The 57,671-nt window shown below is 29.5% G+C and carries 53 protein-coding genes and 1 tRNA gene (1 of these 54 running past the window's edge); 7 read left to right on the top strand and 47 right to left on the bottom strand.

The features are described from left to right. The 18 genes from atpD to ACJDTP_RS07615 form a co-directional block, all read right to left on the bottom strand. On the bottom strand, window positions 1-736 hold the 5' portion of the coding sequence (atpD, locus tag ACJDTP_RS07700; RefSeq protein WP_077837986.1) for a F0F1 ATP synthase subunit beta. Its footprint begins 656 nt before the window's first position; the window shows 736 of its 1,392 coding nt (coding positions 1-736); it begins with the start codon at window positions 734-736; its stop codon lies beyond the left edge, outside the window. Window positions 737-750: 14 nt separating this feature from the next. After that, entirely contained in the window at window positions 751-1,602 is an 852-nt protein-coding gene (atpG, locus tag ACJDTP_RS07695) for an ATP synthase F1 subunit gamma (RefSeq protein ID WP_017209883.1), read from the bottom strand. Between the two features lie 41 nt (window positions 1,603-1,643). After that, the gene (gene atpA, locus ACJDTP_RS07690; RefSeq protein ID WP_017209884.1) at window positions 1,644-3,158 is read right to left on the bottom strand and encodes a F0F1 ATP synthase subunit alpha; all 1,515 of its coding nucleotides are present in this window, start codon (window positions 3,156-3,158) and stop codon (window positions 1,644-1,646) included. 10 nt (window positions 3,159-3,168) lie between these two features. Beyond that, entirely contained in the window at window positions 3,169-3,708 is a 540-nt protein-coding gene (locus ACJDTP_RS07685) for a F0F1 ATP synthase subunit delta (RefSeq protein ID WP_078115795.1), read from the bottom strand. A 2-nt stretch (window positions 3,709-3,710) separates the two neighbouring features. After that, window positions 3,711-4,190, bottom strand: a complete 480-nt coding sequence (locus ACJDTP_RS07680; RefSeq protein WP_017209886.1) for a F0F1 ATP synthase subunit B — start codon at window positions 4,188-4,190, stop codon at window positions 3,711-3,713. A 52-nt stretch (window positions 4,191-4,242) separates the two neighbouring features. Next, window positions 4,243-4,458, bottom strand: a complete 216-nt coding sequence (atpE, locus tag ACJDTP_RS07675; RefSeq protein WP_017209887.1) for an ATP synthase F0 subunit C — start codon at window positions 4,456-4,458, stop codon at window positions 4,243-4,245. A 54-nt stretch (window positions 4,459-4,512) separates the two neighbouring features. Next, window positions 4,513-5,193: a F0F1 ATP synthase subunit A gene (locus ACJDTP_RS07670; protein ID WP_173715078.1), complete on the bottom strand. Its 681-nt coding sequence runs from the start codon at window positions 5,191-5,193 to the stop codon at window positions 4,513-4,515. Window position 5,194: 1 nt separating this feature from the next. After that, window positions 5,195-5,560 carry a hypothetical protein gene (locus tag ACJDTP_RS07665; protein ID WP_406760870.1) on the bottom strand — a complete coding sequence of 122 codons (366 nt, stop codon included), beginning with the start codon at window positions 5,558-5,560 and terminating at the stop codon, window positions 5,195-5,197. A gap of 718 nt (window positions 5,561-6,278) precedes the next feature. Further along, on the bottom strand, window positions 6,279-7,460 hold the full coding sequence (locus ACJDTP_RS07660) for an acetyl-CoA C-acetyltransferase (RefSeq protein ID WP_406760869.1): 1,182 nt from the start codon (window positions 7,458-7,460) through the stop codon (window positions 6,279-6,281). 121 nt (window positions 7,461-7,581) lie between these two features. Then, window positions 7,582-8,772, bottom strand: coding sequence for a non-hydrolyzing UDP-N-acetylglucosamine 2-epimerase (gene wecB, locus ACJDTP_RS07655; RefSeq protein ID WP_406760868.1), 1,191 nt, complete (start codon window positions 8,770-8,772; stop codon window positions 7,582-7,584). Between the two features lie 237 nt (window positions 8,773-9,009). Further along, complete coding sequence (locus ACJDTP_RS07650) at window positions 9,010-9,504, bottom strand: deaminase (protein ID WP_011967758.1); 495 nt, start codon at window positions 9,502-9,504, stop codon at window positions 9,010-9,012. A gap of 81 nt (window positions 9,505-9,585) precedes the next feature. Beyond that, window positions 9,586-10,215, bottom strand: a complete 630-nt coding sequence (gene upp, locus ACJDTP_RS07645; protein ID WP_011967757.1) for a uracil phosphoribosyltransferase — start codon at window positions 10,213-10,215, stop codon at window positions 9,586-9,588. Window positions 10,216-10,364: 149 nt separating this feature from the next. Continuing rightward, window positions 10,365-10,814, bottom strand: a complete 450-nt coding sequence (gene rpiB / locus ACJDTP_RS07640; protein ID WP_023974847.1) for a ribose 5-phosphate isomerase B — start codon at window positions 10,812-10,814, stop codon at window positions 10,365-10,367. 50 nt (window positions 10,815-10,864) lie between these two features. Continuing rightward, window positions 10,865-11,914 carry an L-threonylcarbamoyladenylate synthase gene (locus ACJDTP_RS07635; protein WP_077304038.1) on the bottom strand — a complete coding sequence of 350 codons (1,050 nt, stop codon included), beginning with the start codon at window positions 11,912-11,914 and terminating at the stop codon, window positions 10,865-10,867. Window positions 11,915-11,969: 55 nt separating this feature from the next. Further along, window positions 11,970-12,557: a hypothetical protein gene (locus ACJDTP_RS07630; RefSeq protein ID WP_011967754.1), complete on the bottom strand. Its 588-nt coding sequence runs from the start codon at window positions 12,555-12,557 to the stop codon at window positions 11,970-11,972. 65 nt (window positions 12,558-12,622) lie between these two features. Continuing rightward, window positions 12,623-13,705, bottom strand: a complete 1,083-nt coding sequence (prfA, locus tag ACJDTP_RS07625) for a peptide chain release factor 1 (protein ID WP_011967753.1) — start codon at window positions 13,703-13,705, stop codon at window positions 12,623-12,625. Between the two features lie 135 nt (window positions 13,706-13,840). After that, a complete protein-coding gene (prmC, locus tag ACJDTP_RS07620) occupies window positions 13,841-15,601 on the bottom strand; it encodes a peptide chain release factor N(5)-glutamine methyltransferase (RefSeq protein ID WP_406760867.1) in 1,761 nt (586 codons plus the stop codon). Window positions 15,602-15,626: 25 nt separating this feature from the next. Further along, the gene (locus ACJDTP_RS07615; RefSeq protein ID WP_017209894.1) at window positions 15,627-16,211 is read right to left on the bottom strand and encodes a thymidine kinase; all 585 of its coding nucleotides are present in this window, start codon (window positions 16,209-16,211) and stop codon (window positions 15,627-15,629) included. Between the two features lie 189 nt (window positions 16,212-16,400). Between ACJDTP_RS07615 and rpmE the strand changes: the two genes are divergently transcribed. After that, window positions 16,401-16,610, top strand: a complete 210-nt coding sequence (gene rpmE, locus ACJDTP_RS07610) for a 50S ribosomal protein L31 (protein WP_017209895.1) — start codon at window positions 16,401-16,403, stop codon at window positions 16,608-16,610. Between the two features lie 213 nt (window positions 16,611-16,823). Beyond that, entirely contained in the window at window positions 16,824-17,930 is a 1,107-nt protein-coding gene (locus ACJDTP_RS07605) for an MGDG synthase family glycosyltransferase (protein WP_065415927.1), read from the top strand. A 41-nt stretch (window positions 17,931-17,971) separates the two neighbouring features. On the opposite strand, the gene rho is transcribed toward ACJDTP_RS07605, so the two are convergent. The 14 genes from rho to ACJDTP_RS07535 all read right to left on the bottom strand — a co-directional run bounded on the left by rho (window position 17,972) and on the right by ACJDTP_RS07535 (window position 35,571). Beyond that, window positions 17,972-19,414, bottom strand: a complete 1,443-nt coding sequence (gene rho / locus ACJDTP_RS07600) for a transcription termination factor Rho (protein WP_406760866.1) — start codon at window positions 19,412-19,414, stop codon at window positions 17,972-17,974. A gap of 310 nt (window positions 19,415-19,724) precedes the next feature. Then, window positions 19,725-21,335: a CTP synthase gene (locus tag ACJDTP_RS07595; RefSeq protein ID WP_406760865.1), complete on the bottom strand. Its 1,611-nt coding sequence runs from the start codon at window positions 21,333-21,335 to the stop codon at window positions 19,725-19,727. A 165-nt stretch (window positions 21,336-21,500) separates the two neighbouring features. Continuing rightward, window positions 21,501-21,809 carry a hypothetical protein gene (locus ACJDTP_RS07590; RefSeq protein WP_023974841.1) on the bottom strand — a complete coding sequence of 103 codons (309 nt, stop codon included), beginning with the start codon at window positions 21,807-21,809 and terminating at the stop codon, window positions 21,501-21,503. 105 nt (window positions 21,810-21,914) lie between these two features. Then, a complete protein-coding gene (locus ACJDTP_RS07585) occupies window positions 21,915-22,331 on the bottom strand; it encodes a YwiB family protein (RefSeq protein ID WP_011967745.1) in 417 nt (138 codons plus the stop codon). A 131-nt stretch (window positions 22,332-22,462) separates the two neighbouring features. After that, complete coding sequence (gene spoIIR / locus ACJDTP_RS07580) at window positions 22,463-23,200, bottom strand: stage II sporulation protein R (protein WP_065415923.1); 738 nt, start codon at window positions 23,198-23,200, stop codon at window positions 22,463-22,465. A gap of 63 nt (window positions 23,201-23,263) precedes the next feature. After that, window positions 23,264-24,106: a 4-(cytidine 5'-diphospho)-2-C-methyl-D-erythritol kinase gene (ispE, locus tag ACJDTP_RS07575; protein WP_406760864.1), complete on the bottom strand. Its 843-nt coding sequence runs from the start codon at window positions 24,104-24,106 to the stop codon at window positions 23,264-23,266. Between the two features lie 148 nt (window positions 24,107-24,254). Beyond that, window positions 24,255-26,897 (bottom strand): cyanophycin synthetase, encoded by a 2,643-nt coding sequence (gene cphA / locus ACJDTP_RS07570; RefSeq protein WP_406760863.1) that lies wholly within the window; start codon window positions 26,895-26,897, stop codon window positions 24,255-24,257. After that, the gene (locus tag ACJDTP_RS07565) at window positions 26,869-27,714 is read right to left on the bottom strand and encodes a cyanophycinase (protein WP_077304020.1); all 846 of its coding nucleotides are present in this window, start codon (window positions 27,712-27,714) and stop codon (window positions 26,869-26,871) included. Before ACJDTP_RS07565 ends, cphA begins: the two co-directional genes overlap by 29 nt. Before the next feature lie 338 nt (window positions 27,715-28,052). Then, window positions 28,053-29,615 (bottom strand): DUF3794 and LysM peptidoglycan-binding domain-containing protein, encoded by a 1,563-nt coding sequence (locus ACJDTP_RS07560; RefSeq protein WP_406760862.1) that lies wholly within the window; start codon window positions 29,613-29,615, stop codon window positions 28,053-28,055. A gap of 463 nt (window positions 29,616-30,078) precedes the next feature. Next, window positions 30,079-30,321, bottom strand: coding sequence for a Veg family protein (locus ACJDTP_RS07555; RefSeq protein ID WP_011967739.1), 243 nt, complete (start codon window positions 30,319-30,321; stop codon window positions 30,079-30,081). A 620-nt stretch (window positions 30,322-30,941) separates the two neighbouring features. Continuing rightward, a complete protein-coding gene (locus tag ACJDTP_RS07550) occupies window positions 30,942-31,481 on the bottom strand; it encodes a glutathione peroxidase (protein ID WP_011967738.1) in 540 nt (179 codons plus the stop codon). A gap of 238 nt (window positions 31,482-31,719) precedes the next feature. Then, window positions 31,720-32,580, bottom strand: a complete 861-nt coding sequence (gene yabG, locus ACJDTP_RS07545) for a sporulation peptidase YabG (protein WP_168983388.1) — start codon at window positions 32,578-32,580, stop codon at window positions 31,720-31,722. Window positions 32,581-32,842: 262 nt separating this feature from the next. Next, window positions 32,843-34,453, bottom strand: a complete 1,611-nt coding sequence (locus tag ACJDTP_RS07540) for an IS1182 family transposase (RefSeq protein ID WP_406760861.1) — start codon at window positions 34,451-34,453, stop codon at window positions 32,843-32,845. Window positions 34,454-34,572: 119 nt separating this feature from the next. Continuing rightward, on the bottom strand, window positions 34,573-35,571 hold the full coding sequence (locus ACJDTP_RS07535; RefSeq protein ID WP_011967736.1) for a CotS family spore coat protein: 999 nt from the start codon (window positions 35,569-35,571) through the stop codon (window positions 34,573-34,575). A gap of 108 nt (window positions 35,572-35,679) precedes the next feature. On the opposite strand from ACJDTP_RS07535, the gene ACJDTP_RS07530 reads away from it, so the two are divergent. Beyond that, entirely contained in the window at window positions 35,680-36,801 is a 1,122-nt protein-coding gene (locus tag ACJDTP_RS07530; RefSeq protein WP_406760860.1) for a glycosyltransferase family 4 protein, read from the top strand. Window positions 36,802-37,120: 319 nt separating this feature from the next. Here ACJDTP_RS07530 and ACJDTP_RS07525 read toward each other — a convergent pair whose 3' ends face one another. The 3 genes from ACJDTP_RS07525 to ACJDTP_RS07515 are packed head-to-tail and all read right to left on the bottom strand — an operon-like array spanning window position 37,121 to window position 40,056. Further along, window positions 37,121-38,176, bottom strand: coding sequence for a CotS family spore coat protein (locus tag ACJDTP_RS07525; protein WP_406760859.1), 1,056 nt, complete (start codon window positions 38,174-38,176; stop codon window positions 37,121-37,123). Between the two features lie 55 nt (window positions 38,177-38,231). Continuing rightward, the gene (locus ACJDTP_RS07520; RefSeq protein WP_406760858.1) at window positions 38,232-39,038 is read right to left on the bottom strand and encodes a spore coat protein; all 807 of its coding nucleotides are present in this window, start codon (window positions 39,036-39,038) and stop codon (window positions 38,232-38,234) included. 1 nt (window position 39,039) lies between these two features. After that, window positions 39,040-40,056 carry a CotS family spore coat protein gene (locus tag ACJDTP_RS07515; protein WP_065415916.1) on the bottom strand — a complete coding sequence of 339 codons (1,017 nt, stop codon included), beginning with the start codon at window positions 40,054-40,056 and terminating at the stop codon, window positions 39,040-39,042. A 128-nt stretch (window positions 40,057-40,184) separates the two neighbouring features. Here ACJDTP_RS07515 and ACJDTP_RS07510 point away from each other — a divergent pair, with 128 nt between their 5' ends. After that, a complete protein-coding gene (locus tag ACJDTP_RS07510; protein WP_406760857.1) occupies window positions 40,185-41,303 on the top strand; it encodes a glycosyltransferase family 4 protein in 1,119 nt (372 codons plus the stop codon). A 157-nt stretch (window positions 41,304-41,460) separates the two neighbouring features. Here the strand turns inward: ACJDTP_RS07510 and ACJDTP_RS07505 are convergent, their stop codons facing one another. The 5 genes from ACJDTP_RS07505 to tsaD form a co-directional block, all read right to left on the bottom strand. After that, complete coding sequence (locus ACJDTP_RS07505) at window positions 41,461-42,615, bottom strand: ABC transporter substrate-binding protein (RefSeq protein WP_173709569.1); 1,155 nt, start codon at window positions 42,613-42,615, stop codon at window positions 41,461-41,463. Between the two features lie 12 nt (window positions 42,616-42,627). Beyond that, window positions 42,628-42,936, bottom strand: a complete 309-nt coding sequence (locus ACJDTP_RS07500) for a PTS sugar transporter subunit IIA (RefSeq protein ID WP_011967729.1) — start codon at window positions 42,934-42,936, stop codon at window positions 42,628-42,630. Window positions 42,937-43,136: 200 nt separating this feature from the next. Next, complete coding sequence (locus ACJDTP_RS07495; RefSeq protein ID WP_077842731.1) at window positions 43,137-44,366, bottom strand: S1C family serine protease; 1,230 nt, start codon at window positions 44,364-44,366, stop codon at window positions 43,137-43,139. A 265-nt stretch (window positions 44,367-44,631) separates the two neighbouring features. Further along, on the bottom strand, window positions 44,632-45,633 hold the full coding sequence (locus ACJDTP_RS07490; protein WP_406760856.1) for an alpha/beta fold hydrolase: 1,002 nt from the start codon (window positions 45,631-45,633) through the stop codon (window positions 44,632-44,634). Between the two features lie 9 nt (window positions 45,634-45,642). Continuing rightward, entirely contained in the window at window positions 45,643-46,662 is a 1,020-nt protein-coding gene (gene tsaD, locus ACJDTP_RS07485; protein WP_017210066.1) for a tRNA (adenosine(37)-N6)-threonylcarbamoyltransferase complex transferase subunit TsaD, read from the bottom strand. A gap of 476 nt (window positions 46,663-47,138) precedes the next feature. Between tsaD and ACJDTP_RS07480 the strand changes: the two genes are divergently transcribed. Together ACJDTP_RS07480 and ACJDTP_RS07475 are read left to right on the top strand one after the other, a co-directional pair. Next, on the top strand, window positions 47,139-47,837 hold the full coding sequence (locus ACJDTP_RS07480; protein WP_077842733.1) for a RusA family crossover junction endodeoxyribonuclease: 699 nt from the start codon (window positions 47,139-47,141) through the stop codon (window positions 47,835-47,837). Between the two features lie 21 nt (window positions 47,838-47,858). After that, window positions 47,859-48,422 (top strand): GDSL-type esterase/lipase family protein, encoded by a 564-nt coding sequence (locus tag ACJDTP_RS07475; RefSeq protein ID WP_406760855.1) that lies wholly within the window; start codon window positions 47,859-47,861, stop codon window positions 48,420-48,422. 77 nt (window positions 48,423-48,499) lie between these two features. Here the strand turns inward: ACJDTP_RS07475 and ACJDTP_RS07470 are convergent, their stop codons facing one another. Both ACJDTP_RS07470 and yedF read right to left on the bottom strand, forming a co-directional pair. Next, window positions 48,500-49,456, bottom strand: a complete 957-nt coding sequence (locus ACJDTP_RS07470) for an NAD(P)/FAD-dependent oxidoreductase (protein WP_406760854.1) — start codon at window positions 49,454-49,456, stop codon at window positions 48,500-48,502. A 24-nt stretch (window positions 49,457-49,480) separates the two neighbouring features. Continuing rightward, window positions 49,481-50,053: a sulfurtransferase-like selenium metabolism protein YedF gene (gene yedF / locus ACJDTP_RS07465; protein ID WP_077838022.1), complete on the bottom strand. Its 573-nt coding sequence runs from the start codon at window positions 50,051-50,053 to the stop codon at window positions 49,481-49,483. A gap of 289 nt (window positions 50,054-50,342) precedes the next feature. Here yedF and ACJDTP_RS07460 point away from each other — a divergent pair, with 289 nt between their 5' ends. After that, window positions 50,343-52,226 (top strand): LTA synthase family protein, encoded by a 1,884-nt coding sequence (locus ACJDTP_RS07460; RefSeq protein WP_173709567.1) that lies wholly within the window; start codon window positions 50,343-50,345, stop codon window positions 52,224-52,226. A gap of 56 nt (window positions 52,227-52,282) precedes the next feature. On the opposite strand, the gene ACJDTP_RS07455 is transcribed toward ACJDTP_RS07460, so the two are convergent. From ACJDTP_RS07455 to ACJDTP_RS07435, 5 genes are all read right to left on the bottom strand, one after another. Then, the gene (locus ACJDTP_RS07455) at window positions 52,283-53,092 is read right to left on the bottom strand and encodes a putative ABC transporter permease (RefSeq protein ID WP_406760853.1); all 810 of its coding nucleotides are present in this window, start codon (window positions 53,090-53,092) and stop codon (window positions 52,283-52,285) included. A gap of 45 nt (window positions 53,093-53,137) precedes the next feature. Then, a complete protein-coding gene (locus ACJDTP_RS07450) occupies window positions 53,138-54,481 on the bottom strand; it encodes a TldD/PmbA family protein (RefSeq protein ID WP_406760852.1) in 1,344 nt (447 codons plus the stop codon). A gap of 2 nt (window positions 54,482-54,483) precedes the next feature. Then, window positions 54,484-55,869, bottom strand: coding sequence for a TldD/PmbA family protein (locus tag ACJDTP_RS07445; protein WP_077838026.1), 1,386 nt, complete (start codon window positions 55,867-55,869; stop codon window positions 54,484-54,486). A 292-nt stretch (window positions 55,870-56,161) separates the two neighbouring features. Further along, entirely contained in the window at window positions 56,162-57,286 is a 1,125-nt protein-coding gene (locus ACJDTP_RS07440; RefSeq protein WP_406760851.1) for a polysaccharide deacetylase family protein, read from the bottom strand. A 165-nt stretch (window positions 57,287-57,451) separates the two neighbouring features. Then, a tRNA-Asn gene (locus tag ACJDTP_RS07435) sits at window positions 57,452-57,526 on the bottom strand. Between the last annotated feature and the right edge of the window lie 145 nt (window positions 57,527-57,671).

Genomic DNA, 57,671 nt, shown 5'->3' with positions numbered 1-57,671 from the left:
TATCTATGAATAATAACACATCTTGACCTTTATCTCTAAAGTACTCTGCCATAGTAAGACCTGTTAATGCAACTCTCATTCTGGCACCTGGTGGCTCATTCATTTGTCCAAATACTAATGCTGTCTTATCAATAACTCCTGACTCTCTCATTTCATGATATAAGTCATTACCTTCTCTTGATCTTTCACCAACTCCAGTAAATACTGATAAACCACCATGTTGTTTAGCTATATTGTTTATTAATTCTTGGATTAAAACTGTTTTACCAACTCCAGCTCCTCCAAATAGACCTATCTTACCACCTCTTTGATATGGTGCAAGTAAGTCTACTACCTTGATTCCTGTTTCAAACATTTCAGGCTCAACTGATTGATCTTTAAAGCTTGGTGCTGGTCTATGAATTGGATATTCTTGTTTTACTTCAATATCTCCACACTTATCAATAGGCTTTCCTAAAACATTAAATAATCTTCCTAATACTTCTTCTCCTACTGGAACAGAAATAGGTGCTCCTGTATCAACAGCATCCATTCCCCTCTTTAATCCTTCTGTAGCTGACATAGCTATTGTTCTAACTATATCGTCTCCAACGTGTTGTTCAACTTCTGCTACTAATTCATAATCTCCCGCCTTAATAACAATGGCATTATATAAATCTGGGAGAGAATCTGAATCAAACTTTATATCTATTACCGGTCCAATTACTTGAACTACTTTTCCCATCTTTCCAGGCATAAGATACCTCCTTACTAATTTTGAGCTGCTGCTCCTCCAACAATTTCAGATATTTCTTGCGTAATCGCACCTTGCCTAATTCTATTAAATTTAAGCTTTAATTTGTCTAATAGATCATCTGCATTCTTTGTTGCTCCGTCCATAGCTGTCATTCTTGTACTTTGTTCACTACATTTTGAACTTAATAAAATGCTTCTGATTTTTCCTTTTAGATAAATATTAAGAGCATCTTCTAATACTATATCTAAATCCGGCTCAATAAGAAATGATCCTGTTGTGCCTTCAGATTTACTTATAGGCAAAATCTTAACTGACTTTGTTTCTTGTTTAACTGATGATATAAAGTCAGAGTATACAATATTCACCTCTGATACATCACCATTTAAATACATTTCAAGAGCTTTATCAAATATTTCTTTTGCTTCGCTTACTGTTGGCACATCTTCGATTCCAACATATTCTCCTACTGGTTCTATCTTAATTCTCTTTAAATAACCAAGACCTTTGCTTCCAACTAAAACAATCTTTGCAGTATCCTTTTTATCTTTAATTTCACTTACTAATTGAGATACTACACTACTGTTAAACCCACCGCATAATCCTGAATCTGATGTTATTACTACATATAGCTTATTTTGACTATCATTTCCTTCAAAATAAACATTGCTTCCTTCTTCACCAGCTGTAGTTGCAAGATTTCTTACGACAGGTTCAGTTATATCAATAAACTTATTGTTTACTGCTAACTCATTTTTAGTTTTTCTTAACTTAGAAGTGGCAACAAGTCCCATTGCATTAGTGATTTTTCTTGTATTTTCAACTGATTTAATTCTCTTTTTAATTTCAAGAAGTCCAGCTGCGCCCATTATCTCCACCTCCTAAGAAGGGCATAGCTTAAGAATTTAAGCTATGCTTCTTGTAAAAATATCTTTTTAAACTCAACTATTGCTTCCTCTAACATAGATTTTATTTCATCAGTTAAAGTTTTTCCTGTAATAATTGATTTTTCAATTTCTCTATGATGAGTATCAACATACTCTAAGAATTCTTTTTCGAATCTCTTTATATCGCTAACTTTAATGTCTGATAAGAAATCATTAACAGCTGCATATAATATTATGATTTGCTTTCCAACTTCAAGTGGACTATATTGATCTTGTTTTAATACTTCAACTAATCTCTTACCTTTTTCAAGTCTTCTACTAGAATCGGCATCTAAGTCAGATCCAAATTGTGAAAAGGCTTCTAGCTCTCTATATTGTGCTAGTTCCAATCTTAAAGTACCACTTACCTGTTTCATAGCTTTAATTTGTGCACTACCACCAACTCTCGATACTGATATACCTGCATTTACTGCTGGTCTTTGTCCTGCATTAAATAAATCAGATTCTAAGAATATTTGACCATCAGTGATTGATATAACATTAGTTGGTATGTACGCAGTAACATCTCCAGCTTGAGTTTCTATAATTGGAAGTGCTGTAATTGATCCACCACCTAATTCTTTAGATAGCTTCGCAGCTCTTTCAAGTAATCTTGAATGTATATAGAAAACATCTCCTGGGTAAGCTTCTCTTCCTGGTGGTCTCTTAAGTAATAATGACATTGCTCTATATGCAGTTGCATGTTTTGAAAGATCATCATATATTATTAATACATCTTTACCTTGATGCATAAAATATTCTCCTATAGTACATCCAGAATATGGAGCCATGTATTGAAGTGGAGCTGATTCTGAAGCTGTAGCACTTACAACTATACTATAATCCATAGCACCCATTTCAGTTAATGTATTAAATATATGAGCAACTGTAGATTGCTTTTGACCGATAGCAACATATATACATATAACATCTTTACCCTTTTGGTTTAATATTGTATCTATAGCTATAGCTGTTTTACCTGTTTGTCTGTCTCCAATGATAAGTTCTCTTTGTCCTCTACCTATTGGAATCATTGAATCTATAGCTTTAATTCCAGTTTGTAATGGCTCATTAACAGAACTTCTATCAATTATACCTGCTGCTGGAATTTCGATTGGTCTAGTTTGGCTTGTGCTTATAGGACCCTTACCATCGATTGGTTCTCCTAATGCATTAACAACTCTTCCAACCATTGCTTCGCCTACAGGAACTTCAACAACTCTTCCTGTTCCTTTAACTGTATCGCCTTCTTTTATTCCTTTTTCTTCTCCTAAAAGAACACAACCAACATTATCCTGTTCAAGATTTAAAACCATCCCATATACATTGTTAGGAAATTCTAATAATTCCCCTTGCATACAATTATCTAATCCATAAACTCTTGAAACACCATCTCCAATTTGGATTATAGTACCAGAATCTACTGTTTTAATATCTTTTTCGTATTTCTCTATTTCCTTCTTTATAATAGAAGTTATTTCTTCTGGTTTAATATTCATGGATTCACCTCTATTCTTTCTTAAGCATTAATTCTTTCATTTCTTCTACCTTTGATTTTATAGTTCCATCAATAATATCATTTCCAACTTTAACATAAACTCCGCCTAGAAGACTTTTGTCTATTTTAGTATTAAATATAATATTTTTTTCGTACTTTTTTTCAAAGATAGCTTTTAATTGTTCTAATTCTTCATCTAAAAGTGGTACAACTGTTTTAACTATACCTCTTATAGTATTTCTTCTTTCTAGATCAATATTTTCCATTTGACCTAGTATCTCTCTTAACTGAAGAATTCTATCCTTTTCAATCAATATCATCATGAAAGAAAGTAATTCTCCATCAATTTTTCCTTTAAACAAATCAGTAAATAACTGTTTCTTTTTTGCTGTGTTTATTTTAGGATGATTAATTACTTCATAAAACTCTTTATTTTCATCAAATATATCACATATATCTGTTAAGTCTCGTAAATATTCATCCACTTTATTATTCTTTTCAGCAATTTCATACAGAGCTAGCGCATATCTTTTCTCTAAATACTCCTGCATACTTACATACCTACCTTAGCAATAAAATCGCCAATAAGTTTTCTATGTGTTGCTTCATCTACTTGCTGCTCTAATGCTTTAACTGAAAGTTCTACCGCTAAATCTACTGCTTGTTTTTTAATTTCATATTCTGCTTTTTCTTTTTCTCTTTCAATTTCTAAGTTAGCTCTTTCTTTTATTGAATTTGCTTCAACTTTTGCATTTTGAACAATTTCCTCATAAAGTTTATCACCTTTTGCTCTTTGAGCTTCAGTGATTTTCTTACCTTCTTCTTTAGCTGATTGTAAAATTTGTTCATTTTTTACTAAATACATTCTAGCTTTTTCAGCATCTTCATCTGCTTTACTTATCGTTTGATTAACGAGATTTTGTCTTTCTTCAATTATTCCTTTGATTTTATCCCAAAAGAAATGTTTTAAAATCAAGATTATCAGACCAAAATTAATCCAATTGAATATAACTGTTGATACATTTACTTCCATTTTTACTTATATCCTCCCTTCGGAGTCAATGTAATTAACTCATACAAATTTATTATCTGTTCATTAACATAAATGCCATTACTAATCCATATATTGCTGTAGTTTCGCAAAGTGCTGCACCTAATATGAAAAATGTCATTACTCTTCCTGATGCTTCTGGTTGTCTTCCTACTGCTTCAACTGCCTTACCAGCTGCAATTCCAATACCTACTCCTGCTCCAATACCTGATAATACAGCTATACCAGCTGCTAGAACTCCTAAACTCATTATGATTCCTCCTAAGATATTAATTAATTTTAATTTTTTAAATAATTTTTAAACTTATTCTTCTGCTATTTGTTTGATATTAATCATAGTTAGCATTGTAAATACTATCATTTGAATTAATCCATCAAATAAATCGAAATATGCGTGTAATATTACTGGTATACCAAACTGTGCAAAAATTGATATTGAACTCAATCCACGATACACCAATTCTAATAATATTACTGCTGCAACCATGTTACCAAAAAGTCTTAGTGCCAAAGACATTGGCAAAATAATTCTTTCTATTATGTTTAATGGCAGCATAGGGATAAATGGATGTAATAATCCCTTTCCAAACCCAAGTATTCCATTCTTTCTAATAGCATTTAAATTCACTACTAAAAATGTGGTTATTGCGAAGGATGCTGTTATACTCAAATCACTTGTAGGTGGCTTAAATCCTAATAATCCAAATAGATTTAGTATTAGCAAATAGATCATTAATGTTCCTATATAAGGCAGAAATGATTCATATTCTTCACCCATAGTACCAACCATAAAGTCCCTTATTGTTTGATATACTTTTTCCAAAGCCGCTTGGGTCTTGCCAGGTTTTAACTTCAAGTTTTTTGTTAATAGAAAAGAACCTATCCCTAAAATTGCGATAACAATCCATTCAATTATTATCCCTGCAGTAATATCTACTGTAACGCCAAAAATTTCAGGTGAAAATATAGGTATCACGGGCTCCACTCTAAACACTTCCTTTCCTATTTTCTTTAATACGAAAAACTATAAGCAGTACATAATGTGAAACAAAGCCTATCATATAATATATTACGTATTTCATATTTCCTAGAAGCGGAAATACTGTAGCAATTATGAATGCCATCCTAATAAAATACGTAGGAATTATAATCCACGCTCTATTTTTATCCAAAAACTTTCCAACAATATAACCACTAGCTAGAAAATTTATTAAAGAAACACATATGCCTATCATATAGATTCCTGCATTTATAAAGGTGGAAATTAAGACTATTACTAAAGATATCAATAATCCGCTCCCCAAATCATATTTTACCGTTTGTAGAAGCAGTTTATTCACTTCTTTATTCATACATAACCCCCTTAACCTCAATATCAGTAATTATATCTTTATATTTATCTTTAATAAAACACTATTTGAAAGTAAAATCAGCTTATTTTTACTTTATAATGAATTTATACTGCATATACTCTTAAATGCTCAGCTAATATTGGTTATTTCTTCATTTTTCTCATTTAATGATTTTTTAAAACTTGTTCAATTCACTTTTCTGAATATTCTGTAACATTTATCTACAAAATATTATTTTTGTTAACATTTTCATTACAAATTTTGTCATCAATTTTCAAAAATTTGGTGAAATTCATACTATTTTTAAGTTTTATAAAGCTATACTTACTATTATGCATTTCATATTATTGAATATAGAAATTAATCCTTATTCAATATTTATTTTTTTTCAATCTACAATTACCAAATTTATATGTATTATTTTTTAGCAAATCCTCGCATTAACTATGTTATGAAGTATATAAAACACCTTAATGAAATATATGATTAAAAATTCTTTCATTTTTTCCACTGATTTATATATAGTAATTATTTTGATAATATTTTCACCCTTGTATCAGATAATGAATATACATAATAATTTTATTTTCCACTGGCTTTATCTAATTTAATACATGCATTTCTATTTTCTTCTTTTCATTTTATTTTATACTCTTATTTAATAAAAAAAGGTTACTATGAGAATTATCATAGTAACCTTTTTAAATCTTAATTTATATTAAAATCTTTCAACGATAAGAGCTGTTCCCATTCCGCCACCTATACAAAGTGTAGCTAATCCTTTTTTAGCATCTCTCTTTTCCATTTCATGAAGAAGAGTTACTAATATTCTTGCACCTGATGCTCCAACTGGATGACCTAAAGCAATTGCTCCACCATTTACATTGACTTTTGACATATCGAATTTTAAATCTTTAGCAACTGCTAAGCTTTGAGCAGCAAAAGCTTCATTAGCTTCGATTAAATCTAAGTCTTCTACTGTTAAGTTAGCTTTTTCTAAAGCTTTCTTAGTTGCATGGAATGGTCCATATCCCATGATAGCTGGATCTAATCCTTTTGAACCGTAAGAAAGTATTTTAGCCATTGGTTTAAGTCCTAATTCTTCTGCCTTTTCTGCACTCATAACAACAAAAGCTGCTGCTCCATCATTAATACCTGATGCATTACCTGCTGTAACAGTACCATCTTTAATAAATGCTGGCTTTAATTTAGCTAAAGTTTCTGCTGTTGTTCCGAATCTTGGGAATTCATCTGTATCAAATACTTTTGGTTCTCCCTTTCTTTGAGGAATAACAACTGGAACTATTTCATCTTTAAATCTTCCTGACTTGATTGCTGCTTCAGCTTTTTGTTGAGATGAAGCTGAGAAAGCATCTTGTTCTTCTCTAGTTAATCCCCATTGTTTAGCAATATTTTCAGCTGTAACTCCCATATGATAGTTGTTAAAAGCATCCCATAATGCGTCTTTTATCATTGTATCAACTAATTTACCATCGCCCATTCTTTGTCCCCATCTTGCTTTGTCCAATGCATATGGAGCAGCTGACATATTTTCCATACCTCCAGCAACAACAACATCAGCATCTCCTGCTTTAATCATTTGAGCTGCTAAACTAACTGCTCTAAGACCTGATCCACAAACCTTATTAATAGTCATAGCTGAAACTTCTTGTGGTAATCCAGCTTTTATTGTTGACTGTCTTGCAGTATTTTGACCAAGACCAGCTTGAATTACATTACCCATAATAACTTCTTCAATTAATTCAGGTTTTACTCCAGCTCTATTTACGGCTTCTTTAATTACTAAAGCTCCTAAATCTACTGCTGAGACATCCTTTAATGCTCCACCAAAACTACCTAACGCTGTTCTTACTGCACTTACAATAACTACATCTCTCATGTTTGACCTCCTAAAATTTTATAGATTATTTTATTAACTTTCGTTAAATTATTAACATAACTAAATTATACCTTTTATTATTTCTTTTATCAAGCATAAATTGTTAAAATTTAAACAAACTTTATCTTTTAAATTCTTCTACTTCTCTTGTTGTCAAACCAAAATATTTTAATATAGCATCTGCTATTCTTCTTGATGCAATTCCATCTCCATAAGGATTTATAGATTTACTCATTTTACAATAAGCATCAGGGTTTCTAAGTAATTCGTTTGCCTCTGATACTATTTGATCTATATTAGTTCCAACCAACTTAACGGTGCCTGCCTCTACAGCTTCTGGTCTTTCAGTAACGTCTCTCAACACAAGTACAGGCTTTGCTAAATGTGGTGCTTCCTCTTGCAATCCCCCTGAATCTGTCATAACCATAAACGATTTATTCATCAAATTATGAGTTTCCTTAGTATCTAATGGTGACAGCAAGTGAATTCTTTCTTTTCCTCCAAGTCTCTCATAAACTACATCTTTAACTACAGGATTCAAATGAACTAAGTACACTAATTCTACGTCTTCATTCTGTTCAACTATTTTGTTTAGTGCTATACATATATTTTGGATTCCTTCTCCCCAGTTTTCTCTTCTATGAGCAGTGATCATTATTACTTTCTTACTAAAATCAATATTATTTAGCTCTTCGTTTTCAAAGACGTAATCATCTTCAACTGTATGTTTCATAGCATCGATTACAGTATTTCCTGTAACATATATATCACTCGCATTTATTCCTTCCCTTAGTAAGTTTTCCTTCGAACCTTTAGTTGGTGCAAAATGTAGATCAGCTAGACTTCCTGTAAGCTTTCTATTCATTTCCTCTGGAAAAGGAAAATACTTATTAAAAGTCCTTAGACCAGCTTCAACATGCCCAACTTTAATTTGCTGATAGAATGCAGCTAAAGAACCTGCAAATGTAGTTGTAGTATCTCCATGAACTAATATCATATCTGGCTTTTCTTCTTTAAAAACTTCCTCTAACCCCTCTAAAACTCTACTCGTAATTCCTGTTAAAGTCTGTTTTGTCTTCATTATATTTAAATCAAAATCAGGTTTTATGTCAAATAACTCTAAAACTTGATCTAACATTTCTCTGTGCTGAGCTGTCACGCAAACTTTCGATTCAATCTCTTCTCTTCTTTCTAATTCCTTTACTAAAGGTGCCATTTTTATAGCCTCAGGTCTAGTTCCAAAAATCGTAATAATTTTCTTTGTACTCAAATTATTTCCTCCTATATTTAAGCAATTATAGATTTTTCTCATTCTATTTCTAAGTACTGTCTTTATGTATATTTAAAATCAAGTTAAGCTTAATTCAGGCGTAGTTCAGCCTCCATCTGAATATTAATTGAAACTTATCCAGCGCAGTGCAGCCGTTATCTCCTCATTAAAGGAAAAAGCGTATTACGCATACTAGCTATCTGGTAAAGTTTATACTTTAAAAATAAATCCAACTCGCAATGCTTGTTGGATTTATTCAAATATGCAAATTCTAAAAAATTAATATCCTGCGTCTTTTACTATTCTTAGAGAGTCATCGTCTTCTATCCATGAATCTACACTTATTTCTCTATACTCCTGCTTTGAATCCCTTATAATAACATTAGAAATTCCAGCATTAATTATCAATCTCTTACACATGGAGCAAGAGTTTGCATCCCTTACATATTCTCTTGTTTTTGCATCTCGTCCTACCAAATATAATGTAGCTCCAATCATATCTCTTCTAGAAGCGCTTATTATTGCATTAGCTTCACTATGTACACTCCTGCACAACTCATAATGAGTACCTCTTGGAACTTTCAACTTTTCTCTTATGCAACTATTCAAGTCCATGCAATTTTTTCTACCTCTAGGTGCTCCTGTGTATCCAGTAGAAATTATTTCATCATTTTTAACAATTATAGAACCATAGTTTCTCCTTAGACAAGTTCCTCTCTCTAAAACTGTTTCAGCAATATCCAAGTAATAATTTTTCTTATCTCGTCTCTCCATTTTCTATATTCCCCCCAGTAAAATTATCTTGGGTCATTCAGAAACTTATGTAGATAGCTTTTAATTCTAATAAATTACTAATTACTTAGTACCAAATAATCTATCTCCAGCATCACCAAGACCTGGAACAATATATCCATGTTCATTTAATTTTTCATCAATTGATGCTAAGTATATATCAACATCATCATGTGCTTTTTTAATAGCTTCTATACCTTCTGGTGCTCCAACCAAGCACATTAATTTTAAATTTTTTGCCCCTCTATTTTTTAACATAGTTAAAGCATCTATTGCAGATCCACCTGTAGCAAGCATTGGATCAACTACTATAATATCTCTTTCTGCAATATCCTGTGGCATTTTACAAAAATATTCAACTGGTTGAAGTGTTTTCTCATCTCTATATAATCCAATATGTCCAACCTTAGCTGCCGGTATTAAATTAAGTACTCCATCAACCATTCCAAGACCAGCTCTTAAAATAGGAACTACAGCCATTTTCTTTCCTGAAAGCATTTTACATTTAGTAACTGCTACTGGTGTTTTCACTTCTACTTCTTCCGTATTTAAATCTCGTGTGACTTCATACGCCATTAACATTGAGATTTCTTCTACTAATTTTCTAAAATCCTTTGAACCTGTTTTTTCATCTCTTAAGATTGCCAACTTATGTAATATTAGTGGATGATTTATTTCTATAACTTTGCTCATTATTATTCCTCCAAGTTTGCTTTTAGTATTTATAGCCCTTTATATTTATATACCCCATTTAGCTTTCTAATAATATAAATTAATATTGTTGTAGCATAGCTGCTTTTTTCTAATCTAAATGATCTTGGTTGCAACATAGCTGCTTTTTTCTAATGTGTATACTTTTTTTCAATATCTGAAATCTTATCTATTCTTTTTTGGTGCCTATCTCCTTCAAATTTAGCTGATATAAATGTTTTTACTATATCTAAAGCAAGACCTGCTCCAACAACTCTTTGGCCCATAGTTAATATATTAGCATTATTGTGTTCTCTTGTTGCATGGGCACTAAATGTATCTGAACATAGTGCTGCTCTAATTCCTGGTACCTTATTGGCCGCAATACCAATTCCTATTCCTGTACCACATATTAATATACCAAACTCATATTCCTTTGCAGCAACCGCTTCTGCTACTGGTAATGCAATATCCGGATAATCGCAAGAACCTGTTGAATATGTACCAAAATCCTTAATCTCATGCTTTTCACTTTCTAAAAACTTTATGATTTCATTTTTAAGTTCAAATCCACCATGATCGCATCCAATTGCAATTTTCATAATTAAATCATCTCCTAATTTATTTTGTGATTTTTCAACATGCATAATTATTATACATTTATGATATCAAATCCAGCAGCTTTATTTAATCTATTCATAATAGCTACCCCTACACCTTTTTCTTCATATCCTTCTGCAAAAACTAAATCCGCTCCTAGGTCATCACACTTTCTCAATGCTTCAAATAAACTTCTAGCAACTGTTGATAAATCACTTAGACTACCCAATACTATACTAGTTCCTTCTGTATATTCATCAACATTTTCTTCAACAGTGAGGATACATACTTTTTTACCTTTTTCTATATTATAGTGTACCATTTCACGGATTTTTTCAATAGTTTTTTTTCTTTCCCCAGAAATTATTGTAACTTTAGCATTTGGTGCATAATGCTTATACTTCATTCCAGGAGCCTTTGGCTTTAAGTTTTCGCTTGGTTTTTCCATTATAGCTTTATCTATTTCAATTCTTGGGTCAACTTCTCTAAGCATCTCTAATGTAATACCACCTGGTCGTAAAACTATAGGTGGTACTACTGTGCAATCCACTATAGTAGATTCAACACCTATGTCACTCTGTTCTCCTCCAAGAATATGATCAACCTTCCCATCAAGATCCTCTATGCATCTCTGAAAATCTGTTGGACTCGGTCTCCCACTTATATTAGCAGAAGGTGCTGCTATAGTTGTCTGAGATAATTCAATTAGTTTTCTAGCTACTTCATTATCAGGCATTCTTATTCCGATAGAGTTTAAATTAGCACTTGTTACATTAGGTATTATATCTTTCTTACTCAAAATTATTGTGAGTGGTCCTGGCCAAAATCTATTTATAAGTTCATCAGCTACTTTTGGTATTTCTTTTGCATATAGATCAAGTTTCTTCGACGAAACATGAATTATGAGTGGATTATCTTGCGGTCTTCCTTTGGCCTTAAATATTTTTTCTACCGCTTCTTCATTAAGTGCATCTGCACCCAATCCATAAACTGTCTCCGTAGGAAAAACTACAGTACCGCCATTTTTTATACATTCAGCAGCTTCTCTTATTTTCTCTTCATCCTCACTAACATTTTTGATCATACTAATTTTAGTTTTCAAACATATTACCTTCTTCCCCTAATTCTAAACTTATTGTTTATAAAAAAATTCCTGATTAAACTATAAGCTGGCCTCTTGATATTTTTATATTTTGTATACTTTCATCAGTGTAAATAGCTTTAACGCAATTCCTATATATTGAATCTAATAATAAATACTTCTTTAGTCCACCTCTTTTTATTACTTGAAAATAATACTCTTTCTGAGAATTTAATTGTTTTATAGAATTATAATCTTCAATAATTTGTGGATATCTTCTTAAAAACCCATCATCAACAGGTCTCAATCCCTTATTTTTAAAAACAACATTTGTTATTAAAACTATTTCTAAATCATAGTCAGATTTATTTGTATGTACCAGTACAACTTTATCACATATAATTAAATATTCTTTAATGGAAATACCGACCTTGAAAATCAACCTATTATTTAAGCACCTATATTCAACAATATAGGCATTCATCTTAATTATAATAGCTATAACTATTAAAAATTCTATAAAAATCACATAACTAATATAAAAAATAGTAGTTAATCCGGTTATTATTAGAACTGTTGGAAGAAAAAACGCAATAATAACCATGGTAATTAAGAAAATTTTTAAATGTAATCGCTCTTTTTTTACAGCCTTATATATATCCATAATCAATCTCCAATGTACTTTTAAAGCCCTACATATATAAAATGCAAGGCTTTGCTTTATAGTTATTACATTTGTGTGTTTCCCATTAATTTCATCTTTTCAGCTTGGTCAGCTGTAATAAGTGCATTTATCATTTCATCAATATCTCCACCCAAAAATGTATCTAACTTATATAAAGTTAGTCCTATTCTGTGGTCTGTAATTCTTCCTTGAGGATAATTATATGTTCTAATTCTTTCACTTCTATCCCCAGTTCCAACTTGACTCTTTCTGTCTTCTGCTATTCCTTGTGCTCTTTCTCTTTCTGCCTGTTCATATAATCTTGATTTTAAAACTTTCATAGCTTTTTCTTTATTTTTTAATTGTGACTTTTCATCTTGACATGAAACTACAAGCCCTGTAGGCAAGTGAGTAATTCTTACAGCCGAGTCTGTAGTATTAACGCACTGTCCTCCATTTCCTGAAGCTCTAAATACGTCTATTCTAACATCTTTATCTGCAACTTCTATTTCAACATCATCAACTTCTGGTAGCACTGCTACTGTAGCTGTTGACGTATGAATCCTTCCACTTGATTCAGTATCTGGTACTCTTTGAACTCTATGAACTCCACTTTCATATTTTAATTTAGAATAAGCTCCATTACCTTTTATCATAAAAACAACTTCTTTAAAACCACCAAGATCTGTTTCATTCAAACTCATGATTTCTACGCCCCATCGTTGAGTTTCAGCATATCTTGTATACATTCTAAATAAATTGTATGCAAATAGTGCAGCTTCTTCGCCACCTGCACCCCCTCTGATTTCAACAAATACGTTCTTATCATCATTAGGATCTTTTGGTAATAATAAAATTTGTATTTCTGTTTCTAGTTGTTCTTCTCTATTTGTGAGATCAGTTATTTCTTCATTTAACATTTCTCTCATCTCTTTATCGCTTTCACCGCTTAACATTTCTTTGTTAGCTTTTAAATCTTCAACTACTTTCTTATATTCCCTATAGCTATTAACTATAACTTCTAAGTCAGCATGTTCCTTACATAGTTTTCTCCATTCATTCTGATTCTGCATAATTGATGGATCACTAATTTTCACTGATAATTCATCATATTTGTTTTCTATAAATTCTAATTTATCTAATAACATTTGATCACTCCGTACTTCTTTTTTCACATTTCTACATTATATCATATTTTAATCACTTAACCAACTAACCTCATTTATAAATTGTGCATCTTATATTTTGTTAACTCGTTCTTATATCTCAAAGATATGTTTCAATTAAATTTTAATTCCAACTACCACCCTATCAAGGCTAGCAAAATCTTTAACAATTTTCACATTAGTAAAACCGTTATTTTCCATTAATAGTTTTACCGCTTCTCCTTGATTATATCCTATTTCAAATGCTAATATCCCATTTCCTCTCAATGCATATTGGCTTTGGTCAATTATTTTTCTATAAAAATCTAATCCGTCATTTCCACCACTTAATGCAGTGTGCGGTTCATAATTTTTTACATCCTCCATTAATTTCTCAATTTCACATTCCTCAATATACGGAGGATTTGATACTATAATATCATACATTTTATTATTTTTTATCGACTCTTCTAACAAATCACTTTTTATAAAGAAAACTCTATCTTCTAACTTATTTTTCTCTATATTAATTAGTGATACTTTTTCGGGAATAGGATAATAGTCTATTAAATCAACTTTTATATTTTGCCTAAAATGTGCTAATGATATACCAATCGCACCAGATCCAGAACACAAGTCGCATATTTGCATTTCTTGATTTTCTTCTATAATTTTAAGAACTTCATCTACAAGTATCTCTGTATCCCCTCTTGGTATTAAAACACCTTCTTCAACATAAAATTCGATACCCATAAATTCACATTTATTTAGAATATATTTTACTGGCATTTTATTTCTACGTTTTTCAATTAAATCAAAATACTTTTCAGCATCTTCCTTACTCACTTCATCTTCTTTATGTGTAATTAAATAAACCCTATCTTTCTCAATAATATTTCCTAACAATAGCTCCGCATCTAACCTAGCAGTATCTATGCCATTTTCTTTTAATGTCGATGTACCAGTTTTTATCAACTCTTCAATATTTTTATTTGGATCTTTTATTCCTTCTGCTGCTTTCAACGATGCGATAGCCACTTCAATTTGGGAATCATCTGGTTCTTTAGTTGTTAACAGTTGCAATTTAAGACCAGGATACGCTATTATTTGAGCTAATATGCTGTCATTTTTACCAAGCCATTTTATTATCTCATAGCTAATCCCTGTAACTACTGGTATAAGAATAATTCTAAGAGCTAATCTTTCAATAATTCCACCCCACCCAGTAAAAGAAAATACTATAATACTAACAAACATTACCAAAAACAAAAAGTTAGTACCGCATCTTGGATGTAATCTTGATTGTTTTCTAACATTCTCTACAGTTAATTCTTCCATAGCTTCATAACAGAATATAGTCTTATGTTCAGCTCCGTGGTATTGAAATACTCTATATATATCGTTAAGTTTGCTTATAAAAAACATATAAAGCAAGAGAATCACTATTCTTATAAGAGCTTCGATCAGGTTCAGCATTACATTCGAAATACCTGCACCTTTGAAAACTGATGCTATGCCTGTTGGCAATGCAACGAAAAGTCCTATAGCGAAAAGAAAAGAAATAAACATAGTTATTGCCATTAATACACTATTAGCTTTTTCTCCCAGTTTGTCATCTAACCATTTTTCAAATTTAGAAGGTTCTTCATTATCTTCTTCTAAAAATGATGCCGAGTAGTTTAATGATTCCATTCCGACCTTCATTGATTCTACTAGTACAAAAAAACCTCTAAGAAAAGGTATATTTAAAATCGGATATTTTTTTGTTACTGGTCTATTATCTTTAAAATCTATTTCTATATTCCCTTTAGGAGTTCTAACAGCCGTCGCAAGATTTTTGCTTCCTCTCATCATAACACCTTCTATGACAGCTTGCCCTCCAACATCACGTCTTTCCATTTATCAAAATCACTTACTCTCCTAATTAATTTTCTTTGTATTTGTAGTAGCACTCTCCACACAATGATTCATATTCAACATTATCTTCATCATCAATTGCGATTTGTTCTCCTTCAAATACAAATTTATTATTTATTTTTCTTCCATTAAATATAGCTTTCCTACCGCATGCACAGATTGTTTTCATTTCTTCAATGCTATGAGCCAATAATAACAATCTTGTACTACCTTCAAATCCATTTCTTTTAAAATCAGTTCTTAGACCATAACATATTATAGGTATATTAATTTTTACTGCAATTTCAAACAACTGATCTATTTGTGATTCTCTTAAAAATTGAACTTCGTCTACTAGTATACAGTCTATCTTATTATTTTCTTTTATATAATTACTGATTATTTGAAAGATATCATCCTGATCTGAAACTAATAAATCTACCCGCCTATTTACTCCTAACCTAGATACAAGTGTGTCTCCACCTTTGTTATCAATTCTAGGTTTAATAATTACCACCTTCATACCACGTTCTTCATAATTATAAGCAACTTGCATTAAATGAGTTGATTTTCCAGAATTCATGGCCCCATATCTAAAATATAATTTACTCATCTGTAAAATACTCTCCTTATTTAAGGTATCATAATCGATTATATCATTTAATAGTGATCATAAAAAGACATTTTTATATTATTTACATACACGGATTTATTATTGACGCTAAAATTCTACTATGATATAATATGGTGGTTGTTATTGAATAATTAACATAGTTTATATAATTGAAAGAGGTGAAAAATAATGAGAGAAGGCATACATCCAGAATACCACCACAATACAGTGGTTAAGTGTGCATGTGGAAACACTTTCACTACTGGTTCTGTTAAAGAAGAACTAAAAGTTGAAATATGCTCTAAATGCCACCCATTCTTCACTGGTAAACAAAAAATTGTTGACGTTGGTGGAAGAGTTGATAAATTCAACAAGAGATTCAACCTTGGCAGCAAGTAATAACTTTATGAGGAAAGACGATGTCTTTCCTTTTTTATTCAATTTTCTAATATATTAGAAATATATATTTTACTGCAATTGTTTGCAAACTTATACATACTTAAAATTTAAATAACTAAATTTTAATATATTAGCATATATAATTTAATATTTAAATTATATACTATACATGGTAAACTATGTAATATAATAATGTTGAAATGAGTGACTTTCATGAAAAAAGTTTTAATCTTAACAACATCTACAGGACAGGGACACAATCAAGCTGCTGCTTCGGTAGAGGAATCATTTAATAATTCTGGTTATGAGATTACAAAGCTTGATTTTTTAGCCAAGAATAGCAAGCTTCTTAACGATATAATTGTAATTGGATATGAGTTTTCGGCATCGAAGTTTCCAAAAACTTATGGTTTCTTTTACAAGCTAACTGATACCAATTTAACTAATAAACTATTAAAACTCATCTTCTTTATGGCAAGAAAGAAGGTTTCGAAACTTATAAACAAAATACAACCCGATGTTATCATAGCTACCCATTCAATTAATATTAGCGTAATTTCAGATCTAAAAAAGAATGGATTAGATATACCTTTTATTTTAGTAGTTACAGATTTTAAAGCTCATTATCTATATGTGGATTCTTACGTTGATGCTTATATAACCGGAAGTAACTATACAAAAAAATCTCTAGTAGATAGAGGTATTAATCCTAATAAAATTTATCCAATAGGCATACCTATAAGTAGTAAATTTTATACTGAAGTTACATCAGCAAACGATTTAAAAGATGATGAATATTTTAATTTATTGCTTATGGGAGGAAGTCTTGGGTTAACTACTATTTTTACAGTTCTTAAAGAATTGTTAAAAAATCCGCACAAGTTAAGAATCACAGTAGTTTGTGGCAAAAATGATAACTTAAAAAATAGATTAATTAGTTATTGTAAGGAAAATAAATTTGAAAATAAAAAGCTTCATATATTAGGCTTCACAAAAGATATCTCTTATTTAATGGATTATTGTGATATCCTAATATCAAAACCTGGTGGATTAACTGTTACAGAATCTATAGTAAAGAACATTCCATTAATAATTCCATTTGCCATCCCAGGTCAAGAAAACGAAAATATAGATTTTCTGACTAGCGAAGGTTATTCAATATATGTAAAAGACTTAAGCAAGCTAAATGATAAAATAAATTATTTAATAAATAACCCTAATGAGCTATCCAAAATTAAACTAAAGCTCAAAGAGTTATCATCAACTTATTCTTTAACTAAAATAGTCGATATAGCAGATGATTTAATTTCCAAAAAATAAAAGATGGCCACTAGAATAAAATGGTCATCTTTTTTTGTTATCTATTGAACCTTTTTCTGGAATACATCTATAAATTCTTTATTGTTGCCAGTTTTAGATAACATATTAATTAAATTTTCTGTAATATCATCTGAATTTCCATCTCTATACATCTTTTTCCTTATGGAGAATGCTACTTCTAATTCTTCTTTAGATAAAATTAAATCTTCTTTTCTTGTTCCAGACTTATATATATCTATAGCTGGGAAAATTCTTCTCTCTTGTAGACGTCTATCTAAATGAACCTCCATATTACCTGTTCCTTTAAATTCTTCAAATATCATATCATCCATTCTCGACCCTGTTTCAATTAGTGCAGTAGCTAGTATTGTTAAACTTCCGCCCTCTTCAATTTTTCTTGCTGCTCCAAAAAACTTTTTAGGCATTATAAGCGCACCTGGATCAAGACCACCTGATAATGTTCTACCTGTAGGAGTTATTGTCAAATTGTATGCTCTTGATAGTCTAGTTATACTATCCATAAGAATAACAACATCTTTTCCTTGCTCAACCATTCTCTTAGCCCTTTCTAATACCATTTGGGCTACCTTTGCATGGTTTTGAGGTTCCTCATCAAAAGTTGAATAAACTACATCTCCATTAATAGATCTCTTCATATCTGTAACTTCTTCTGGTCTTTCATCTATAAGTAAAACAATAAGCTTTACATCAGGATAATTTTTAGATATATTTTGAGCAATCTTTTTTAATAGCGTAGTTTTCCCTGCCTTTGGTGGAGCGACTATAATTCCTCTTTGTCCTTTTCCTATTGGGCATATTATATCCATCAGTCTCGATGATAAATCATTACTATCAGAGGTTTCTAATTTTAATCTTTCTTTTGGATATATTGGTGTTAATGTTTCAAAGGATTTTCTTCCTATAGCTTTTTCCGGATGCTCTCCATTAACTTTTTGAACAAATAATAAAGCTTTAAACTTCTCAGTTTCCTTTGCTTCTCTTACCTTACCTTCAACTTCATCTCCTGTTCTTAAATTGAATCTTCTAATCTGAGATGGAGACACATAAACATCTTCGCTACTAGTTAAATAGTTTTTACATCTTAGGAAACCAAAACTATTATTTTCAAGTATTTCTAAAATTCCATTTGCAACGTTGGATTCATTTATCATTTCTTTTAAATTTTCTTTCTTTTCTACATTCCCAATTTCATTTGTTTTAGATTTTACTTCTGAATCATTACTTTCTTTATTCGACTCAGTATTATTACTTCTAGGCATAACACTTTTAGTCTCTTCTACATTCTTAGGTGCTATATTTTCTCTTAATATAACACCATTCTTTTCTATAAAGTTACTAGGAACTTTCAATATTTCTTCTATTAACTCATTCTTTTTATATTTAGATATATTTTTCACACCTAAATCTTTAGCAATATCTTTTAACTTTGTTAAAGTCATGCTTTCATATTCTTTTTTTGTCAAGTTCGCACCTCCAATTTATAGATATGAATCTATAAAATCAATTCTTTTATAATTTTAGTTATATTTTATATCGGAAATTTTAACAGTAAGATAGTTAGAAATGATATATATTTGAGAATATTTTAGAATAATACTTGTAAAAACACATTTTCTATTAGTTTGGATATTTATTTCAAATTTAATGCAATATATTAAATTTTATTTTATATATTTCACGATCAATAATTTAAACTACTAAAGTTATTAAAATAAGTTTAATATATAATAAATTATAATACTTATTATATATTAAACTCAATAATAAAACAAATTACTTTGATTTATTTTCTTCTAATGCTGCTTTAATAAATCCTACAAACAACTTATGTGGCTTATTAGGTCTTGATTTTAACTCTGGGTGGAATTGTACTGCAACATACCATGGATGATCTTCAACTTCAACAATCTCAACTAATCTTTCATCAGGACTTGTTCCTGCAATTTTCATTCCAGCTTCAGTTATTTGTTTTCTGAATTCATTATTAAATTCATATCTATGTCTATGTCTTTCATTGATAATTTCATTTTTATATACATCATAAGAGTTAGTATTTTCAGCTAATTTACAAGGATATAATCCTAATCTCATTGTGCCACCAAGATTTTCTATATCCTTTTGATCTGGCATAAGATCTATTACTGGATAATTTGTACCTGGGTTTATTTCCGAACTATTTGCATCTTCATACCCTAATACACTTCTTGCATATTCAATTACGGCACATTGCATTCCCAAGCAAATTCCTAGGAAAGGTTTCTTATTTTCTCTCGCCCATTTTATAGCTGCTATTTTACCTTCTATTCCTCTATCGCCAAATCCACCTGGCACTAATATTCCATCAACATCTTTAAGTAATTCTTGAGCATTACTGTTTTCAATATTTTCAGCATTAATCCACTTAATTTCAACATTAGTATTATTAGCATATCCACCATGACTTAATGCTTCAACTACTGATATGTATGCATCGTGTAACTCAACGTATTTACCAACTAATGCTATCTTCACGTTGTTTTTAAGGTTCTTAATCTTTTTCACCATTTGAATCCATTCGGAATTATCAATATCTTTACATCCTAAATGTAATTTTTCACATACAAGATTATCTAAGCCTTCTGAATGTAGCATTAATGGAACTTCATATAAGTTTTCCGCATCAAGATTTTGAATTACTGATCTTCCGTCTATATTACAGAACAATCCAATTTTAGCCTTAATATCATCTGATAATTCTTTCTCAGTTCTGCATACTATTATATCTGGTTGAATACCTATCATTCTTAATTCTTTTACTGAATGTTGAGTAGGCTTTGTCTTTAATTCTCCTGCTTTTCCTAAGTATGGCACTAAAGTAACATGTATGTAACAAACATTTTCAGCTCCAACTTCACTTTTTATTTGTCTGATAGATTCTAAAAATGGTTGTGATTCTATATCTCCAACAGTCCCACCAATTTCAGTTATTACCACATCAACATCTCTATCTTTTGCTACTTGGTATACTTTATCTTTTATAGCATTAGTTATATGGGGAATTACCTGAACTGTACCTCCAAGGTATTCTCCTCTTCTTTCTTTTTCTATAACTGAACTATATATCTTACCAGTTGTAACATTTGAATTTTGAGTTAAACTTTCATCTATAAATCTTTCATAATGGCCTAAATCTAAATCTGTCTCAGCTCCATCATCTGTAACAAAAACCTCTCCATGCTGATAAGGGCTCATTGTTCCTGGATCCACATTAAGATATGGATCAAATTTTTGAATAGAAATTTTTACCCCTCTATTCTTCAATAATCTCCCAAGAGACGCTGCTGTTATTCCTTTTCCTAGTGCTGATACAACTCCGCCTGTAACAAAAACGTATTTAGTACTCATTTTTATCCTCCCTATGTTAAAATGTTCTTCTAAATTAATATTGACTTTTTCAAAAAGTCATGCTATAATGAAAATCACCCCATAAAATATAATATGGGGTATTTGTGTTGCTTAATAACATAGGTATTATAATATCACATATCCGCTCCAATATCTAGTCTTTTTTTATAATAAATTGGTCATGCTATTCTTTCCTATATTATCTTCTAATTCAAAGTACTTCTCTCTAAAAAGTCTATTTATTAATAACTTTTCTTCTGCTAGTTTCAAATTATTACTTATACTCTTAGAAGTTTTTAGATTAAAAACTTCCTTAACTCTCTCAGTATCTAAACAGTGATTATATTTTAATAATAATAATAATATATATTTATTATCTCTATTTTTTAGCAATTCTATAAAATTTTCTTCATCAATTCCATAATATTTGCATATGTTATTCAATATCTCTATATATTTCAATCCATTTTGCATATATATTCCTCCCTTTGAAATTATATCCCATTTTTTTCTAATTTAATCAACTTATTCCTAAATCTCTTTATACAAAGGGAGTATTTTAATAAATATAGAACCTACTTAATTTAATTTCACACCGATAGTTAAGTTTGTCTTCAATGCAGGCTGTCCACCTATTTCTAGTATGTACATTGCGGTTATTGTTCCGCCCTCTTTGCTAATATCAATATTAAGTTTTTTAGTATCTATTTGAAGATCCATAACACCGTACGGCGTTTTATATAAAGATATTGTTCTATGATTATTTCTAAATTCCATTTTAGTTTCTGTAGTGCCTTCTCTTATTAAATCAAAAGAATCATTTCTTATTATTATAGTAGTCTTTGTCCCTTCCATCCCTGAAAGCTTTGTTTCCTCATACTCTACCTTAAATCCATCTTCTATTTCATGGAAATCTCCTGGAGTTACTACACCTACAAGATCCTCTTCATTATCCAATACATAACTATCTACCGTTATAATAGCTTTTTTCTTCATATTCTCCTCCACTTATAATATATTATATTTGAAAATTATTTTTAACTTTCAGAAATAAGCTTTAGCTTTATTAAATTCATTTGACAACTATATAAATTTCGTGAATAAAACTTCCAAATATCCCATCAATATTATTTAAATATATCTCGAAATATCTCCACTATTTTAAACTTTATCTTTATATTATTTCCATCTGCCTGCTTATCCCCTACATTTTCAGTTGAATCGTCTTTAGATTCTAATTCAAAACTTTTTCCATTTGACTTTATTTTATTCTCTGTTTTATCATATTCCACTTGTGCCTTTGATTCGTCTACAAAACATAGTGGAGGAAACATTACACACCACCAGTTTCTGCCTTGTCCACTTCCTATAATTATTCTAAAGGCCTCATAATTTCCTTGAGGTAAAGTGATATTACCATAAGACTTATCCGGAAAATTTTCCCTAGACAATTCAACTTTTACATCATAATCATAATTATTATCCTTAATTACTTGTTGTGCAAGTGTTTTAACATCTTCCATCTTATCTTTTATAATTTTTCTTGATTCATCTAATGACTGTGAAGAATTTAAATAAGGATATAGATAATCTATAACTCTATTCTTAACTTTTAACTTCAATTGTTGATCATCATCATTATCACTATTAGCAATTACATGAAATCTTATTAATGAATCTTTAACCTCGTCGTAATTGAGAACCCTCATATTATTCTCATTTTTATTACTTTCTGTTGCAATTAAACTATTTACCAAACTTGTACTATTACCTCTAACAATGCTTGTACATCCAGAAAATATATTTATACTTAATGTTATTAAAACTACCAATACTATTTTTTTTAATTTCAAATATTTTATCATAAACAAACCCCCTTGTAGCTAAAATTATTACCACTTGGAGGTTTTTTATACATTCAATTTGAATTAAATTGTTCTTGTTATGAATACGTCTTTATATTTTTTTTTCATTTCATCATAACATAACTGCGCTTTTAGCATATCATCAAAAAAAGCAAAAACAGTTGGTCCACTACCACTCATCATTGTACCTATAGAGCCAATAGATTTCATTTCTTCCTTAATGTTAGTAATAACTCTATGCTTCCTTAAAGTAACATTCTCTAATAAATTTTTCATATTATTTGCTACAAAATAAACATCATCATTATTCATATTTTCTATTAAGCTCTCTATTTTAGGATGAAATACAACTTTTGATAAATCAAAACATTTATAAACTTCTTTTGTTGATACACCAAAAGGTGGCTTTACTAAAACTATTATTTTATCTTTAAATGATTTCAATTGGGTAATTTTTTCTCCTATACCTTCGCACAGTGCTGTTCCACCTTTTATGCAATATGGTACATCAGCTCCTAGTTTTAGCCCTATAGATTTCAATTCTTCATCACTTGCATTTACATTAAACATCTTATTCATAAGTTTTAAAACTCCTGCTGCATCGGTACTTCCGCCTGCCAATCCAGCTGAAACAGGTATATTCTTAGTTAACTTTATATCTACTCCCTGACTAATAGAATAAGTTTCCTTAAATATTTTCGCTGCTTTATAAGCTAAATTTCTTTCATCTGTAGGAACATAGTGCTTATTACAATTTAACCTTATCTCAGATTCAGTTTTCTCTATTTCTATTATGTCATATAAATCTATAGTTTGCATTATCATTTTTAATATATGATATCCGTCTTCTCTTTTCCCAACAATATCTAAGGCAATATTTATTTTGGCATAAGCCTTAATCTTCATTATCTTATTCCTTTCTTAACATTTTGACAATATTTTATCATAGGTAAAAAATCTTGTCTAATTAATAAATTAAAAAAGGATTAATAATGTCTATTAAACATTCTACTATGCAATCAATTTTAGATAACCTTAAATCTTTTATTAAGAGTTATAATGTATTACTGTACTGTTTATATTCTTCATCGAACGTATCTAGTTGTTTGTTTGGTTCCTCATTTATAAACTCTAAAAGAGAATCTAATTTTTCATAGAATACTACAATTATATCGCCCTTATTACTTATATCTATTGCATATTTTAACGCTTGAACTTCATCTAGACAAATCTTTAAATTTGCATTTTTATTAGTTTTCAATATTGACTTTTCTAATATATCTGCAATCTCTCCAGATTTTCTACCCCTTTTATCCTTATCTTCTTTTATTACTATTTTATCAAAATTATTAGCACATATTTCTCCTATTGCGTATCCTATATCGTCTTTTCTATCTCCTGGTATTCCAATTACCCCAATTAAATCATTATCTCCCTTAATCTTTCTCAATGAAGATATAATCGCTCTATAACCTTCAATATTATGAGCATAATCTAATATAACTCTTCTGTTAAGGTAATTGTACATATTAAATCTTCCGCTATTATCTTCGTTCTTTAACCCAAAATCCATAAAACCTTTTGAAATCATACAATAATCAACTTCTAAGCCTACAAGCCCTGCACAAGCTGCCATTGCATTTTCTATATTATATTCCAATGTTCCATTATATGATATCGGTAACTCTTTAGTAGATACAATTTCATACTTCTTCTTATTATTAATTACACAAATTTTATCATCTTCAACAAATACAGCTATTTTTCCATTAGCTATATTTTCTTGTATCAACGGATTTTCTTTATCTTTTGAAAAATAAATTTTTTCTGCTGAAAATCTATTTATTACAGTTTTGCTATATTTATCATCAGCATTCACAACAACAAAACCATCATCTTTTACTGCTTCTCCTACTAAAGCTTTTGTAAAACTCAACTCTTCAATAGAATTAATTCCATCCAAGCCCAGATGATCATTTGTTATATTTGTGATTATTGCTACATCTGCCAACTCATATGCTAGCCCGCTTTTAACCAATCCTCCTCTAGCAGTTTCTAAAACAGCTACATCTACATCTTTATTCATCAGTATTGATCTTGCGCTATTAAATCCAGAATCGTCCCCCTTATGTATACACTTTTCATTCAAATATACACCATCAGTCGATGTCATGCCTACATTGCTTCCCATCTTTCTTAGTACATGACTTATTAACCTTGTAGTAGTTGTCTTTCCATTAGTGCCTGTAATAGATACTACAGGTATATTTTTAGGCTCTTCATCATAAAGCGTTTCAAGTATTGCTTTTCCCACATTACGCCTTTTACCTTTTGAAGGGAAATGGTGCATTCTTATACCTGGTGCAGCATTTATCTCTAAAACAACTCCATTATTATCCTTAAGCGGAACACTAATATCTTTTGCACAAATATCAACTCCGCAAATATCTAAACCTAAAGTTTTAGCTGCATTTATACAGCTTTCTATATTTTCTTCACAGATTTCATCAGTGCAATCTATTGCTATTCCACCAGTAGAAAGATTTGCATTCTCTCTTAATAATATTTTTTCACCCTCTTCAGGGATATAGTTCAGCTCCAATCCTCTTTTAGAAAGGCATGCTATTAACTCAGCATCAATTTTTATTTTGGTTAATGCTTTTTCATGATCCTCTCCTCTTAATGGATCCTTATTAAGAACCTCTATTAACATCCTTAAACTATCTTTTCCATTTCCAATAACATATGGAGCAATTCTCAATGATGCAGCTACCACCTTGTAATTTACAACACAAACTCTGTAGTCGCTTCCTTCAAAGTATTTTTCTAAAATTATATCCTTTTGATTTTTTCTTAAGTTAATATATGCATCAACCAACTGTTTTTGATCTTTTATATTCAGTATTACTCCTTGACCCTTGTTTCCGCATTGTGGCTTCAAAACCACTGGATATCCAATTCGTTCTGCTTCTTGTAATAATCCAATTAAATTAAGCACTTTACTTCCATCTGCTACAGGAATATTTTGAGTTTGAAGCAACTGTTTTGTTAAGAGTTTATCACAAGATATATCAACTCCTACACAACTAGTCTTGTTTCCTATAGAAGCTTCTATAATTCTACCCGCTTTTCCATATCCTATTTGATATATGGTGCTATCCCCTAGTTGCATAACAGGAAGTTTATATTCCCTTGCCGCATCACATATTGCTTTTGTAGTCGCACCCATTTGCTCATTTTGCAATATATTTTGTATAATTTTCATTCTTCCATCAAAATTTATTGGATTTTGCGCTATCAAAGAATTCATTAAATCTATGGCTAAATTAGCCACCTCAAGTATAGTATTTTTATATTCATATTGTACGATAATATAATACATATCGCCTTTAATTTCTCTTGCCTTTCCATAAGCAACATCTATTCCTAAATTATTTTGTATCGCTATCATAGTGTGTTCACAAATATGCGCTAGGTAAGTTCCTTCTTTTAGTCTTTTAACAAAACCACCTTCTTCATCAATTCCGCATCTATGATTTTTTAATTCAGGTATTATATTTACAAGATTAAAATTAAAATTCGGTATGTCCTTACTCGGTATTTCAGAATATCCTTCCAAATCCATATCTATTCTTATACACTTTTTATGAGAATAAATATTTTGGCCTTCATATATTCTCTTTTGTATTATCTTCATGATTAAACTTTTCCTCCTCAAAAGGTGACTTTTTTATAAGATCAAATTTATTTCCATCAGTTAATACATGCAACTTAACATTATGCATACTCAAAATATCATCAGCATATAATTCTGAAACATTAGTATATGTAATTGCACTACCATCAATGAAGTAAACTGCTCCTTCACCTATTACCTCTATCATTCCAGATTGGTTTACTACTATTCCTGTATTCTCATCTATTCCTATTCCTAAAACCTCAGGGTTTTGTGCAATTCCTGTTAATAATCTTCCTATTCTTCCTCTTTGAGCAAAATGTTGGTCAATTATAACATCCTTAATCAACCCCAGACCTGGAGACATTTTTAATGTGCATTTTCTAGGGTCATCATCATCTTCCCCTTGAACTATCATTGTGTCACTCATTACGGATGCTCCTGCTGAAGTACCTACTATAAATGCACCATTCTTCCAAGCTTCTTCTAATGCATCATAAACCGGAGTTCCGCCAATTAAACTTGTTATTTTTAATTGATCTCCACCGGTAAAAAATATTAATGAGGACTCTCTAATTAGATCTACATTCATATCATCAGATGCTTCTGTTCTCTCACTTATATCTAATACCTTTATATTTTTTACTTCAAGCTCTCCAAATACCTCTTTATATTTATTTGCGGCCTCTTTAGGATAATCAGTTGCAATAGTTGCAATTAATAAAGTATCTTTACTTTTATCAATTGAATCACATACTCTTTTTAAAATTTCCTTTTTGCCTTCTTTATCTTCGGCTCCTCCAATGATTATTAAATTACCACTTAAAACTTTTTTCAAATTTTCTCACCTCATATCATGCATTACATATTCTATCCACCAGATTAAATAATTATTCAAGAAATTTGGCTGCTGCAAATGCCAAACCCGTTTCCTATAAGAATAATTTCTCTAGTTTTTACTTCCTTAGTTCAAATTAATTAGCAACTATAAAACAAAACTTAGTTTGTGTATTTTTTATTTTATTATGTAACTATTTTCTCTTCATATCCAAAAACTTTTTCTAATCTCTTGCTATTTTTAAAGCTTAATAATATTTCTTCATAAAAAAAGAGATACTCCAGAATTCATCTAATGAAATTCTTAAAGTATCTCTAATATTATGAATTTAATTAATTTTAGAATATTGCCCTTCCTGGTATTATCAATTTTTGTCCTTCTTCAATATGTTCTGGATCCTCAATCTTATTTATCTTAATTAAATCATCAACTGTTGTATTATATTTTTTTGCTAAGTTCCAGAAAGTATCCCCTTTACCAATTACATATATAGTAATACTAGCTTTCTTTTCTGGAATATCCCCCTCTTCTTCAACCACATCTGAAACAAATTCTTTATTCATTTCATACAATACTCTGCCAGATAGTATCACAGTAGCTTTAATCGCTATATTATTTCCTTCTATAGCTGCTTCAATATTTTCTAAATTACTTTTAATTATGGATTTCATATTTTCATCTGCGCCCGCTATATCAATTGCAGCTGAGAATGGTATCTCTGCTTTAACACTTGATAGGTATTTCTCCTCATCAGTTGTCTTATACAATATACTTGCTTTTATAATTCCCTCTACAATAACTCTGTCTTTTGCAACTTGTTTATCTGTTAATATTATAGCCCCATTAGCAGATATTATATGTTCAGGTCTCAAATCATTGTCTTTCAATTGAATATTATACTTAACAATTGCTTCAGAATTATTCATTCCATGAAGAATTCCAACTTCATGTTCATCTTTTTTGAGACTAAGCAAACAATTGGTAGAATATGCATCTTTAATAGTATCTATGTTTTCTTTTGAAAATATCTTAACATTTGCTCTAACTACAAGCTCATCATTTATAATTCTTATTTCGCCTAAATCATCTTCTTCCAACATTAAATCATTATTTGATATTTCATAGGAAACTGTTGGAATCATATCTGATGTTATACCATTAATTTCCTCCTCTTTTGATAAATAAATATCATCTTCTAATGGAATTATTTCCTTAGAATCTTCCCCTTTATATAGTATATTTAATTTGCAGTAACAGCCAAGATAAACTTTATCTTCTGTTATTTTTATTTCCTTTTTATGAAGTAGTAAGGAACACTTTAATATTTTGCTGATTTGTGGTTTATCCATACCAACTCTAATCATAGATTTACCTACTAATTCAACATCCTCTGTTGCATTGATTTTATTAATTGTCTCTGTTTTTTTCAATACTTCTACTTGATCATTGCCCTCAATATCTTTTACAAATTCAAATTCATTGCTCTTGTAAAGTTCCCAATCTACAGTAACTATACCCTGAATAGATATTTTCCTCTCATTCATTATGTTTGCTTCAATATGTTCAATATTACACTCTGCCTCGCAAATTACTCTATTTTCCCCTTGATTTAAGTCAATATTATTTGTAAAGTTCTGATTATAATTCACTGAATTTACTGCGAGTCCCTCTTCTTTAGCTAAATATATTACTGTGTACTCAACCTTTCCTTCTATAACTACTTTATCTCCAATTATTTCTTTATTAGTTACCATTGGTCTAGCTTCAACAGTTAATATCTCTTGTACATCAGGATGGGTATCAGGGATTAAGTATTCATCTTTTAATACCGAATTCGTATTATTTTCCCTAAGCAATTGTTCAAACTGTACATTTTCTTTTACAATATCTATATCTGCCATATTTTATACCTCCATAAAATTCCTACTATTCATTTATATACATATGAGTAGAAATTTATGATAAATATATTTTTATTTTATTCCAACAAATTAAGTAAACCTTTTACCTAATTTACTTAACAATATTTTTTTAAATTTTTTTGCGTTTTTTATTGACATATACTATTTTTTGTCGTAATATAGTAATTGGTTATTGACCATATAACCTCTCATAAATTCTCAATACCCTTTTATACCATAGTTGAAAGATGGAAACCCACCATCTTTCTTTTTTTATAAAATTATTTAGCTAATCTAAATCCTATTATCATTCTAATCATAAAATTATATTCTATTTATGGCTTTCTACGTATAAAAGCACTTCTTACAATTTCTAATTCATTAATTATTTTAAATAAATATGAATAGTAGAAACTCACTTTTAAAATAAGACAAAAAGAAAAAACTCCGAATTAATCGAAGCTTATATTCTAGTTGGAAATACCAATTGTACAGTCTTTGTTAATACATCTGAATAACTATAAGTCACGGTCCTTTGGGTGTCATTTTTTAATCTTATAACAAAAATACTTGGGTATACACTTTCAATTATACCATCATTAACTAAAATCTTTTTCCTTCCACCATTAGCTTTTAGAGTCACTTTCTGACCGACGTGTCTCTCTATATCGTTTTTAATGGAAGCAATAGTTTTAACTTTTTCCATGTAAACACCCTCTTTCATACTAATTATATAACAAAATCATAAATTAGTCAAGTAAAATAAATATTTTATCATTTATAGCACCATATTGTCAATGTAAACATTTTTCCAATTATATATGTTTTCAAGCTATTTTATTATATTATCTGCTTTTTCTTAATTATTATTCCCCTTATCATTAAATTTAATTCTATAACATTTCACAATCTATAAATAACCTTAATTTTATTTTTAAGTTGATTCTATGTTCATACTTAGATAATTATATAATTTAAAATCAGATATCATAATAAAAATCTTTCTTAGCTCAATGTTATATCTATAAACTATTCCCCCTTCAATTATTCTATACTCTTATTCTATTAACATAATTTGGAGCATTTCCAATGTTATATATTGACCAATACTACTTACAGCAATATTGGTCAATATTTTATTCCTTACTATATCTTTCAAGGAAATCTTAGTAGACATTTTATATAAAGCTGGAACTCACTCCCCGTTCAGAATTTATTCTCAACCATACCAGATGACATTTTTTAATCATATAAAAATATTTTTTACTATAAAACAAAACACTCCTTTAATCACACATATATTAAAGGAGTATTTATATTTATTCTCTATTTTTCATTAATTAATTTTTCAATTTGATCAGCAATTTTCTCTGGTTCATATGTTGGTGCAAATCTAGCTATTACTTTTCCTTCTTTTGATACAAGAAATTTTGTAAAATTCCACTTAATATCATCTCCACTTGTATTAAAGCCTTTTTCCGATAAAAGATTATACAATCCCTTTGATGCATCGTCTTCGCTTGCAATAGGAGCCTCTTTCTTTAAGAAAACATATAATGGATCACTATTCTCTCCATTTACATCAATCTTTGCAAATGTTTTAAAAGTTGTTCCGTATGTTAATTTACAAAAATTTGATATCTCTTCATTAGTCCCCGGCGCTTGCTCAAAGAATTGATTTGATGGAAAATCTAATATTTCAAATCCACTGTCTTTATATTTATCATAAAGCTTTTGAAGCCCTTCGTATTGTGGAGTAAACCCACATCCTGTAGCTGTATTAACAATTAGTAATACCTTTCCCTTGTATGTCTCCATAGAAACCGAATTTCCATTTATATCTTTTACTAAATAATCATATATCATTTTGCTTCTCTCCTTATCATCTTTAATATGAAATTAAGTGAATAAACTTATATCTTTATAAATTATATTTTATAAAATTAAATTTGTTAAAACCATTATATATTCTATTATTATTTTTGTCAAATAGAAATACTATATTTATTAATTATAGTTAAAAACTTCAATACTCTTACTAATTACTTTGATGCATTGAAGTTTTTAATAATTTATTTTATGCAATTCCTATCTAAATTATTTATTAAATATAAGGAGATTTAGGATATCCTTCTCTATACTTTCCCCTTGTCTGCAATCCTCCAACTCCCTTTATTCCTGTTATCGTATTTTCAATAACATCAGTTATTGATACTACCTTATCAATTCTTGTATAAGCAATCTTCTCACATACAAAAACAGGGTCCAGGCAGTGTATTAATACTCGATTTGGACTCGAGGCAAAATTTGCACCTACGTCTAATATTCTTTCATAGCAACTTTGACAAGCCCCTGCAAATATTACTAATTCATCATAACTTGAATTATAATTTCTTAAGTTTTTGACTGATTCTAAATAATATCTTGAATTTCTATAATTATCTAAATTTAAATAATCCCTTGGTTCTCGTAAAACACTATCGTGTCCAGTTAAAACTACTATGTCTGGTTTTACTTCTTTAACTAAGTCTACTATTACCTCCGGTTGATCTTTTTCCGCTATCGCTCTCCCCACTGCATCTAAAGATAATTGCTTATATACCTTTAAACAAGTCTCCATGTACTCACTATCCCCATCTACATGGAGAATCTTTCCTGGCCTTCCAAACATCAATTCATTCTTCGTCTTTATCTTAGGAGATTTTTCAACTTTATCCCTAAGATCACCTCGTAGTATCATAGCTTTCTTTATGGCCTCATTAACTCTTGTATTTAATATTTTATCTTGAGATCCAGTGTCCTCTTCTGCCATTTCAAGATCATCCAAACTTGCATCTGCTATTATTCTTATATTAATTCCTTTTAGAATTATATTATACTTTCCGCCACTATCTTTAATATCAATTATTTTAAAAGTAATATCTTTATTATAAGATTTTCTAACAACTATATCTCCTATTTCCATTACTTTCTCCTAATACATTCTTTCACATTATAATATGGTAAAGATTATTAAAGGTTTCTAAATTAATATAAGAATGATTTTATTCTATCTAGGCAAGAACAAAATAAGGGAGTGTCGCAAAATGATTAAATTTTAATCAGGAGCGATGCTCCTTTTCGGTTTAAACTAGCAAATTTCTAAATATTTGAAATGCAATATTAATTATTTAAAGATTTCTGATTTTTAAGCGCACTAAAATAAGCCCAATTAATTTATTCCATAATTAGGCAGTAGGTTTCAATTCATGAAGATGATTTTGAGTTTTTTCATTTTGTATTTTTGAATGTAATTTGTTAATGTTATAACCAAAACAAAGCAAAATAAATTCAGTTTGAACGCTATTTTTTCCACGTGTTAAAAATCTATTGAATTCATAATCACTTTTTAGAACTCCAAATGCTCCTTCGACCTGAATAGATCTATTCATTCTTAATTTAGTTCCAAATTCAGTTGTAATATTTTTATAGGATATTTCACGCTTTTCCACAAAAGTTTTTGAAACCTGCATTTTTCTATTTCCTTTTGCTTTTGTGCATTTTACTTTGTAATCGCAATTATCACAGTTTTCGCATTCATACACAGTTACTTCTGATTTGTATCCACTTGCGGATTTTCTATAAATAATAGAAGTCGGTATTAATTTTCTATTGTTATGACAAATATAAAAATCCGATTCAGCATCATATTTCATATTTTCGCGCTTACTTATATCATTTTTAAAACTTCTTTTTTTCCACTTCTCATAAGTTTGTGGTTTTATATAAGGAGTTTGCTTATTTGATTCTAAGAATAAATAATTTTCTTCGCTTTCATAACCTGAGTCTGCAATTATATTAAGATATTTACGACCGATTTTTTCTTTCATATTATTAAGCATAGGTATTAATGTTGCTATGTCATTTCTATCATCAAATATTCCGACACCGGTTACGTATTCACTTTCAACTGCGATTTGCACATTATATGCAGGTTTTAATTGACTATTTCTCATATGATCATCTTTCATATGCATGAAAGTTGCGTCTGGATCAGTTTTAGAATAACTATTTCTTTTTGAAAATATTTTTTTACTCAAATTATATTTTCCTTGTCTCTCTTTATATTCAGATAATTGCTCTGTCCACTTTTGAATTTTAGTTTTTCTTTTACCAATTCCATGAACAAACTCTATGTTTCTTTTCTTTTTTTCATATTCAAGCCATTGAAGAATTTTATCAATATCATCTATTAATGTTTCTTTCTGAACAGTAAATTTTTTTAATTCTCCAAGGTTAATATTTTCTAAAAGAACAAGAATTTTATCAAACATTTTTTCTTCATTTTTTAAAATAGTTTTTTTCCAAACAAATGTATAACGATTAGCATTCGCTTCGATTTTAGTACCATCAATAAATGCATTTTCAAATAGTATTTCATTTTGATTTGCTAAATAATTAACTTGTTGATAAAATAAATCTTCTATTACTTCATTTGAAATATAGTCTTTACGAAATCTACTGATTGTAGCATGATCTGGTGCCTTATAACATTGAAGTAACCACTTGAAATTTATATCTCTTTTGCATGCTTTTTCGATTTTTCTGCTTGAATAAATATTTTGAGAATAAGCATATGATATTATTTTGAACATGATTTTAGGTTCCACTGCCGGTTTTCTTCCAACGGAAGAGTACGCCTTATACAACTTCGTGTAATCTAATCCCTCCAATACATGGCTTAGCAAGCGGACTGAATCATCTGATGGTATTAAATTTTCTAGATTTAATGGTAATATAAGTTGAAAATTATCATTAATCTCAGTATAATCTTTATTGTGTAATTTGGTTTTTAGCATAAGTAAATTATACAATGAATGTGAGTTCTTCGGAATTCACATTTTTTTTATTTCCAAAAAAAATGAGCCGCTACAAAACTAACTATGTTAGTTTTGCAACAGCCCCATTATTATGTTTATTATATCTTATATTCATTCTTGAATTTTTCTAAAAATTCTAGGTATTTCTCTTGCTCATGTATTATTGATTCTAACTTACCTGCAAATGTATTTTGCCCCCAATTAACTTCATTATAATAATATCTATTTGCAAGCCTCCAATATCTTTGTGGGAATTGAAGATATGCATATAATACCTTATATTCCTCTGGTTTTAATTTTGATACTGAATCATAGGATTCTATAATAGCTGTCGCAAATTCTAAATTCCACTCAACTCTCTTTAGCACCTTTATCATAAAATTGCTTATATCAAAAGTTCTAACTTCTCTTTTACAGTAATCAAAATCTATAACATGTACATCCATACTATCGCTTAAAATTATATTATGATAAGTAAAATCATGATGGCAAAAACTTTTTTCATTCTCAGCAATTGCACATAACTCATAGTAATCTGACTCATTTAAAGTTACTAAGGATTTCTTTCCGATCTCTTTATAAAACTCCATAGATTTTAAATAAAGCATGTCAAAATCACTTTTTATACTTTTTTTCCTTACCATATCTCTCATTTTATCTAAAGATTTAATTCTTTTTTCTATTAAATGAGGCCATCTGCCAAGATCACTTTTGAGCTTAGAATTCTCAGGTGGATCATATCCCTTAGATGCTTCATGGAGATTAGCTAAAGTCTTTGCTGCTATTTTTACTTCATCTATGTTATGGAAGTCACATTCCCTTCCTTCTAACCATTCAGACAAAGTATATAAGTCTTCATTAACCAATGCATAAGGCTCTCCATTTATGTTTAAATAGTATTTATCTAAATTATTAAAACCATTTTTTCTTAAGTGCTCTTTAGCACCATACACGAACAACAACTTTTGGGGTCCATAATTTATTTTTTTCAAACATCTCTCGCCTTTATCTGTTTTAAGATAGTATACGCCTTTATTTGCCTTAATTTTTTCTATCTTTATATTGAATTGTCTTTCAATTTCAAATTCCCTCATCATACTTCTCACCTCCTGTATATTTATATGAGGATATCATTTCTTTTATTAACATTTTTTATATTCTTTTAATATAATACATTAAGACAAATGCTATGAAAGGGTTTAATAATGAAAATAGGAATAGATGGTAGAGCTGCAAAGTGGTATCGAGGCACGGGTATAGGTACCTATACTTATCAGTTAATATCTAGCCTCAACAATGTTGATAGTAACAATAACTATTTAATTTTCACACCACAATGTGACTTTATAAGCGATTTAAAGAATAATTTTAAAACAGAACTTATTGAATCAATACCTTCTAATAGTTTTTGGGATGATATAAATGTTCCCAATATATTAAATAATGCAGACATAGAGCTTTACCATGTCCCACAAAACGGGGTTGGTCTATCAGAAAATGTTGAATGCAAAAAAGTTATTACTCTACATGATATAATTCCTTTAAGAATGCCTGAAACTGTTAGTGATAGATATTTAAAAATATTTAATAATGAACTGCCTAAAATTTTAGATAATTGTGATGGAATAATTACTGTATCTAATTACTCTAAGGATGATATTGCTAAGGAATTTAACTTTCCTGCTGAAAAGATTTATGTTACACCATTAGCTGCTGAAGATATTTACAGACCTATGAGTAAATGTAGATCTAAAGACTTTATTACCGAGAAATATGGGATAAAGGAAGACTTCGTACTTTACGTTGGAGGATTTAGTCCAAGAAAGAATATTATAGGACTAATAGAAGCTTATTCTAAACTTCCAAGTAAATTAAAAGAAAGTTTCAAACTAGTTATAATTGGTCGTAAGGGTCCTTCTTATACTAAATATAAAAATAGAGCTGATGATCTAAATATATCTAATAACGTTATTTTTACTGATTTTATTCCAATTGAAGATATGCCATTATTCTACAATGCTGCTGAGGTCCTTGTATACCCTTCTTTTTATGAAGGATTTGGACTTCCTCCTATAGAGGCTATGGCATGCGGTACTCCTGTAATAGCTTCTAATGTTACGTCATTACCTGAAGTATGTCATGAATCAGCACTTTTTATAGATCCTAATGATATTGATTCACTATCTTATGACATAGAAAGAGTTTTAAGTAATAGCCTATTAAGGTTAACAATGGTCAAAAAAAGCCTAACACGAAGTAAAAACTTTTCTTGGAATAAAACAGCCCTAGATACAATATCCGCCTATGAAGCTATAATAAATTCATAGAATAATACACTAACTATATAAAATAAAATTTATATTTTTTTATATAACTAGTAAAATTCCTTCATAGTTTTTGTAATTAGCTACCTTATAAGTAATTTATATTACAACAGTTTCAATTAAACATTAAATATCTGTATAAAGGCAAGAAAATCATAAGAGATTTTCTTGCCTTTATAAATTCTCAATATTTCTTAACTAATAAGAAACCAATATTCTATTTACGAAATAAAATATTGGTTTAATCATTATTATAAATAGATCAATTATAAATTAGATTTATATTATTCTTTGCATTCAAATAAATCAAACTTATATTTAATTACTTCTTTACTTCAGAACCTATGAAAAATTTATTTTCTAAAACCTTTAAAAATTCATATCTAAAGTCCTCATTGCTCAACTTTCCTTCAAATCTGTTTAAATATACTTCATATTCCCAGTTCTTTCTCTTATGATAATAATCTCTTGATATTGTATAAAAATCTTTAGGAAACTTTATAAGTATATACAAGAGTTCTTTTTCTTCTTTTTTTAAAATGGACACATTCTCATATCCATTAATACAAGTTGACATCTTGTCCACATCGAATGCGGCGTTCTTTATACACTTTAAAATAAAATTCCATATATCCATTACTCTTAAATCTATAGTCATAAAATCAAAATCTATTATATTTATTTCATTATTTTTGGTTAAGAAATTATGATAAGCTAAATCATTATGACACAAACGAATGGTATCCCCATCCTGTCTTAGGTTATCATATGAGCTTTTTTCAAGGTCATTTTGAACCTCTTTAATTTCATTTAAATACTTATCTACATTGTTTATAAATAATTTATCAAATTCATTTTTATATTTGTACGTATCTACTAAGCTCTTCATCCAAATTAAATCATCATATGCTTCTTTAATTTTATCTTTCAAAGATATATCTAAAAAATCTTTTTTGTATTTATCTTTCAAATATTCTCTTAATCCTTTTGAAGCTTTATGCATTAAAGCTATATTTTCTGCACAAAGATCAATTTCTACTGGATTAGAAAATGATGCTTCTCTTCCATTCAATATATCCATAACAATATAAATTTGTCCATTCCACTCTTTATAACATAAATCATCTTTGAACCTTTTATATGTTATTACATGTTCATAAATCTTTTTTACATAGTCTAAAGAATCACTTATTAAATTGACTCTATCTACATCATAATTTACTCTTTTCAATATTTTATTTCCTTCATCTGTATATACCAAAAATACTTTTCTAAGTGGAACAATGTCGTTTACTTTTATTCCTAGTTCTTCGAAGAACTTTAGGCTCAAATCATAATCGCATAAATATTTTTTTTCTGAATACTTAGTTCTATTCATATTCTTCCTCCTAACAACTAAGCTTTAGGTATAAACAATAACTACCTTTGGTTACCTATATGATAAAATTTTTACTTTCATACTTTAAACTTTTCTTCAATCCATTTAATAATTGTTCGTCATTCCTTGCTTTCCTACTCCCCTTACATTCCTCATTTTGTATATTATAAATTTCTCTTATATTATCCTTTCTACTATCTCTATACCTCTCCCAAAACTTTAAAAAATCCTTTGGATAACTGCAAAGCCCTCTTAAATAATCAAAGCTGTTAAATGATAAGTGTGATCCATGTACAAATAACTTTATTAGTTCTTCCTCATCTATATTAATTTCCTTTCTTTGTAGTTTCTTAATATAATTATATAAGTCTTCTTCCACTAAGTTATATGTCATACCCTTTATTGTACACACTTCTATTTTTTCATTGTTTTTTCTTAAATTACTTTTATCAACTTTACCAAGGCATATTTCTTCTCTATTCATACTACGCCTTATAACTCCAAAGTAGTCATGTTCATAAATATAATTTATAGCCTTGTTAGCTTTTTCCAACATTATTTTTCCGTTTGATAATATGATATTCTCTATCTCATTTGTACATGTTTTACTAGATACATATGAATAATTCTTTTGTAGTTTTCTTATCTGCACTTTATAAGATTCCACTTCTCTGCCTATTGTGCTTTTAATTTTGCTTAGCCCTGTTAGATTACCGCCTAATAGCAATTTATGAAATTCTATAATTAAATCAACTTGAGAAACTATATCATTTCTTTGCATATTTTTATCATAACTAAAGCCTTGTCCAATAATAGCTATTCCTTTTTTATTTAAATACTGATTAATCAATAATTCATCCATATTAATTTCCCCCACTAAAATAACTATCAATAAACTTTTCTCTAAATTCACAATCGTTTAAGTACTTCTCTAACTTATTGATGAAAAATTCTTCTCCCCATGGTTGCTGCTCCCAATAAACCTGTAACCCTATTTGCCAGAAAGCCTGAGGAAATCTTATGAATTCTCTAATTATAGGTAGCTCTTCTTTTCTTATTTCTATTCTCTCACTATAGGCATTTAAAATTAGATTGCATTTGTCACTTTCCCATTTTCCATCTTTCATTGATCTTATTAATAAAGAAGATACGTCGTGGAGATGTGAATCTAATATGCAGTAATCAAAATCTATAATATTAATATTTTTCTTATTATCTATTAATATATTATGATGGGCATAGTCATGGTGGCAGAATCCTCTTGAAAAGACTTCCTTCTCCATAACCTTTACATAATTATTTTTTTGAAGACCTGTTATACTTTTTTCTGCTCTATTTAATTCTTTTTCCATATTATCCAAATACAATAAATCAAAATTTGATTTATATGCTTTTTGACTTATTCTATTTTTAAAATCCAAGATTTCTCTTTTCCTTGTTTCAAAAACATCTATCCATGAAAACCATCCAATCCTTGGTTTCATCTCTTTCTTCAATGTAAAGCCTTTGCTACATTCATGTAATTTTGCAAGCTCATTTGATACCATTGATAATTCTATTGGATTATCATAATTACTTACTCTCGATGGAATCCATTTTGTTAAGTACGCATACTTTCCGTTTATGTTCCCATATTCTTTTTTTTCTCTATTCATAATAAATTCAGGGATATCCCCAAATCCATTTCTTTGCAAATGCTTCATTGCAGATAAGATAAAATAAAAATGAGAGAATTCATATTTAACTACTTTCAAACAATATCTCTCATCCTTTGTAATAACTTTATAACTATTTTTAACTTTTTCAATATCTTCTACATCTAAATTATAATTTTCTTCAATATAGCCTTTAATTTTAAGTATCTCCTTATTATTCTCCATAAACTTTTCCTACCAGCTATTATTTATTTTTATTATATGTGCTCAAATAATTTATTGTGATTTATATTCACAAAAATTAAAAACTAATAATATTCTGTACTATATATGTAATTTGTTGAGGTGTTCATATGAAAATTGCCATTGATGCTCGTAGTTCCACTTTACATCAAGGAACTGGAATTGGTACTTATACTAGTAATCTTATATCAGAGATTCTTTCTTTAGATTCGAATGATGAATTCACTCTATTTTGCTCTGGAAAATTTAACAAAGAATTCAACAAGGAAAATGTTAATATAATTTATTCTTCAGGTAGACATGGCGGTTTTTATGAAAAATATTATATACCTAATGCACTAAACAAGGTCCATGCTGACCTATACCATATTCCTCAAAACGGAATAGGATTTGATTTTGATACAAAAATACCAACTATAGTTACAATTCATGATCTAATCCCATATATAATGCCTGAAACTGTTGGCAAAGGATACCTAGAACGATTTTTAAATAATATGCCAAATATAATTTCTAATTCACGCGGCATTCTAACAGTTTCTGAATACTCTAAAAGAGATATATTGAAGTTCTTTAGTTTTTATCCTGAAGAAAAAATATTTGTAACTTCACTTGCCGCTAATAATAATTTTAAACCTTTAGATAAGAATCAATGCAAGCTATACGTAAAAAACACATTTAAAGTTGATGATCCTTATATACTATATATAGGTGGGTTTAGTTTAAGGAAAAATGCCTTAGGATTAATTAAATCATTTTGTAAAGTTTATAAAGACTTGAATAAGCCTTATAAGTTATTGCTTGGGGGCCCTTTAAAAGATGAGGGTGAAAAGTTACTTTCATTTGTTCAAGAAAATAATTTACAAGACAAAGTTGTCTTTTGTGGCTATATAGAAGATGATATTCTTCCTGTTCTTTATAGCGGGTGTGATGCATTTGTATACCCTTCCTTCTATGAAGGATTTGGACTTCCTCCACTTGAAGCAATGAGCTGTAAGGCACCAGTTATAACATCTTCTATAACTTCTATTCCAGAAGTAACTGGCGATAGTGCTATTTTGATAAATCCATATAATATAGATGAATTAGACAATGCGTTAGTTGATCTTTTGAATAATGAAACTTTAAAAGCTGAGCTTAGTGAAAAGGGATACCTAAGAAGCCTTAACTTTACTTGGAATAAGACCGCCAAGAACACCTTAAATGCCTATAGAAGTTTAATATCTTAGACTTTTATTATTATTTAAATCTCTCGTAATAAATCAAATGTGAATTCAGAGTGATATTTCAAATACTATATTAAAATAAATTCAGCATTATAAGAAACACCTTACTGTTTTCCTTATAATGCTGATAATCTAAAACTATTTATATAAATTTTCATTATTAATTGGTATTTGCTCGAATCTCTTGCTTTATCTTTATATATTCGTCGTAATCATTTATGCTTGGAGTCTTTTCTTCTATATTGCTTAATACTACAAGAGGACTTTTTCCAGTAAAATTTTTTACTGGCTCTTCAATATCTTTAGCATTATAAGTATATAAATAGCTTGAGAAAAACTTTCCTTCCTTAACATATTTAACAGCTTCCTTATTGTTAGTTATTACGTAAGTTATAAATTTTTCAATTAGCTTATCATTCTCGCTGTTTTGGTTCAATATCAATAAATTATCGCCTTCTGATGAAAAAAACTTATTAGCCCCTGGTTTAAGGCTAGGCACGTTATTAACGCTCCACGTACAAGGAACATCTAATGCTGCTATTTCTTTCATGGCATTAATAGACGATATTCTTGCTAAGAATTCCCCTCCACTTTGTAAGTTTAAAATGTTATTATCCTCTAATTTTTTCATCATAGCTTGAACTTCTGATTTAACTACATCTATACTTTTATCACCATCACTTAATGTTTCCATGGTTAATAAATCCATCAAATCTTCGTAATCTTGATCAGTTGCATTAATTATAAATATTTTTCCGTTACTTTTTTCATGAATATCTTTTCCAACCCTTATGATATCATCCCATGTATTCAAACTATCTCTTTCATATCCATAACTTTTTAATAAATCTTCTCTGACATAGAAAGCTAATGGCCTAGATGTTAAAGGTATTCCTATGGAATTATCACCATACTTAACCTGAGCTACCCTATACTTAGAAAAATTCTTAGCATATTCGCTCAAGAGCTTATCATCCTTATTATAATATTCATAGTTATCTAATTTTAGTTTATCAAAACTAAACCTATCTATCTGAACTATACTAGAAATCTTTGATTTCGTACTTCCTTCTGAATTATTATTAAGTATCTGATTGTAATTTTCTAACTTTTTTACACTTATTGAAGTCCTATCATTCTCCTTCATAAAATTATTTGCGCACTCAACTAAGTACTCATAGGAATTCTCATTTACTAAGAGCTCTATATTTCCTCTAACTTGCTGCTCTTTATTTGGTTGAAATAGATTAATGCTTACTATTCCCATTAGCAAAAGAACCGAAAATACAATAGCATATTTAATTTTATTTTTCATATTTACATACCTCTATTTAATAGAACTTATTTTTTCATGCACTTCTATTAATTCAACTGCTAAATCCTTCAAAACCATTGTAGTCATTAAGTGATCTTGAGCGTGAACTAAAAGCAATGAGAATTCTATTTTCTCATTTACGGCTTCTCCCTGAATTAAACTTGTTTGAGAATTATGTGCATATCCTAATTCCTCATCAGCTTTTATTATTAACCCTTTTGCTTTATCAAAATTTCCTTGTTTAGCTAAAGTAATTGCTTCCATAGAAAAAGTTCGCGCTTCCCCGCTGTGCATTATTATATTTAATATTATTTCCTCCATATATTTATCCCCTTCTCCATTTAGATATCAAAAAACTATTAAATTAAGATATCTTACCCTTATAATCTTTAATTTTACTACTTTTCCTTAAAGTTTTAAAGAATATTATTTTGATGCAATAAAAACTAGAATTGATAATATTATATTTATCAATTCTAGTTTTAATAATCAAATATATTCAATTTCCATCTAGAAAAATTTTAATTAGATTTTTCTTCTAATACAACTGATAAATCAACAGTTTTCTTATCTCTAATTACCTCTATCTTCATAGTATCTCCAGCATTCTTACTTTCCTTTATTGCCTTAAGTTCATCGAATTTCTTAGCTTCTTTTCCGTCACATTTAACAATTATATCTCCAATCTTAAGACCACCTTTTTCAGCCGGTGAATACTCTTCAACAGAAGATACATATATTCCTTCTACCAAATCGTATTTCTTAGCAGTAGCGCTGTCAATTTCTCTTATTTGGATTCCTAGATTTAATATAGGTTTTGATAAAGCATCTATCTTATTTTTAACTTCATTTATAGGTATTGCAAACCCTATACCTTCAACTGGTGTTGATGATCCCGATGCATCAGAACCTATCTTCATAGAATTTATTCCTATAACTTGCCCTTTAGCATTCACTAATGGACCTCCACTATTTCCAGGATTAATAGCTGCATCTGTTTGAATGAAATCTACACTTTTTCCACTATCATCTATTGTTCTATTGCTTCCACTTATAACTCCCTTTGTAAGTGTCTGAGCAAAATTCTTTGAAAGAGGTGTTCCAATTGCTATAACCTCAGCTCCTGGATATACTTCATCAGAGTCTCCAAGTTCTGCAACAGCAGGAACTTTAGTTCCGTCTTTTAACTTAAGCATTGCAACATCTCTATCTTGATCGTAATTTACTACTGTTGCACTTACCTCAGTATTATTACTTAAAGTTACTGTAATTTCTTTAGCATTTGCAATTACGTGATAGTTAGTTAGTATATATCCTTCTTCATTTATAATGAATCCTGATCCCATCCCCTCAACTTCGCCGTTCATAAATCCACTGTTAGATGAACCTTTAGTGGAAACAATGACAACTGCTGGTGCAACTTTATTAAATGCATCTGCCGCTGACATTGCATCAGGAGTGCTTGATGTGAATGATTGCGGAATATAACTTGTTATTTGTTTAGTTGCAGCAACATTATTAGTTTTCATGAATGAATAAGTAGCAGCACTTCCAATTGCCCCTCCTACCATTGTAAGAACTAAAATTCCTGCAATCCTTCCTAGCATGCGCAGACCTCTTCTTTTCTTTCTCTTCGGCTCTACATAATTATTACTATTTTGAAAACAATTTTCCCATGCAACTTGCTGACCTTTATCTACTGGTAATGATTCTACATCAATAAATTTTTCATTATTATCATTATTATTCATGTATTTTTCCTCCTATATATCAATTCTCAACTTATATGACTAGTAATTAAACTATACAAATTTGTTCGCATAAAGTATATTAGCATACTTTAAATATCTACTAGTATTATCTTTATAATGTTAGTATAGATTTATTATGTGTCAAACAAATGACAAGAATATATAATTTGATATAATTTTTTATGAATTTTAGCCCAATAGAAGCTTTATTTCTTAATTATTCAATAATACTTAATATTTAAGAAAATATACATATTTATTAGCATCAAGATTTTTTAGCTACCTTCTTAGCATCTTTTAAAACACTATTAACGCCGGTAACTACTGAGTTAGGATCTAATACAGACATTGGAGATCCCTCTATTTCCTCTTTATATATAGTTGTTACTGTTGCATTACCAATCTTTTTAACAGGATCAGCTTCATTATTAGTTATTAAATATAATGGCTTATCTCCTAGTAGTTCATTGGTTTGACTATTCGAAATGCCTTTATATAAGTTTTCTAGCTCGTTTGAAACTGCCTGTTTATAATTTTTCTTATTTTCAAAACTCTGAAATTCATCTAATTCATTCTGATTTAAATACTTCTTAAAAGTATCATTCTCCATAGTTAGCCCTGCTTTATTTAGCAATGCAGTCAGACTAAAATTTGTACCGATTTTTTCAAATATACTTCTATAATATTTGGATTTAATACTATCCTTAAATTCCTTAGTTTGCATATTTTCCTCTGATATTGGGTTAATTAACACAACTCCTGCTACTGAATCCGAATATAAATTAGCAAAATTACTAAGAACCAGGCTACCGTACTCCTCTCCAACTAAAACGTATGGCTCTGGTGCTCCAGCTTTTCTAAGCAGTGCTTTCAAATCCTTCGCTTGCTCTTCTGGTGTTCTATTGTCTCCACCATCATTAAATCCATATCCTTCTCTATTATATGTAAAGGTAGATATCTTCTTTTCCTCTAATGACTTACAAACATCATCCCACTCATACATTGTAGTTCCGATTGATCCATCAAATACTACAGTATAATCTCCACCAGTCTTAAGTTTATACTCCATTTTTCGTCCATCTATTCTGACGTACTTAAATCTGGATTTTAATCTTGTATTATCTACAAAGTCATTTAAAATTTGCACTAAAAAACCAAAGATAAATAATCCCACAAAAAAGATAACACATTTTTTTAAAATGCTCCTTTTGCTGGTTTTATCTTTCTCAACCTTATGTACTCCATTAGAATGTGATAACAGCTTCATACCTAGACTCTACCTCTCCCCTAGTTTTAAGTTAGGTTTTGCATTTATATTTAAATCTGATACTGCTCCCTCTTGATAGTTGAAATATGCTGCACTTCCTATCATTGCTGCATTATCTGTACACAATATAGGTGATGGAAATAGAATTTCAATCCCTTTTTTTCTACCTTCCTCTAGCAAAGTTTCTCTTAAACAAGAATTCGATGCAACACCACCTGCTACTGCAATCTTTTTTATTCCTTTTCTTTCACAAGTTAAGAATAAATTCGTCTTTAATACATCTATTATCGCATTTTGAAATGACGCTGCAATATCAGCTTTATTTACCTCTTCTTCTTTCATTTTTGCTTTATTTAAATAATTCAACACAGCTGATTTAACTCCACTAAAAGAAAAATCTAATGTATCATCTTGAAACTTAGCTCTTGGAAATTCTATTGCATCCTTATTTCCTTGCTTCGCTAGCTTATCTATTTTGGGTCCGCCCGGATATCCAAGTTCTAATGCTCTTGCCACCTTATCATAAGCTTCTCCTGCCGCATCATCTCTTGTTTGGCCAATAACCTCAAAATCCCTATATCCTTTTACATGCACAATAAAAGTATGTCCTCCTGAAACCACTAGTGAGACAAAAGGTGGCTTTAAATCTTTATGCTCAATAAAATTAGCACTAATATGTCCTTGTATATGATTAACCCCAATTAAAGGCTTTTTAGAACCTAATGCCAATCCTTTTGCATATTGAAGCCCAACCAAAAGTGCCCCAACAAGTCCTGGTCCATACGTAACTCCTATTGCGTCAACATCGTCTATTGAAATTCCTGCCTCTAATAATGCGGCTTTTACAACGCTATCTACTGCTTCAATATGCATTCTAGATGCAACTTCTGGAACCACTCCTCCAAACTTTTTATGAGTATCAATTTGTGATGCAATTATATTTGATAAAACTTCTCTACCATTCACAACTACTGCAGCAGCAGTTTCATCACAACTTGATTCTATTGCTAAAATTATTTTTTTATCCATATCTAATACCTCTTTTTATTACAATTCAAATAAAATTATTTATTCTTATCTATCTAAATAAGCTGATTAAGCCTATTTATAACTTAATTTTAACTAATCTAACAAGAAAAAACTTTGATATATTAGTTAAAATTAAGAACTAAATAAATTAAATACTTTACTATAGCATTATTTAATTTATCTAAATCTATTTTATCTTAAAAAAAAGATAAAATCTCGTATTTATATATTGTTTAATATCTTCTTAATATTTATGAAATCATATCTTTTTAATGCACAAACCATTCTATATTTTAATTACTAAAATATTATACTTTATCTATACAATATTATCAAAGTTCAATTTTTCTAGTTACAAAAATATACTTAACATATATCTTATTCTAACAATTTCATTGCAATATTAACTTGTTGTATAAAAGATACATATGATGTATATTTGAGATAACAAATATACTTTCACAAGGAGAATTTAAATGTCTAACTATGCTAAAGTTATAATTAAAGGATCACCTATTACAAAATCTAATTTTAAGTTACACAATCTAAATGGACGTGCAATCCTACCACATAGTTCTGGAAAATATCATGATAGGTATGCTCTATACGAACAGGAAATAGCACTTCTTGCAAGAAATCAAAATCCTGATGTTGTTTTTTCTGAAAGTCTAATAGCTTTACTAAGAGTATATTATAAAAGTGAAAAGCGTCATCCAGATACCATTAATATTACAAAAAGCATATTTGATGGCATTGAAAAAAGTGGATTAATTATAAATGATGCTCAGATAACCAAAATCTTTACAGAAGAATATTATGATAAAGAAAATCCAAGATTTGAACTAGAACTCTTTGCTGAAAGTGAATATGATTTTAGCTATAAAGTTGTCAAAAGAACTACTTCCTTAAAACCTAAATTATATTCTCCAATAAGAAGAAATATATTATCTGATAAAACTAGTAGTTCTGTAACTAATTATCAAAAAGATAAACTTGATTGCAATGCTGAAAATAAACGTGAAAAAAAATCAAAAAAAACCTCGTCTAACTCATTAATGTCTAGCGAAATGATTATATGTAGTATCTGCAATAAAGCCATTATTTCAGATGATTATGTAAAAGCCGATTCAGGAAAAACATTAATATGTAAAAAGTGCTTTAACAAACTATTCTAATTACATAAAAGGAGTCTATATATGAATAATAAGCTTGATATCATTTTCTTTGGAGACAGCCTAACTTTAGGATATGGGGTAACTAAACAAAATTCTTGGGTTTACAAACTTACGCAAGAACGCTCCCTTTCATCATTAAATAAAGCCTGCAATGGTGATATTACCACTTCAATGCTTACTCGCTATAATGATGATGTTTTAATTTATTCTCCATCAAAAATTTTTATAATGGGAGGTAGCAATGATCTTCTTCTTGGACGCAAAATTCCTTTTATAATTAGTAATATTGAAATAATGATTAATGATGGACTAAATATAGGCTCAAAAGTGACTTTAGGAATTCCCCCTAAGATTATTGGCCAAATGGCAAATTCGCTTTTTTCTCCTTCGCATCTATATTCTTATGCAGAAAAAGAACTTCCATATTTAAAGGATGAACTCATTAATTTATCTAATAAATACAATCTTCAATTTATCAATTTCTACGATTTGACATTTAATAGGGATGATATTTATTTAGATGGAATTCACATGAATTCACTTGGCCATCACCTAATGTATGAGAATGCTCTCCATTATTTTTAAACCATATTATTCTGTGAATTAATTAGCAGTAATTTTAGCTTTTATTATATTACTGCTAATATATTTCTACCTAACTTCTACATGCTTTTCTTTAAAAATCTAGCCGCAATAATTCCACATTGTATACCATCAGTTTCTTCCATCCAAAACGCTTTTTCTCCGTATATAACATTTCCACAAGCAAAAAAACCTTCTAAAGATGTTGCAAAGTCTACTACTTCAAATCCAGATGTCTTAGAATTTATATCAAAGCTTGTTTTTTTAATTACGGTTGTTTCTGGCAAGAAATTAACTGATAATAGAAGCGAATCACATTCTTTTTCTATTGTTTCTTCATTCTCTAAATTAACTATTTTCAGCTTCTCAATTCGCGTTTTTCCTTCAATTTCTGTTACTCTAGAATTCTCTATTACCGGTATATCAAAGCCATCAATAATATCTCGTATTTCCGAATTAGCCATTTCTTCAAATGTATTCTTAATGACAACCGCTTCTATATTTCCACCTTCAACTATAAGCCTTCTTGCAACTATGAATCCCCATTTATTTTTCGCTATAATCACAGTCCTTCTTCCTGGTAGATATCCATCTAAATTAATTATTTTATGAGCCTCTCCTACAGTGAATATTCCTGTAAGTCCATTTGTAGGAATTATAACATTTCCTGAATATGTTTCCTTTGCTCCCATAGCAAATATTATTGCTTGGGCGGTTAAATCTTTAATACCATCTCTAGAGTTTACATATGTAACTTTTTTTCCTTCAGTCACTTCTAAAACTGTAGTATCTAAAAGTATTTCTATTTCAAATTCTCCTAACTGCCTCTCTATAAAATCAATATACTCAGGACCGGTCACTGGCTCATCTAGAAAGTTTTTTCCAAAGCCATTATGAATACATTGATTAATTATTCCTCCGACGTTAGACTCTTTTTCAATAATTAGTATTTTTCTTATTCCCTCTCTTGCAGCTCCAAGTGCAGCTGTCATTCCAGCTATTCCTGCTCCAATAATAATTAATTCATAATCTGGCATTATAATATCCTCCACTATTAATTCCTAAAGCTTTATTAACTTTTTTGCTTTCTTCATTGCAACTACCATATCATACATGCTTGCTATTTCTCCAAAAGTTATTTGTTCTGTTAATTTATAATAGTCTAAGGATGTATCACTTATTAAAAGTTTAACGCCCTTTTTATATAACATTCGTATATCTTCTATAGCCTTAGAATCCCTTTTAAACAACTTAACCCCTGAATTTAAGAATAAAATTTCTTTTGGAAGTTTATCATACTCATTCAATGCTTCGAAATATTCACTCATTAGAGTTATTCCCAAATCATCATTTCCCTCACCAATTTTATCTCTTGTTATTAATATAGAAAAAATTTCTTCCTCATCTTCTGATTCTAAGCATCCTCTCTTTTCCATCTTTATTAAAAATCTATTTTTTTCATCCTCTATATCTACTTTATATCCTTTATGTGCTGCATACCTTATAACATTGGACCGCCCTAATTCATTGTTTACTACTACAACAGCTTCTCCTTCTCCAATTGAATTAAAATACTTCTTAACTTCTCTTATTATTTGTAGATACGATAATCCTCTGCAATCTATTTCTTTCATATGTTTGACCCCTTTATAATTATTTTAATCTATAATTAATATATCAAATTTTTCAATCGATTTCTTAACTAATATATAACTTAATTTAAAAATATATTAAATTAAGTTATTATAAGTCTATTATATAAGTTTTCCCACATTAATAGTATACCATGCTAATTTTTATATATAGTTTTTTATTCACAAATTATTTACCTTTTAATTACTAATATATCATTAATTTATATTTGTTTAATCCATAAATTTATGTATACTATAATGTAGTGATATATTGAATTGAGGTGAAATCATGAGTTCTTCTAACTCATATGTTGTTAATTTTTTAAAAAATAGCTTAAAGAATAATATAAAAAAAGATAAGGTTATAAGATTAATTTTCTTTCTAGTAGCTTTTGTCTCTATAGTATTAAAAGGGATTATATTTCAAGGATTTGTTACAAGCAAAGATCCATATACATTTAGCTTTTCTACTGGCTATGAATCTGCTAGTTCTTTCTTAAATTATTATATGGCCTTTACTTTAATATTCTTAAGTTTCTCATTACTATTTAAAGGTAAAGGTAGAATAATCTATACTCTCGTAATCGATTTTCTTTTAACGCTGTTAATATTAATTGATGTCTGGTATTTTAGAGGTTTTTTAACTGTTCCATCTGCATTAATATTAACTCAAACTGCTAATTTAGATAATATGTCTGGAAGTATATTATCTATGACTAGCAATTTAGATTTTATATTTGCATTTGATTTTATAATATTAGGCATATATGCTTACATAACTAGAAAATCATTTACTCAAGTGCATAAACGAGCATTTAAAACATTCTTTTGTACTTTTGTATTGCCAATATTATTTATAATTTATGTACCTATAAGTATAACTGTATTCAATAATACAGATGTTCATAATGCTTACTTATTCAGTAATTATGATAAGTCAAATACTGCTAAATATTTTTCTCCTATTGGGTATCATATTATGGACTGTTATACAGTTTATAAAGATTCTAAACCATATAAATTAACAGATCAAGATAAGGCTGATATAAATGAGTTATTTGAAATAAAAAAAGAGAACCTTCCAGATAACGAATACCTTGGAATGGCAAAAGGAAAAAACTTGATTTATATTCAAGTTGAATCTTTAGAAAACTTTGTTATCGGAAAAACAATTAATGGAAAAGAAATAACACCTAATTTGAATAAATTAGTACAAAAATCATTGTACTTCCCTAATACATTTGAGCAAGTAAACGAAGGGACAAGCTCCGATGCTGATTTAATGGTTAATACTTCAATGTTGCCTTTAAGACAAGGAAGTACATTCTTTAGATATCCAAATACCAATTATAATTCATTGCCAAATTTATTAGAAGGTGAAGGCTATGCTACTTCTGCTATTCATCCTGACAAAGGTTCTTTTTGGAATTATAAAAATGGATTACTTGGAATAGGTTTTGATAAATTTACTGATTACTACTCATTTAATGTTGATGAACAAATTGGCCTTGGTATAAGTGACAAAAGATACTTTGAGCAAGTTGTTCCTATGTTAAAAGAATTAAAGCAGCCATTCTACGCCGAAACTGTAACATTGACAAGCCATGGTCCATTTGATCTTCCTGAAAAGTACAGAGAACTTGGACTTGATCCTGAATTAAATGAAAGTAAACTTGGTGGATATTTTGAAAGTCTTCACTATACAGATAAACAAATAGGTTATTTTATTGATCAATTAGATAAAGAAGGATTACTAAAAAATAGCATTATAGCAATAATGGGTGATCATACAGGAATTCATAAATATTATGATGATAGCATTGGACAGCTATCTCATAAAGAAGATTGGTATCTAAATACAGGAAATCCGACTGTTCCATTTATTATCTATAATCCATCTACAAATGAAGGAAAAACATTTGATAAAATGTGCAATGGCGAGATTGATGTAATGCCAACACTCTTATATTTACTTGGAGTCGATAAAGATAAGTACGAGAACACTGCTTTAGGTAGAAACTTATTAAATACAAATAAATCTTTTGCAGTAATAACTAATGGAACACTTAAAGGCGGGGAAAACTTAACAGATAAAGAAAAAGATATTTATAAAAAATCATTAGATCTTTCGGATAAAATGATACGTGCAAATTATGCTCACAATTCTAATTAGATAATGATATTTTAACTATAGTAAAGAGATGATCAAATAAAATTTGACCATCTCTTTTACTTTTTCTTAATCTTTTTTATCTCTTCTTTTAATCTATCTAGTGAATGTTGATACTTCAAAGACTTTATATTTGGAAATGCTTTAATTATTCGTTTATTCACAGCCTTATTGTTTAAAACCAAATTTTCTAATTTAACTTTTAGCTTGCTAATTTGTTCTTTCGCATGAATAACTTTTTCACTTTCCTGTTCTATCAAGCCATCAAATCTGCTTAAATTTTGCTGTAGAACCACTTTATAGCTTTCAGTTTTTTCTTTTATCTCATCAAATAAAGCGCTCATTTCTTTAAGTTTTCCACCTAATTTCAAAACTTTAACTGTTGTAATTATCCCATCTGTTAATAAATATAAGATTGAAATATTACAAATCCACATAGAAACCTTTAATGATATGTGACTAACTAAGTCTATTATAATTGGATTAATAACTTTTATTGTGGCTAGAGATAAAAGACCAAATAACACTGAATTTAATAGACATACTCTGCCCTTTATATTAAATTTATAGCCTGAATAATCCCACCATTTAAGGTTAAATATTGTTTCTAGCAAAAAACCTGTTAAATACTCTAATATGCTTGTAAAAATCATTGCACTTAAGAATAAAATTACAATATTATCTGAAAATGGAGCCAGTAATATAATTACTATAAGTGCACCTGATCCATAAATAGGGCAAAATGGTCCTTTTAAAAAACCTCTATTTACATACTCCCTATCGATTATAGAGCAATATATAGTTTCACATATCCATCCGAGAAAGCTATAAATTATAAAAGAAAAAAGATACATATAGATTATATTCATAACTATTTAACCTACCTTAGCATATCTATCAAATTAATAACAAAGTTATTTTCCAGCTATTGAAAGTTCTTTCACAACAACTGACGGACATCCTATGCTACTCATCGGGAACTTTAAGTCGCTTCCTACTTCCTCTATATCTTTCAATAATGTAAAGAAATTTCCTGCGACTGTAATTTGTTCTACCGGAAAACTCTTCTTTCCATTTTCAATCATAAATCCTTTAGCTGCTAAAGAAAAATCTCCAGTTACAGCACTAGCTCCAGAGTGAAGACCTGCAAAATCTGTAATTATTACGCCTTCTTTAACTTCATTGCAAAGTTCTTCAAAAGATTTATCACCTGGATTTATATAAAAATTTGTAGCACTAACGCCTACTATTGATGCATAAGAAGCCTTGAATCCATTTCCTGTAGATTTAATTCCTGCTTTATGCGCAGTTTTTAGATTATATAATAATGTATTCAATTTTCCTTTAGATATTATCTCTTTTTTGATAGTTGCTACTCCTTCATCATCAAATGAAGTTGTTCCAAGCCCATCCTTTAAGTGAGGATCATCAATTAGAGTCACTACATCTGATGCTATAATTTCACCTTCTTTTCCTTTCAGCAAAGATAACCCTTTTTGTGCTTGCTCTGCATTAAAAATTCCTGAAAAAGTTCCAAGCAGTGATACCATAGCCTCGTTATTTATAATTATCTTATATTTACCTGATGGAATGCTTTTCCCACCAATTCTTGAAAGCGCTTCTTCAAGACCTTGCTTAGCTAAACTTTTCGGATCTATATCATCTATCTTTTTAGCCATAACATCCCCTGTTCCATCATACTTTTCACTATTATCTTGTATTATTGGAACGACATATGCACTTAGATTATTTCTTTCATTTTTCAAATTAAGTCCCTTTGAATTTATTATTCCATAAGTAGCTTTACCATATCCAATTCCACAACCTTGGAAACTTACAACTTTATCACATTGTTTTTTACATTCCTTCTCCATTTCTAAAGAAAGAGCTATAAGCTCATCAGGCTTAATATTATCCAAATCTTTTTTGTAACAGTCTAATTCTTTATATTCCTTATCCCCTTCATATATAAACTGTTCATCATCATTTTCTATAGCAAATGCCGCTTCCTTTGCATTTCTTATAAGAGTTTTTATTGCTTCTTCATCTAATATTTCAGTATATGAATATCCCATTTTGTTATTGATTTTTCCTCTAAACGAAAGACCAAAGGCATTATTTAGTTTATATTTTTCAACTTCGCCTTCATAAATACTTAAACTTAAACTTTCAGCATCAGAATAATATATTTCAAACTCTTCAAAGCCTGAATTCTTAGCTTCTTTAAATAATTCTTCTTTAAATAATTCAAAATCCATATTTATCTACCTCCAACAGTCATTTTCTTCACTCTAATCATAGGCTGACCTACATTGGTAGGAATACTTCCTGATGATGAGCCACACATACCTTGAGCTACATCTAAATTATTTCCGACCATATCTATATCCATAAGTACTTCACTACCTTTACCAATAAGACTTGCTCCTCTTACTGGCTCCTGAATCACACCATTTTTAACTAAGTACCCTTCTTGAACTGCAAAATTAAACTCACCAGTTACAGGATTAACCGATCCGCCTCCTAGCTTCTTTGCATATAATCCTTCTTCTATAGATTTAATGATATCATCCGGATTATCATTTCCAGCTGCTATATAGGTATTAGTCATTCTTGAAGTTGGTTGGAACTTGTAACTTTGTCTTCTTGAACTTCCTGTAGCCTCCATATTCATACGTCTTCCATTTAACTTATCAATCATATAGCCTTTTAAAACACCATTTTCAATTAAAATATTTTTTTGTGTCTTATTACCCTCATCATCTATATTTAGTGATCCCCAAGCATTAGGTACAGTTCCATCATCTATAGCTGTTACTTTTGTTGATGCAATTTTCTCACCTAATTTATTAGCAAAAACTGAATTTCCTTTAGCTACAGCACTGGCTTCTAAAGAGTGTCCGCAAGCTTCGTGGAATATAACACCCCCAAACCCATTATCTATAGCAACAGTCATATTACCTGCTGGACAGTTCTTTGCATAAAGCATTGTATGAGCTATTCTCGCTGCTTCCTTTCCGTGATATTCTGGATCAACGCTATCAAACATTTCAATTCCCATATGTCTTCCAGGTCCCTCAAATCCAGTTTGGTTTTCACTTCCTTTTGATGCTATTGCACTTATGCCTAACCTTGTTCTTATTCTTGTATCTTGAACATATAAACCTTCAGTATTTGCAATTAAAATATTTTGCTCTTTATCTGCATAACTTGTAATAACTTGAGAAATATCACTATTATAATTCTTTGCTGCATTATAAGCACTTTTTAAAATTGCTATTTTTCTATCGTATGCAACATCCTTAGGATAATACAATATTGGATGTATTGTAGATATACTCTTCTCAGTTAATACTATTGAATTTATTTCACTTTTATTTGCATCACCTAAAGCTAAAGCTGCTCTATAAGCAGTATCTAAAAGACCGCCTAAACTATTATTATTTGTATAAGCATATACACTGTTCAATCCCTTGAATATTCTTATTCCTATACCATAACTTCTTCCACCTATGGCATCATCTACTTTGCCGTCAATTAATGCTATAGAATTATTAATTGAATTTTCTTCAAATATCTCAGCAAAATCGCCACCAGTTACTAAGCACTTTGCTAATACCTCTGCTACAATATTTTTTGATAACATCTTATTCCTCCTTATTTCTAATATAAAGATAATTTTCAGTAATATTATAATTATATACATTCTATTATTAAAATTATTGTTATAAATTATAACCTTAGTGCTTCCATGTATGCAAATCTAATTATATATTAATAGTTTATCATTAATTATTTCTATTTCAATTAATTGATAAAAATAATATTTGTACCAATTATATAAAAAAAACTATGCGATTTTCATTTATTTTAATTTATGTAACCAAAGTTTAGCTACATAAATTAAAATAAATGAAAATCAACATAGTCATATTAGGCTATTTCATAATTTTAAATTCATATCCTTGTTGTTTTAGATATTTGATTATTTCTGGTAATGCTTTTGCAGTTTCCTCTTTTCCATAAGTATCATGCATTAATATTATTGCTTTTTCTCTTCCTGATACAGTTTTTATAACTTCCTGTTTTAACTGCTCTGCATTTTTATGTGCCCCTTCTGCATCTTGAGACAATGAATTCCAATCTATTTGATGGTAGTCTTTTTCATGAAGAGCCTTATCCATTGCATCAGCTCCCGATGGGTCCTTCTTATCCCATGTCATTTGACCTCCTGGGAATCTAACAGCTCGTGTTGAAAAATCCTGTCCTAAAATATTTTTCAAAGATTGATTGGTTTTTTCAAAATCAGACATACAATTTTCTAAATTTATTTTTCCATTTGGATATAAATATCCATAATTATGTGAATAAGTATGATTACCTATTGCATTTCCTTCCGCAAGTTCTCTTTTAACTATATTTTTATTAGTTTCACTTTCATCTATTGCTTTTCCCACAAGAAAAAAAGTAGCATGAACATTCTCTGCTTTAAGAGTATCCAAAACTTTTGGAGTCACAGTTTCTGACGGACCATCGTCAAATGTTAAGTAAACAACTTTCTTTCCATCAGCTCCATCAGGCATTTGCCCCTTCATCTGCTGATTTAAATATTTCTCTATAAAAGCAACATCCTCTACTTCTGAGCTTCTCGCTGAATTATATACGTCACTATCTGTCTGATTTTTATCTCCTTCAGAATATGGATTTCCATTTGCATTAAGAGCTTCTGCTGTTTGCTTATTCGTAACAGATTTTTGCACTGCAATAGCGATTCCTATAATTATAGCTACAGCTATTATCGTAAGTAAGATAGCGAACTTTCTCTTTTTTATACCATCGAAACTTTCTTCACCAACTTCATCAATCTCAAATGGCCTTATATTATCACTAATATCACTAATATCATTAATTTCAGAATTATCTTCATTGTGTTTAGAATTATCATCTATCTCACTATTTTCACCATTTTTAACAACTTCATAAGTCTCACCAGCTTCTTTTACTTCAGCAATCTTACTGGTTTCATTACTATAATTCTTACTATTATTAATGTCATCGCTCATATTATAATACCTCTTATATTTCAATAGATTTTATTATTAATTATTCTGTAGTATCTAATTTAGTTATTAATAACTTTCACATCCATATATAGTATAAGTTTTTACTCTATTTTATACAATAAAAAAAAGCCGATTTCTCGACTAAAAATTCTTTTATTATAAATATGGCTCCGCGAAGAGGACTCGAACCTCCAACCTATCGGTTAACAGCCGAGTGCTCCACCATTGAGCTATCGCGGACCGTCATTTGAAAGAATATAATGTTCTTTCAAAATTGCATATAATTTTAATGTATATTACAACTTGACTATATTGGTCAAGCCCTCGACCTATTAGTATCAGTCAGCTAAATACGTTGCCGCACTTACACCTCTGACCTATCAAC

This window comes from Candidatus Clostridium helianthi (genome assembly GCF_045310795.1).
Taxonomy (GTDB): domain Bacteria; phylum Bacillota; class Clostridia; order Clostridiales; family Clostridiaceae; genus Clostridium; species Clostridium helianthi.
The sequence above is the reverse complement of the archived record's forward strand: the minus strand, read 5'-3'. Positions and strand labels throughout refer to the sequence as shown.

What these genes read in the sequence shown, in the direction of transcription:
- ACJDTP_RS07515 (WP_065415916.1), bottom strand. Translation starts at nt 40,056, where the DNA reads ATGGAGAATAATAAGGAGATACTTAAAATTAAAGGCTATATTGAAGAA.
- ACJDTP_RS07540 (WP_406760861.1), bottom strand. Translation starts at nt 34,453, where the DNA reads ATGCTAAAAACCAAATTACACAATAAAGATTATACTGAGATTAATGAT.
- ACJDTP_RS07520 (WP_406760858.1), bottom strand. Translation starts at nt 39,038, where the DNA reads ATGGATGAATTATTGATTAATCAGTATTTAAATAAAAAAGGAATAGCT.
- ACJDTP_RS07455 (WP_406760853.1), bottom strand. Translation starts at nt 53,092, where the DNA reads ATGAATATAATCTATATGTATCTTTTTTCTTTTATAATTTATAGCTTT.
- tsaD (WP_017210066.1), bottom strand. Translation starts at nt 46,662, where the DNA reads ATGGATAAAAAAATAATTTTAGCAATAGAATCAAGTTGTGATGAAACT.
- ACJDTP_RS07460 (WP_173709567.1), top strand. Translation starts at nt 50,343, where the DNA reads ATGAGTTCTTCTAACTCATATGTTGTTAATTTTTTAAAAAATAGCTTA.
- ACJDTP_RS07590 (WP_023974841.1), bottom strand. Translation starts at nt 21,809, where the DNA reads ATGCAAAATGGATTGAAATATATAGAGATATTGAATAACATATGCAAA.
- yedF (WP_077838022.1), bottom strand. Translation starts at nt 50,053, where the DNA reads ATGAAAGAAATAGATTGCAGAGGATTATCGTATCTACAAATAATAAGA.
- ACJDTP_RS07550 (WP_011967738.1), bottom strand. Translation starts at nt 31,481, where the DNA reads ATGATATATGATTATTTAGTAAAAGATATAAATGGAAATTCGGTTTCT.
- ACJDTP_RS07495 (WP_077842731.1), bottom strand. Translation starts at nt 44,366, where the DNA reads ATGAATAATAATGATAATAATGAAAAATTTATTGATGTAGAATCATTA.
- ACJDTP_RS07525 (WP_406760859.1), bottom strand. Translation starts at nt 38,176, where the DNA reads ATGAATAGAACTAAGTATTCAGAAAAAAAATATTTATGCGATTATGAT.
- ACJDTP_RS07440 (WP_406760851.1), bottom strand. Translation starts at nt 57,286, where the DNA reads ATGAGCGATGACATTAATAATAGTAAGAATTATAGTAATGAAACCAGT.
- ACJDTP_RS07615 (WP_017209894.1), bottom strand. Translation starts at nt 16,211, where the DNA reads ATGAGTAAATTATATTTTAGATATGGGGCCATGAATTCTGGAAAATCA.
- ACJDTP_RS07500 (WP_011967729.1), bottom strand. Translation starts at nt 42,936, where the DNA reads ATGGAGGAAATAATATTAAATATAATAATGCACAGCGGGGAAGCGCGA.
- wecB (WP_406760868.1), bottom strand. Translation starts at nt 8,772, where the DNA reads ATGAGAAAAATCTATAATTGCTTAAATATAGGAGGAAATAATTTGAGT.
- prmC (WP_406760867.1), bottom strand. Translation starts at nt 15,601, where the DNA reads ATGGAAAGACGTGATGTTGGAGGGCAAGCTGTCATAGAAGGTGTTATG.
- ACJDTP_RS07650 (WP_011967758.1), bottom strand. Translation starts at nt 9,504, where the DNA reads ATGGAGAGACGAGATAAGAAAAATTATTACTTGGATATTGCTGAAACA.
- atpG (WP_017209883.1), bottom strand. Translation starts at nt 1,602, where the DNA reads ATGGGCGCAGCTGGACTTCTTGAAATTAAAAAGAGAATTAAATCAGTT.
- rpiB (WP_023974847.1), bottom strand. Translation starts at nt 10,814, where the DNA reads ATGAAAATTGCAATTGGATGCGATCATGGTGGATTTGAACTTAAAAAT.
- cphA (WP_406760863.1), bottom strand. Translation starts at nt 26,897, where the DNA reads ATGAAGATAATACAAAAGAGAATATATGAAGGCCAAAATATTTATTCT.
- ACJDTP_RS07560 (WP_406760862.1), bottom strand. Translation starts at nt 29,615, where the DNA reads ATGGCAGATATAGATATTGTAAAAGAAAATGTACAGTTTGAACAATTG.
- ACJDTP_RS07595 (WP_406760865.1), bottom strand. Translation starts at nt 21,335, where the DNA reads ATGAGTACTAAATACGTTTTTGTTACAGGCGGAGTTGTATCAGCACTA.
- atpE (WP_017209887.1), bottom strand. Translation starts at nt 4,458, where the DNA reads ATGAGTTTAGGAGTTCTAGCAGCTGGTATAGCTGTATTATCAGGTATT.
- ispE (WP_406760864.1), bottom strand. Translation starts at nt 24,106, where the DNA reads ATGAAGATTAAGGCTTATGCCAAAATAAATATTGCCTTAGATATTGTT.
- ACJDTP_RS07445 (WP_077838026.1), bottom strand. Translation starts at nt 55,869, where the DNA reads ATGTTATCAAAAAATATTGTAGCAGAGGTATTAGCAAAGTGCTTAGTA.
- ACJDTP_RS07630 (WP_011967754.1), bottom strand. Translation starts at nt 12,557, where the DNA reads ATGGATATATATAAGGCTGTAAAAAAAGAGCGATTACATTTAAAAATT.
- ACJDTP_RS07585 (WP_011967745.1), bottom strand. Translation starts at nt 22,331, where the DNA reads ATGAAGAAAAAAGCTATTATAACGGTAGATAGTTATGTATTGGATAAT.
- ACJDTP_RS07480 (WP_077842733.1), top strand. Translation starts at nt 47,139, where the DNA reads ATGTCTAACTATGCTAAAGTTATAATTAAAGGATCACCTATTACAAAA.
- ACJDTP_RS07530 (WP_406760860.1), top strand. Translation starts at nt 35,680, where the DNA reads ATGAAAATAGGAATAGATGGTAGAGCTGCAAAGTGGTATCGAGGCACG.
- ACJDTP_RS07535 (WP_011967736.1), bottom strand. Translation starts at nt 35,571, where the DNA reads ATGATGAGGGAATTTGAAATTGAAAGACAATTCAATATAAAGATAGAA.
- atpA (WP_017209884.1), bottom strand. Translation starts at nt 3,158, where the DNA reads ATGAATATTAAACCAGAAGAAATAACTTCTATTATAAAGAAGGAAATA.
- prfA (WP_011967753.1), bottom strand. Translation starts at nt 13,705, where the DNA reads ATGTTATTAGATAAATTAGAATTTATAGAAAACAAATATGATGAATTA.
- ACJDTP_RS07505 (WP_173709569.1), bottom strand. Translation starts at nt 42,615, where the DNA reads ATGAAAAATAAAATTAAATATGCTATTGTATTTTCGGTTCTTTTGCTA.
- yabG (WP_168983388.1), bottom strand. Translation starts at nt 32,580, where the DNA reads ATGGAAATAGGAGATATAGTTGTTAGAAAATCTTATAATAAAGATATT.
- ACJDTP_RS07685 (WP_078115795.1), bottom strand. Translation starts at nt 3,708, where the DNA reads ATGCAGGAGTATTTAGAGAAAAGATATGCGCTAGCTCTGTATGAAATT.
- ACJDTP_RS07490 (WP_406760856.1), bottom strand. Translation starts at nt 45,633, where the DNA reads ATGAAGCTGTTATCACATTCTAATGGAGTACATAAGGTTGAGAAAGAT.
- ACJDTP_RS07660 (WP_406760869.1), bottom strand. Translation starts at nt 7,460, where the DNA reads ATGAGAGATGTAGTTATTGTAAGTGCAGTAAGAACAGCGTTAGGTAGT.
- spoIIR (WP_065415923.1), bottom strand. Translation starts at nt 23,200, where the DNA reads ATGATAAAATATTTGAAATTAAAAAAAATAGTATTGGTAGTTTTAATA.
- ACJDTP_RS07450 (WP_406760852.1), bottom strand. Translation starts at nt 54,481, where the DNA reads ATGGATTTTGAATTATTTAAAGAAGAATTATTTAAAGAAGCTAAGAAT.
- ACJDTP_RS07555 (WP_011967739.1), bottom strand. Translation starts at nt 30,321, where the DNA reads ATGGAAAAAGTTAAAACTATTGCTTCCATTAAAAACGATATAGAGAGA.
- ACJDTP_RS07680 (WP_017209886.1), bottom strand. Translation starts at nt 4,190, where the DNA reads ATGGAAGTAAATGTATCAACAGTTATATTCAATTGGATTAATTTTGGT.
- ACJDTP_RS07475 (WP_406760855.1), top strand. Translation starts at nt 47,859, where the DNA reads ATGAATAATAAGCTTGATATCATTTTCTTTGGAGACAGCCTAACTTTA.
- ACJDTP_RS07510 (WP_406760857.1), top strand. Translation starts at nt 40,185, where the DNA reads ATGAAAATTGCCATTGATGCTCGTAGTTCCACTTTACATCAAGGAACT.
- ACJDTP_RS07470 (WP_406760854.1), bottom strand. Translation starts at nt 49,456, where the DNA reads ATGCCAGATTATGAATTAATTATTATTGGAGCAGGAATAGCTGGAATG.
- rpmE (WP_017209895.1), top strand. Translation starts at nt 16,401, where the DNA reads ATGAGAGAAGGCATACATCCAGAATACCACCACAATACAGTGGTTAAG.
- ACJDTP_RS07665 (WP_406760870.1), bottom strand. Translation starts at nt 5,560, where the DNA reads ATGAATAAAGAAGTGAATAAACTGCTTCTACAAACGGTAAAATATGAT.
- ACJDTP_RS07605 (WP_065415927.1), top strand. Translation starts at nt 16,824, where the DNA reads ATGAAAAAAGTTTTAATCTTAACAACATCTACAGGACAGGGACACAAT.
- upp (WP_011967757.1), bottom strand. Translation starts at nt 10,215, where the DNA reads ATGAGCAAAGTTATAGAAATAAATCATCCACTAATATTACATAAGTTG.